This window comes from uncultured Jannaschia sp. (assembly GCF_947494055.1).
Lineage (GTDB): Bacteria > Pseudomonadota > Alphaproteobacteria > Rhodobacterales > Rhodobacteraceae > Jannaschia.
In genome coordinates, this window is the sequence record NZ_CANLTR010000012.1 from 55,945 (window position 1) to 102,962 (window position 47,018).

A 47,018-nucleotide genomic window follows, 5' to 3' on the forward strand; every position below is an offset into this window, starting at 1 on the left:
CACGCGCTCCTATCGGTTTCTGGCGCCTCGAGAGAGAGCGCGCGACATCTCTGTTGCGATCTGGGTTTTTGATCTACGAAAGCTCTCTGCATCGGGGGATGAGATGTTCATTTGGATGGAGATCGGTCTCAAATCACCTTGGGTTCGGACTCCAAGACGGCCGTCTGTTCCGCGGGTAAGTGGCATCACGGCTTCGGGACCGGCCTCCCCCATCAGGCCAGCTCCGCCTCTAAGCGGGAAAACAGTCGGTGAACCGACTATATCTCCGGTTGCAAACGGCATGACGCGGCCTTGGGTGAACGTGCCGCCAGACGCAAACGGAAGGAATGAACCGATACCGTCTGACATGGCTGAGCCAACGGCTTGCGTCACCGGCTTCATCGCGGCGTTGTACGTTGCGTTCAACATAGACCGTGCGAGGCCGCTCAATGCGTCTGATAGCTTCATTCCATCCACAGCGACACCATCGAAAGCCTGTTTCAGCGATGTGCCGAAGGTCTGCGTTAGTCCGCGTGCCTCTCGCTGAGTCTGTTTCATCTGGCCTTCGAGAGATCCTAGCTCGCTCGTGAAACGCTCGACCAGCGCTTCTGATCCTCCCAGCCGGGCTTCCAGAAGTTCGATCTTTTCACCGAGCTCTTCAAATTCCTCACTACTTATCATTCTGGTTCCCTGCTTTGTCCGGAAAGCGCCTTATTAACGATTCCAGTCCATTGCGATCGAGAGGTGATTTTCCGTCACCATGTCCAAGCAGGAACGCAAGGTCTGCTGGTGTCATCGCCCAGAATTCGGCAGGCCGCAGTCTGAGCCCGCGAATGCCAGCCGTCATCAGGGCGGGCCAATCGAACCTTTCCGTCATGTCGCTGGAATGGCAAACGAGCGATTGAGCAAGAGGGCCGCCGCGCGGATCGCTTGGGCCGGTCCGCCTTCGATGTTTGCATCAAGCAAATCATGCCCGGTGCCTTCCCATCCGCCGCCCCTGAGTCCTGCGAGAAGGAGGCGCACCACATCTTCGGTGTTAAACTGCCCATCTTCAAATCTAGATATGAGCGACACGATCGAATCGCCGGTCATCGTCGCTTCTAGTTCCGCAAGTGATCCTAGCGTAAGCTTGAGAGTTCGGCGCTTGCCGTCAAGATTAATCGAGACCTCTCCAGCGAAAGGATTACCCCCAATCATTGTATGGCCACAAACTTCAGCTGTCCTGCAGAAGCAAGGGACAGTTCGTAAGTCGCTTCGCTATCGTGTCCCCCACTGTATTCTATCGACGTAATCTGGAAAGATCCTTCGATGACACCAAAGTGGGGAATAATGATTTGAAAACTGGGAATTTCGCCGTCGAAAAAGAGTTGCCGCGCACGTGCGTCAGTCAACTCGTCCCGAAAGACGCCGGAACCGGCAATCTGTGCGGACTTCATTCCGCCTCCGCCAAGCAACTCTCGCCAACCACCTTCACTTTCAATGGTGGTCACATCGATGGACCCCGCATTTAACGTCAAACGGGTCGTACGTAGACCTGCGAAAGTGACGTAATTCCCCGTTCCGTCCTTATCGATTTTCAATAGGAGATCTCTACCCGCCTGTACCGTCATTCGAAATTCCTTATTCTTTGCTCGGTCGTGTGATCGGCAAGCCGAGCTTGGAACCAAAGGTCGATCCGTCGTGTTCCTTCGCCTTCGTCTCGTCTGGCTTCAGCACGAATGAAACGCAGGAAGACGACTGACCCTCTGGAAAGCGTCAATGTCGTCTTGATCATTGCGTCCGATATGCACGCCGCCACCAATTTCGCAGCGAGATACCCTTGTCGCCGAGTGACGACACTCACGCGAAACTCGTGGCTTGCTCCGGGCCCAGTATTGTCAGAACGATTTCGGACCTTTTCCGGTCCTAACGCAACGAACAAGTCTGGCGCAGGGTCAGGCACCGAGTCGAAGACAGCTCCTCTCGTGAGGTCGGATACCTCTGGATCAGAGACTAGGCGTTGGTAGACAGCAGTTTGCAGTGCCTCGCTCATCGCATAGGTCATACCGGTTCCCCGGGAGGTACTTCACTCGCGAAAATGGAAAGGAGATGGCCTTCATCGTCGTGTACCGCTTGGACCTCGTATGTCCGGCCGCCATCGATCAATCGATCACCGGTCGTTGGTCGCATCGCATGACCATCTGGAATGGCATGGGTGATAATGCGAACTCGAAGACGAGGTGTAAGGCCGAACTCGGTGTGCTTCAAATCGCCAGAGCGCATTGTAACATTCGCCCAAAACCCTCCCTGTTCACGCCATTCCCGAACGAAACCCCCGGCGCCATCGGTAATCCTCGCCGACTTTGACAAAATCAACCTTCTGTTGAACGAATGACCCCTCACCCTATGCTCCCGACACGAATATTACGGAAAGGAGCGACGAGAGCTTCCGCCATCGGTACGAGTCCCGGCCCATCGCCGGCGTCTAGCGCTTCGGCCATCAAGAGAACGGCTTGCCGCAATGCATCCGGAACATCCGGCCAGTCACCAAACCCGGCATGAACCGTCATGCGAACCCATTCACCCTCGTTGATCGCATGCTTCATGACGGCCACCGGTTGATGCCCGTCGGGCTCAATCATTGCCTCTCCAAGCGAGAAGAGAGCACCAGCACGCGAGGCCGAGACCGAGATAACAGAGTCGACTGGCGCGATCGGGAGAACGATCCTAGTTCCACCTTTGACCTCGCCGGCAAGGATGAACTCTCGCCGGATCAGGACTTTGCCGAGACGGCGTTCGACAGCGCCAATGGCAGAACGGAGACGCAACTTCAGACGCGCTTCCTGGCCCGGAACGCTTTCATACTGGTCCGCCAGTCTCAACTGAGCTACCAATTCAGAGACTGGAAGAGACTCCTCCGCGATTCCTTGGGAATCTACAACCGTCATCGGCATGGGCTTCTCCACAATATTCTAAAGTTCTATGTCGGACGGGACCGGCACGCATCGCGTGCGGACCAGGCCCGAAGCCACCGGTCCCGTCCTACCCACGCCGCCCCACCGGCATGGGCATCCGTCAGAATCACCGGTTTCCGGCGATCCTTTACTCTGCGTTAGGCAACGCTGAATTTCAGTAGTTTGATCGCTGCGAAATCGGTCACGTCGCCGCCGACACGTTTTGTAGCGTAAAAGAGAACATGTGGTTTCGCACTGAATGGGTCACGGAGGACGCGAAGGTCCGGGCGCTCTGCGATCGTGTAGCCTGCCCCGAAATCGCCAAACGCGATCGCCGTCGCGTCGACCCCGATGTCAGGCATATCTTCGGCAATGAGGACTGGATAACCCATCAACTGTGCCGGTTGCCCAGCTGCAAGGCTGTCGCTCCAAAGGAACCGGCCATCGGCATCCTTCATCTTCCGGACCGCGCCGGCGGTTTTCGAATTCATGACGAAACTAGCATTCGCCCGGTACTTGGCACCGAGGGCATACACCAGATCCACGATCGAGTCGGCCGGACGGTTCTCATCGAAGTCACCCGCAGATCCGGTGGCGACATTGCCAAGAGAGCCCCAAATCCAGTTCTGTTCAGCGACATTCGGATAGTTTAAGAACCCAGTCGGCTTGTCGATTCCGTCCCCGACAATGAACGCAGCCGCTTCGGCCGTTGCAAATTTGTCCGCGATCCGCTTGGCGAGCCAGCTTTCGATGTCGAACGCAGCATCGTCTAGGAGCCGTTGAGACGCTTTCGGCATCGCCGATAATTCATGAAGAGGAATAGAGATACGATCGAAGAGAGGACTCTCCGTTACGCCCACGGTCGCGGTTTCGGTCGCCCAGCCCGCACCGGTATCAGTATGGTCGACGAGGACATCGTAGGATGTTGCTTCGACGTTGACGACGTTCGCAATCGAACGAACGGACGCAGACGACGTAAGAACCGACTGCACAGTTTCCGCCGTCTGCGGATCGACAAGATAGCCCCCTTCCGCGCTGACCGCCGCGTTCAGGGATTTGCCATCGAGTGCCAATGCCCGCAAACCGTCATCGTCGCCCGACCTCAGATAGGCATCCATCGCCTTATGGTGGGGGACGAAGGACTCCTCGGTCGTGGCGAGCTGCGGGCGATGGCTCTTGTAATTCATGTTGAGGCGCTCTTCCTGTTTCTGAATCTTCTGCGTGATTTCTCGACGGAAGCCCTTCAGATCGCTGACGAGGCCCGCCAGCGCTTCTGAGACTTCCCCGACGCCGTCATGGCTCATCGGGAACTCCTTCAATGGATTTTGGCCGCGTCAGTCGCGCGCCAGTTCGAGACGCGCGTCCGAGATCAGTCGCGCCAACTCACGCATGGGGTCAGCCTTGGCCCCGACGCGCGCACTGGGCAGCATTGGAAACGTCACGAGCGACACTTCCCAAAGCTCCAGTTCCTTCAGATGCCTGCGCCCCCGTTCGTCCTTGACGGCCCGGCGAACGGTGTACCCGATAGACAGACCGTCGAGTGCCCCCGCTTCGATCAGCTCTGCCGCCTCCCGCGCACGTGCGACACCGGGTAGCAGGCGGCCTTTGACAAACAGCCCCCGCGCATCCTCCCGGACTTCGTCCCAGACACCGATGACTTGAGCCGGATCGTGCTGCCAGAGCATTTTTATTGACCGCCCCTCGGCGCTGCTGCGTGCGAGGCTGTCGCAATAGGCTCCCTGATCGACGACATCACGCCCGGTATCCTCGATGCCGAACCAGGATGCGTAGCCCGCGATCCCCGCACCGTCTTCGAGCCGGACGGGCGTTTCCCCGTGGGCGAACTTGTGTTCGATCTTCATATCAACTTGCTCCTCGCGATCGCCTGTGGAGATCGGAATGACGGGGTAAGCGCAGTTGCCGATCAGCCTAGAGCCCGACCAGGTGACCCTTTAGAACGAAGGACATGAACGCGCCGATGATCGCCGCCACGATTAGCCAGACGAGCCGGGAGATGAGCGCGTCGATCCGGTCGAGGCGCTTGTCGATACCGTTGAACCGCGTATCCAACTGGACCTGTTTCGCTTCGTTGACTGCCCGGTCCGTCTCGAACTGCGTCGCGAACCGTTCGAGGCCAGCGAGCCGGTCTTCGGTGCGTTGGAACGCAGCTTCGGTGTCCTGGAAAGGCGCGTAGAGATACTTCGAGCCGCCGGACCTCAATACGCTGTGCCGATCCGCATTCATGCTGCCTCCATGGGCGGCAAGCCGAGCATCCGTCGCTTCTCGTCCGGTGTGAGGAAATCCGCATTGGCGATCCGGTTCCATTCAGCGTCCCGTTCGGCCTGGAGCGCAGGGACGCGGTCCCGATCAGGCGCCATCGCGAGCGTCTCGCTTCCGTGTCGGCCAAGCCAATGTGCGAGCGCCTCGCAAATCTTCGACACGAGCGGCAGGACTGTCAGCCGATAGAACGCCCGGTTCGCCTCGACGTAATTGGCATAGGTGGCGTCGCCTGGAATCCCGAGCATCATCGGGGGCACTCCGAACGCTGTCGCGATTTCCCGCGCGGCAGCTTCCTTCGTCTGCAGAAACTCCATGTCGGACGGGCTGAACCCCATCGGCTTCCAGTCCAGACCCCCGTCGAGTAGCATCGGTCGCCCGGCATTCCGTGCGCCCTGGTGATGCGTCTCGATCTCGACGGCGAGGCGGTCGAACTGCTCCGGCGTGAGTTCGTCGCCGGCGTTGACGATCGCTCCGGACGGCCGTGCGGCGTTATCGAGCAGGCTCTTCGTCCAGCGCGACGCGGAGTTGTGGACGTCCATAGCCGCCGCCGCCGCCTGCATCGGCGACAGTCCGTAATGGTCGTCCTGCGGATGGAACGCCCGGACATGCAGCACGGGCGAGACCTCCCCGACGAGGAAGCGATGCTTCCGCCCGGACACCGTGTAGTCATAGGCAGCGGGCCAGCCATCGGACCCGGGAACGACCGACATCCGATCGGAACGAAGGACATGCAATTCCGCCGGCAGTCCTTCGAATCCGACCGCCTCCACATATGCGTTGCCCGAAAGCAGGAATTGTCCGAACAGCGCCTCGAGAAACTCGCCTCGCCCCTGCGCGCCGTTCGGCTGGGCGAGCAGATCGAGCACCGGATGCATCTCCAGCCGCCCTTCCGGTCCGGAGCAGGTGATCGGCACGGCCGCTGCCGCCTCGGCAATGAGCTTGACAGCGCGGAAGCCCACCGGGTTGCCCGTGAAACCCACGCGGGTCAGCGTGCCGGCGTCGCGGGGGGACCAGACCGTACGGCCCGACAATCCCATCGCCGCCACGCGACCCGTGGCCGATGCCTTCACCTCCGGCGCGCCAGAATCCTTTCGTCCAAATCCGAACATCGACCGTCCTTCCGTCACCGCCAAAAGAAGGGCCCCGAAGGGCCCGTTCCATCTTCAAAGTGTCCGAATGCTTGGTCCCGACTTGCGTGCGTCCGGATCGAGCATGATCGCCCAGAGCGCCCAGACCAGCGCGTCGACCCGGTCCGGCGAGCCGGACCCGCGGTAACCACCCACGGCCATCTGGCACATCTGGTCTTCCAGCGTTCCGAGGCCGCGAAGGTGCCTGACACGCCCCTGCTCATAGAGGGCGGCGATCGGTTCGGCGCGGGCGCCCTTCGCTTGCCGGGCGGTGACCTTTCGGTAGCTGACCGTCGGGGCGACCTGGCGAAGGACCGCCTCGATCATGTCGCCGCCCTGGTTGCCTTCGGCGACCACCCGGTCCGCGCCCCACCGGTCGTAGGCCCGTGCCACCGCCTGGGCCCATTCCGTCGGCGAGGACGCCGAGACAGTGGCATCCTCCAGAACGTAGGCGCGCCAGTCCTTCGGCGGCCCCGACATGACCGCGCCGACGACGACGATGCCGGTCTCGTCGGACATCCCCGACGACGTGACCGCCGGGTCGACCCCGATGACCACCCGGTCGATCTTGCGCGGCACGTCTTCGGTGCGAAGCGCATCCAGCACGGCCGACGTCCAGAACGCACCCTCAATATCGTCGAGCAAGATGCCTTCTAGCTCTTGGCGGCCAAGTCGCGTCCCGCCGTAACGCTCCATGACTTCGGCGAGGAACCCCTTGGCGAGGTTTGCCCGGTTCGCCTCGGTCGGCGCGTGGGTCGAGACGGTGCTCGAACGGTCGAGGATATCCTTCAGGATCGGAACGTTCTTCGGCGTCGTCGTGACGACCGCCTGCGGGTTATCCCCAAGCCGCAGACAGAACTGCAGCATGTCCCAGGCTTCCTCGGCCTTCTTCCATTTCGCCAGCTCGTCCACCCAGGCCGCGTCGAATTGCGGACCCCGGAGGGCTTCGAAATCGTGGGCCGAGAACGCTTGCGCCTCGGCCCCGTTCGGCCAGACCAGCTTTCGCTGGCCGGCCTTCCACGTGGGCATGCGATCGGAGGGCGTGCAACGGAGTATGCCGCTATCGCCCTCGATCATGACATCGCGAACCTGTTCGTAGGTTTCGCCGACCAGGGCCACGCGACGCGCGGTCCCGGCCTGGAGCGGTCGAGATCCCTCAACCTTCGACCGCACCCATTCGGCCCCGGCGCGGGTCTTGCCCGCGCCGCGACCACCCATGATTACCCAGGTGCGCCAGTCCTTGCCTTCCGGCGGCAACTGATGCTCCAGGGCCCAGAACTCGAAGAGATACGGCAACGACGCCAAGGCGTTGTCGCCGAGCTCGTCAAGAAACGCCTGCCGTGTCTCGAGCGGCGCAGATGCGATCGAGGCGGCTTTCGATCTCAAACCGCGCGGCGTCGAGGTCAAGCCCGTCCCCACCTCGTTGGATACGTTCGGCATCCTCCAGCTTCCCTTTCTCCGAATTCAGGGTCTGCAACGCTTTCGCCAGCTGCGTCAGCGTCGTCTCCAGCCCTTTCGCGTCGGTCTGTTCTGCGCTCAGTTGCGTGAGTTCCCGAACGCGTTTCTCCACTATCGTACGTGCCGCATCCAAGGCGGCCATGCCGGCCTGAATGCTCAGCTTTAGGCTTTCCGACACCGTTTCATCGGTGTTCCGCGCCAACAGTCCCTCGTTTTCCATACGTCAAGCTCCGTGCAGTTGACTTGGTGATGGTCCGCACGTTCCGAGGGAGGAAATGAAAAAGGCGACCCGGGTCGCCCCGCGTTGCCTTGCCCATTTCTTCCAGCTTGCACAAAAGATGTTTTTGAGCGTTCGGCTGGTCAACAGGCTTCTGCTACGCGTCGCCAGTTTTCTTCTAAGACGCTATATCGTAACGATAAATCTGTTGCGCACGGTGCGGCCTTGTTCCGTACGCACCCTGTTGATCGCCATGCTTCGATCCCAGTTTCGCACGGTACATGGCACGTTGGAATACATTCGGCTGACACCGATCCCGGGCGCTCTCTTCGCACCATCGCCCGCCGAGGCCGCTCGTATCAGTTGCCCTGAGAAGTCGCCCCGCGCGCCGCCTCGATCGCGCGCCATTCGGCGACGTTCTCGTTGTGCTCGGCCAGCGTCTCGGCAAAGGCGTGGCCGCCTGACCCGTCAGCCACGAAGAACAGGTAATCGCTTTCCTCCGGGTCGAGCGCCGCGCGGATCGCCTCGGCGCTCGGATTGGCGATCGGCGTCGGCGGCAGGCCCTCGATCACGTACGTGTTGTAGGGCGTCGCCGCGCGCAACTCGCTCTGCCGCAGGCCCCGGCCCAGCGAACCCTCGCCGCCGGTCACGCCGTAGATCACCGTCGGGTCGGTCTGCAGCCGCATGCCTTGCTGCAGCCGGTTCTCGAAGACCGAGGCGACGAGTTGCCGTTCCTCGGGCACCCCGGTTTCCTTCTCCACGATGGAAGCCATGATGAGCGCTTCCTCCGGCGTCTCGATCGGCAGGCCCGGCGCACGGGCGGCCCAGGCATCCGCGAGGATGCTCTCCTGCGCGACCCGCATCCGTTCCACGAGTTCGGCCAACGGCGTCCCCCGCGCGACCTCGTAGGTATCGGGCGCAAGCGACCCCTCCGCTGGCAGGTCCACATCGCCGGTCAGGAAATCGGCCCGCTTGAGCCCCTCGACGACCTCCCAGGAGGTCAGCCCCGGCGCGACCGAGACGCGCCAGGTGATCGGCACCTCGCGCTCGAGCAATGCCATCAACGCCTCCGGCGTCTCCTCCCCCGGCGCGTAGGTGGCCAGGTCGACCGCCTCGCCCGCGCCCGCCACCTGCTCGCGCACGCGGATTTCCGGTCCCTGCGCGCGCAGGAAGAGCGTCACCGAGTACGGATAGACCGACGCACCGCTTGTCGTGACGATGTCGAGCACCTCGGGCATGGAGGCGCCGGGGGGGATCTCGTAGGTTCCGAACTTCAGCTCGTCCGATCGTTCGGCGTAGTCCGTGCCGATCCGGAAGATGCCCGCCGAGGAGACGATTCCCGCTTCCTTGAGGCTCTCGCTCACGGCCCGCATGCTGGCCCCGCGCGGCACCTCGAAGAAGGTCGCCTCCGCGAGCGGTCCCGGTGCGGCCCAGCGCGACTTGCCGATCTGCACCACGGCCGCGACGCAGATGACCAGGACGACCCCGAGAGTCAGCGCGTTGGCCGCGATATGCTTCCACATGAGGTTGGCTCCCGCAGCCTTGCTTCCCGTCTCAGGCGACCCGGCCCATGACCAGCGACGCGTTGGTACCGCCGAAACCGAAGGAGTTCGACAGCGCGATATCAATATTTCGACGCTCGGCGGCCTTCGGCGCAAGCGACAGCTTCGTCTCCGTCGCCGGCTCGTCGAGGTTCAGGGTCGGCGGCGCGACCTGATCGCGCATGGCGAGAATGCAGAAAATCGCCTCGACGGCGCCCGCCGCGCCGAGCAGGTGCCCGATGGCCGATTTGGTGGAGGACATCGTCGCCTTCGCCGCGTGGTCCCCCATCATCCGCTCGACCGCGCCCAGCTCGATCGTGTCCGCCATCGTCGAGGTGCCGTGCGCGTTGATGTAGTCGACCTGCCCCGGCACGATCCCCGCCCGGTCGAGCGCCATCTGCATCGACCGCGACCCGCCATCGCCGTCCTCGGCCGGCGCGGTGATGTGGTAGGCGTCCCCGGACAAGCCGTAGCCCAGCACCTCCGCGTAGATCTTCGCTCCCCGCGACCGCGCGTGCTCGTATTCCTCCAGCACGACGATCCCCGCGCCCTCGCCCATGACGAAGCCGTCGCGATCCTTCGAATAGGGCCGCGAGGCCTTCTCCGGCGCGTCGCTCCACTTAGTCGAGAGCGCCTTGCAGGCGTTGAAGCCGGCGATGCCGATCTCCGAGATCGGGCTCTCGGCGCCGCCCGCCACCATCACGTCGGCATCGCCCAGCGCGATGAGCCGCGCGGCGTCGCCGATCGCGTGCGCGCCGGTCGAGCAGGCCGTCACCACGGCGTGGTTCGGCCCCTTGAACCCGAAGCGGATGCTGACCTGACCGCTGACGAGGTTGATGAGCGCCGACGGGATGAAGAACGGCGAGACCCGACGCGGCCCCCGCTCCTTCAGCGTCACCGCCGTCTCGGCGATGGTCGTGAGCCCGCCGATCCCCGATCCGATCATCACGCCGGTCCGGAGCTTGCCTTCCTCGCCCGGGGTCCAGCCGGAATCCTCCACCGCCTGCTGCGCGGCGGCCATCCCGTAGAGGATGAAGTCGTCGACCTTGCGCTGCTCCTTCGGCTCCATCCAGTCGTCGGGGTTGAACGTCCCGTCCGAACCGTCGCCCCGCGGGATCTCGCAGGCATAGGTGGTGGCGAGGTGGCCTGCGTCGAAGCGGGTGATCGGACCCGCGCCGGACTGCCCGTCGACCAGACGCCGCCACGTCTCCTCGACGCCGCTGGCCAGCGGCGTCACCATTCCCAAGCCCGTCACGACGACCCGACGCATTTCCATCCGCTTCCTCCTCGCTGTCCGGGGCCTGATATACGGGGCGGACGCCCTGCCGCAAGCCGCGCCCCGATGCCGGAGCGTTCATCCGCGGACCGTCCGGGGTCAGCGTCCCTCGAACCGGGCGGGCCGCTTTTCCAGAAAGGCCAGCACACCCTCCGCGAAGTCCCGGCTCCGCCCCGCCTCGCCCTGCAGTCTGGCCTCGAGCGCAAGCTGCGCCTCGAGCCCGTTGGCATAGGTTTCCCGGATCGCGCGCTTCACGTTGCGATAGGCGATACCCGGCCCGGTGGCGAGGTGCCGCGCCCGGGCCATCCAGCGTTCCTCGAAGGCGTCGTCCGGCACGGCCTCCCAGATCATGCCCCAATCGCTCGCCTGCCGCGCGGAGACCGGCTCGGCGAAGAGCGCGGCACCCATCGCCTTCGCCATCCCCATCTGCCGCGGCAGCCAGTAGGTCCCGCCCGCATCGGGGATCAGGCCGATCCGCGTGAAGGCCTGCAGGAACACCGCGCTCTCGGTCGCGATCACGACGTCGCAGGCCAGCGCGAGGTTCGCCCCCGCCCCGGCCGCCGCCCCGTTGACCGCCGCGATGATCGGAATCGCGCAGTCGTGGATCGCCATCAGCATGGGCTCGTATTCGTCGCGCAGCGTCCGCTCGAGATTGACCTGCGCCACGCTTCGCCCGTCGCCCAGATCCTGTCCCGAGCAGAAGGCCCGTCCCGCCCCGGTCATCACGAGGACACGGGCGCTCCCTTCGGCTTCGCGCACGGCGTGCAGGATCTCGGCCCGCATCTGCGTGGAGAGCGCGTTCAACACGTCGGGACGGTCCAACGTGAGCACGGCGATGCCGTCCGCCTCGCGCAGCTCGATCGTGTCGTAGTCCATCGCCATCCCTCCGCCGGTCCGCCGCGACCCTAACGCGATCGGCGGCGGACGAAAGGCGTCGCGCGGTCAGCGGGGCCGGGTCTCGTCGAGAAGGTCGCGCAGTTGCGCCTCCTCGGCCGCATCCAGCCGGTCCGGCCCGGGCTTCGCCTGCCGCGTGACGTGCACCGCCGCCACCCCGGCCCCGGCCAAGAGCAGCAGGAGCGGCGCGCCCCAGAGGATCAGGTTCGCCCCGTTCGCCTGCGGCTCGAGCAGCACGAATTCGCCGTAGCGGTCCACGAGGCCATCGACGATCTCCGCATCGGTCTCGCCCGCGACGAGTCGCTCGCGGACGAGAACGCGCATGTCGCGGGCCAGATCGGCATTCGACTCGTCGATGCTCTCATTACGGCAGACGAGGCAGCGGAGGCCTTGCGAAATCTCCCGCGCCCGCGCTTCGAGCGCCGGATCGTCCAGCACCTCGTCGGGCTGGACCGCCAGCGCCGGCGCGGCGAGGAGGAGCATGAGGAGCAGCGCCCTCATTCCGCCGGCACCCCCTCGGCCCGAGTCTTCCGCGCCCCGGCCGCCACGCGGTAGCGCCTGTCGCCCAGCGACAGGACGCCGCCCAGCGCCATCACGATCGCGCCGCCCCAGATCCAGTTGGCGAAGGGCTTCACGTAGACGCGGACGGCCCAGCCGCCCCCGGTCTGCGGATCGCCGATCACGGTATAGAGGTCGCGGGTCAGGCCGCTGTCGATCCCGGCCTCGGTCGTGGGCATGCGCGCGACCGGATAGACGCGCTTCTCGGGGTAGAGCAGTCCGATCTCGCGACCATTCTCGCTTGCCGCCAGCGTCGCGCGCGTGGCGACGTAGTTCGGCCCCTGCACCTGTTCGACTTCGCGCAGTTCGACCTCGTAGCGCCCGACGTCGAGCCGGTCGCCGATGTCGAGCACCGCGACCCCCTCCTGCTGCCACGCGGTCAGCGCGGCGACGCCGAAGATCGTGAGGCCAAGCCCGCCATGCGCCAGCGCCTTGCCCCAGTCCGCCCCCGGCAGCCGCGTCACCCGGCCCAGCCGGTCCGACCAGCGCCCCCGCCCCGTCCGGGTCGCGAGATCGACCACCGACCCGGCGACGAGCCAGACGCCCAGCCCCGCGCCGAGCGGCCCGCCGAGGCTCCGCCCCGTCTGCATCGCCCAGACGAGCCCCGCCACCGCGAGCGCCAGCAGCGCGACCGGCCCCATCACCCGGAACGCTTTCGCCCGCCCGCGTTTCCACGGAAGCGTCGAGCCCAGCGGCACGAGCGCCGCCAGCGCGATGACGAAAGGCGTGAACGCGGCGTTGAAGAAGGGCGGCCCCACCGAGAGCGTCCGGTCGAAGGCCAGTTCCGCCACCAGCGGCCAGACGGTGCCGACGAAGACGACGAAGGCCGAGACCGCGAGCAGGAGGTTGTTGACGACGAGCGCGGATTCGCGGCTCACCACCCCGAACACGCCGCGCGCCTGCATGACCGGCGCACGCAGCGCGTAGAGCGTCAGCGCTCCGCCGATGAAGACCGCGAGGATCAGCAGGATGAACACGCCCCGCTCCGGATCGTTGGCGAAGGCGTGGACGGAGGTCAGTACGCCCGAGCGGACGATGAACGTGCCGACGAGGCTGAAGCCGAACGCAAGAATGGCAAGCAGGATGGTCCAGGCCTTCAGCGCCTCCCGCTTCTCCACCACGATGGCGGAGTGCAAGAGCGCGGCGGCGATCAGCCACGGCATGAAGGAGGCGTTCTCAACCGGGTCCCAGAACCAGAACCCGCCCCAACCCAGCTCGTAATAGGCCCACCAGGAGCCGAGCGCGATGCCGACGGTGAGGAACAGCCAGGCCGCCAGCGTCCAGGGCCGCACCCAGCGCCCCCAAGCGGCGTCCACCCGCCCCTCGATCAGGGCCGCGACAGCGAAGCTGAACGCCATCGAGAGACCGACATAGCCGAGATAGAGAAACGGCGGATGGAAGGCGAGGCCCGGGTCCTGCAGCAGCGGGTTCAGGTCCTCTCCGTTGAAGGGCGGCTCCGCCAGCCGGACGAACGGGTTCGAGGTGAACAGGATGAACGCGTAGAACGCCACCCCCACGCTCGCCTGCACGGCCAGAACGCGCGCACGGAGCGTCGCCGGCAACCGCCCCCCGAAGAGCGCCGCGGCCGCGCCGAAGACCGACAGGATCAGCACCCACAGAAGCAACGATCCCTCGTGGTTCCCCCACACGCCCGACACCTTGTAGAGCATCGGCTTGTCGGTATGGGAGTTCAGCACGACGAGGCGCAGCGAGAAGTCCGACGTCACGAAGGCATAGGTCAACGCAGCGAAAGACGCGGCCACCAGCGCCACCTGCGCGATCGCTGCCGGCGGGGCTGCCGCCATCCAGCCCGACCAGCCCTTCCACGCCCCCACCATCGGGACGATCATCTGGACGAGGGCCACCGAGAAGGCGGCGATCAGGGCGAAATGTCCGAGTTCTGCGATCATGCGCATCCAATACGCGAACGCCCCGCCGCGGCCAATGGGCCGCGACGGGGCGTCACAGAGACTCTCGCGATGTCGTGTTCCCGGCCGGGCGTCAGCCCTGCGCCGTGCGCCATTCCGCAAGCGCCGGGTTCGCCGTATCGTTCGCGGCCTGTGCCTCGAGTACGGACGGCGCCTTGCCCGGCGGCGCGGCCATCTCGTCGTCCTCGCCGTTGCCGTCCAGATCGGAAACATGCCAGGACGAAGCGCGATTGCCGGCAATTGTCGTCTGCGCGACGGCCCGCGGACGGCGCACGTAGTGCAACTCCCGGGCGCCGAAGTAGAAGCCGACGATGGCCCCCAGAAGCCACCAGAGCGGCTCGGGCACGTAGTGCAGCCCCTCCATCCGCGTGGCGAAGGCGGCAGGCTCGATCATCGCATAGACGAACAGTCCCATCGTCCCGAGGGCCAGCATCGGCCGCGGCAGGCGGTTCATGCCGTCGATGCAACGATCGAACCAGCCGTCACGCTCGAGTTCGAACTCCGCGCCGAGCTGTTCCAGTGCCGCACGCTGGGTCTCGTGTCCCTGGCGCTGACCCTCGGTCGCGTTCGGCACGAAGACCTCGGACAATCCGCGTGCGGCCCGGCCGAGCGTCGCCACGGCGCCGGAACTGGCGGCAATTCCTCCCATCAATCCCATGCGGCGCACCTCCGACGATGCTCGGCCTCGCTCAGGTGGTAGCGCGGGGAGATGAACTCCTCGGCCCGGGTGATCCAGCCACCTTTGCCGCCGTCCCGGCGCCGCGCGTACTTGCGCGAGGAGGGACGGCGATCCGCCAGCGCGTAGTACCAGTTCCGCCGCGCGATCCCGTAGGCATCGGCAAGGTGGTCCGGCGCCTCCGCCATCGCGCGGCGCGCCGCGGCGATCGTCTGCGGCCCGATTGCGCCGTCGACGCTGCAGGGATAGCCCATTTGCGTCAGCAGGCGCTGCAGAATCCGCACGGCATTGTTGCCGGAGTTCACCTGCATGTCGAAGACCGACGCCTGAAGCGGCTCCGGCAGCGCGTTGACGCGCACGCGGTGGAAATAGTGATCAATGAAGATCTCGACCGCCTTGCCGCGCGGCAGCGCGCGGACATCGGCCACGTCGACGTCGCCGTCGCGGTCGATATCCAGTCCGAGGCTGCGCATGGTGTGAATGGTCACCCCGTAATTCGTGGCCCCGCCCGGATCGTCCGGGTCGTTCACGAAGCCACCCTCGCGGGCGACGATGTCTTCTGCAATGTCCCGTACCGTGAGCATCTTTTGTTTTCCCTCTGCTCAATGTCGATGCGCGGAAATTCGGAGCGAGCATTTAATGGGAGTTTAATCGCGTCCGGGGGCAGCGAACGCTCGGGGTTCACACTTTGGACGACGCTGGGTAGACCCGTTCGGAAACGCGGAAGGGACGCTATGACGCGCGCATTCGTTTTCCCCGGTCAGGGGGCTCAGTCGATCGGCATGGGGCGTGATCTCGCCCTCGCCTATCCCGCGGCGATGCAGGTGTTCGAGGCGGTGGACGAAGCGCTTGGCGAGGCGCTGTCGACCACCATCTGGCAGGGTGACGCCGACGAATTGACCCTGACCCGGAACGCGCAGCCCGCGCTGATGGCCACATCCCTCGCGGCGTTCCGTGCGCTCGAGGCCGAAGGGCTCGACGTCGCCCGCGACGCCGCCTTCGTCGCGGGCCACTCGCTTGGCGAATACAGCGCGCTCGTCGCGGCCGGCGCGATCGACCTGGGCGATGCGGCCCGGCTTCTTCGGATCCGCGGCGATGCGATGCAGAATGCCGTCCCCGTCGGCGAGGGCGCGATGGCGGCGCTGCTCGGCCTCGACTTCGAGGCGGCACAGGCCGTGGCCGAGGCGGCGGCAGAGGGGCAGGTCTGCGAGGCAGCGAACGACAACGATCCCGGTCAGGTCGTGGTCTCGGGGCACAAGGACGCCGTCGAGCGCGCCACCCGGATCGCGAAGGAGCGCGGCGCGAAGCGGGCCATGCTCCTCCCCGTCTCGGCCCCGTTCCACTGCCGCCTGATGGCGCCGGCCGCCGACAGAATGGCCGAAGCGCTGGGCGAGGTCGCGATCTCCGATCCGGCCGTGCCGCTCATAGCCAACGTCACCGCCGCCCCGGTCCAAAGCGCCGGTGATATCAGCCAATTGCTCGTCGAGCAGGTCACCGGCTCCGTCCGCTGGCGCGAGAGCGTCGAACGGATGGCGCGGGAGGGCGTGACCGAGATCTGGGAGATCGGTGCGGGCAAGGCGCTCTCCGGCATGGTCCGGCGTATCGACAAGACGCTCGGCACCCGTGCGGTCGGCACGCCCGAACAGGTGGTCGAGGCCATTAATTCCCTCAAAGAAAGGCCCGCAGATGTTTGACCTCACCGGCAGATCCGCTCTCGTCACCGGGGCGTCCGGCGGCATCGGCGCGGCCATTGCCCGGGCGCTGCACGGCCAGGGCGCGACGGTCGGCCTGTCGGGCACGCGGGAGGCGCCACTGAACGCGCTTGCCGGGGAGCTCGGCGACCGCGCACATGTCCTGCCCTGCAACCTGTCGGATGCAGACGCCGTGAACGCCCTGCCGAAGCAGGCGGCCGAGGCGATGGGCGCGGTCGACATCCTCGTCAACAACGCGGGCATCACCCGCGACAACCTCTTCATGCGCATGTCCGAGGCGGAATGGGCGGAAGTGCTGGACGTCAACCTCACCTCCGCCTTCCGCCTGTCGAAGGGCGTGATGCGCGGGATGATGAAGGCCCGCTGGGGCCGCATCGTTAACGTTTCCTCCATCGTCGGCGCGACCGGCAATCCGGGTCAGGCGAACTACGCCGCGTCCAAGGCCGGCATGGTCGGCATGGCCAAGTCGCTGGCCTACGAGGTGGCGAGCCGAAACATCACCGTGAACACCGTCGCACCGGGCTTCATCGCCACCCCGATGACCGACAAGCTGACCGACGAGCAGAAGTCCAGGATCGACACGCAGATCCCGGCCGGCCGCATGGGGCAGGCCGAAGAGATCGCGGCCGCCGTGGTCTATCTCGCGAGCGCGGAAGCCGCCTATGTCACCGGTGCGACGATCCACGTGAACGGCGGCATGGCGATGCTGTGATCGCCTTCCGCCCGTGCCGTCGAGCGCGGTGCGTGCGCCCTGAAGACGACGCCGATCGCTACGCAAACGGCCGGTCGCGTTCCCCGGACAAATAAGTTGCCATCCCTTGCGCCCGTGATATAGGCGGCGCACATTCTTCGGGGGGCCGTCCGCGGCACCTCTGTCCGACTGTTTCGGACGGCCCGGCATGGGGTCTGCGACATGCCAGAAGACGCCCCGCGCGGGCCACGAGATGAGGTAGAACATGAGCGACAACATCGAGGAGCGCGTCCGCAAGAAGGTCGTCGAGCATCTGGGTGTCGAAGAGGAGAAGGTGACCGAGAACGCCTCCTTCATCGACGATCTGGGTGCCGACTCGCTCGACACCGTCGAGCTCGTGATGGCCTTCGAAGAAGAGTTCGGGATCGAGATCCCCGACGACGCCGCCGAGTCGATCCAGACCTTCGGCGACGCGGTGACCTTCATCAAGGCCAATACCTGATCCGCGGATCGCGACATCGTTGTCCCCCCGGGCGCCCCACGGGGCGCCTTTTCGTTTCTCCCGCCCAGCGGCCGCACCAGACTGACGCGATGCGCCATTCCGCTTCCCCCATTCGTCAGGTCGGCCCGTGAGCGTCGGCATCTTCGATTCCGGCCTCGGCGGCCTCACCGTCTGGGACGCCGTCACCCGCCGGCTGCCCGATCTCGCGATCACCTATTATGGCGACAACGCGCATGCGCCCTACGGCGTGCGCACCGCCGACGACATCCACACGCTGACCCGGAATGCGGTCTACGGCATGTGGGACGGGGGCTGCGACCTGGTGGTCCTCGCCTGCAACACCGCCTCGGCCGCCGCGCTGCGCCGGATGCAGGAGGCGGGCGTGCCGCAGGGCAAGCGCGTCCTCGGCGTCTTCGTCCCGCTGATCGAGGCGCTGACGGAACGCGGCTGGGGCGACAATTCCCCGCCACGCGAGGTCGCGGTGAGCCAGGTCGCGCTCTTCGCCACGCCCGCCACCGTCGCCTCCCGCGCCTTCCAGCGGGAGCTCGCCTTCCGCGCCATCGGCGTCGATGTCGAGGCGCAGGCCTGCGGCGGGCTCGTCGATGCGATCGAGGAGGGCGACATGATCCTCGCCGAGGCCCTCGTGCAGAGCCATGTCGACGCGCTCCGCCGAAAGATGCCCCATCCCCAGGCCGCGATCCTCGGCTGCACGCACTACCCCCTCGTCGCGGAAGCCTTCCGCACCGCACTTGGCGACAACGTGACCGTGTTCAGCCAGGCGGATATTGTCGCAGAGAGCCTCGCCGACTACCTTGCCCGCAGACCCGGGATGGCGCGGGGCGGGACCGGGCGGATGCTCACGACCGGGGACCCGAAGCGCGTCTCGGCCCGCGCGACGCAGTTCCTGCGCCGCCCGGTCACGTTCGAGGCAGCCTGAGGGGATACCATGCGCTCGCTGAAGAAGACCCGCCGCATCCAGGTCATCGCCATTGCTGCGATCGCGCTGGCGGGATCGACGGCGCTGATGGGCTACGCGTTTCGCGACGGCATCAATTTCTTCCGCTCGCCCAGCCAGATCGCCGAGGCGCCGCCCCCGCCGAACGAGGTTTTCCGTATCGGCGGTCTGGTCGAGGACGGCACGCTGATCCGGGGCGAAGGCACTCAGGTGAGCTTTCACGTCACCGACGGCGGCGCCTCGATCCCCGTGACCTTCGACGGCATCCTGCCCGACCTCTTTGGCGAGGGAGAGGGTATGGTCGGCACCGGGAGATACGTGAACGCGACCTTCGAAGCCACGGAAATCCTTGCACGACACGACGAGACCTACATGCCGAAAGAGGTCATCGAGGCGTTGCAGGCGCAGGGCACCTACCGGGCGCCGGACAGCTGACGCCCGACCCGGAATGGCTCCCCTGCAGCCGCGTCGATTCCCAGTACCGGGCGACGCGCATGCAGTTGCGCCCCTAAATGGTCAACGCGGCTCGTATATAGTTGCCCGCGCGCCATACTCTCCGCACAACCTGCGCGCGCGTTCGGATGACGTAGCGGGCAAACGCGTCAAGTCGCATATGGTCTCCCAGACGGAGGCCGGGGCACGTCCACCCCGGCATCGATTCCTGGGAGGATTCACCGAATGAACCGTTTCGTTCTCGCGGCGATCGCAACGATGACCAGCATGGCCTCGGCGCAGGCCGGCGGTCTCGACCGTTCGATGCAGAACATCTCAGCGCTGTTCGACCCCTCGAACACGCTGACCTTCGCCGTCACGCACGTGAACCCGGACCTGCCGGCCGAGGATATCGGCAATGACGGCACCTACAGCGTCGGGGCGAGCTACACCGATTTCAAATTCAGCTACGCCAACCGCATCAACGAACAGGTCAGCTTCGCGATCATCGGCGACGAGCCGTTCGGGTCGGACGTCTTCTACAACGCCGATCCGACGGACTCGAATATCGGCGGCACCCGCGCCAGCATCGAGTCGGACGCGCTCAGCTTTCTCGGCCGGTACGAGTTCACCGATCGGATGAGCGTCTTCGGCGGCCTGCGGGCGCAGCGGGTGGATGCGCGGATCTCGCTCAATGGCGAGGCCTATGCCCGCGCCATCGCGCTGCGTGGCGTGGCCGCCGCCGCCGGAGTCGATGCGGCTACGCTCGCCGCAGCCGTCACCCCCGGCCCCGACCAGGTGGCCGCGATCACCGCACTCGGCGGTGGCGATGTCCTGACTGGCCAGACGATCGCCGCTACGCTCGGCGGGCAGGTGCAGTCCGTAGCGACCGGTTTCGTCGCGCAGGGCGGCTACGACCTCGATCTCGACGACGATTGGGGCCTCGGCGTCACCCTCGGTGCGGCCTACGAGATCCCCGAGATCGCGCTGCGCCTCGCCGTAACCTACCATTCCGAGATCAGCCACGACAACGGCGGCCGCGAGATCCTACCGGTGCCCGGCTTCGGTGCCTTCGACAACGAGGTCAACTTTGCCAGCCCGCAATCGGTCAATGTCGACTTCCAGACCGGCCTGAACGAACGCACGCTGCTTCTTGCCGGCCTGCGCTGGACCGACTGGGACGATTTCAGCGTCATTCCGGACGAGCTCGGCGTCGATCTTGCGGAAATCGAAGACAGCTACCGCTGGACCCTCGGCGTCGCGCGGCGGTTCACCGAAGAGTTCGTCGGGCTGGCCTCGATCACCTACGAGGAGGATCAGGGCCTCGACACCGTCTCTCCGCTCGGGCCCTATGACGGGCAGGTCGGCCTCTCGCTCGGCGCACGCTACACGCGGGACCGCTTCAACCTCTCCGGCGGCGTGAACTACACCTGGGTCGGCTCGGCCGATGCCGGCGTCGCCGGCCAGCCCGTCACCGCCTTCCGCGACAGCTCCGCCCTCGGCGTCGGGCTGCAGGTGGATTACCGCTTCTGATCCCGCACCGCCAACCGGGCCGGACACGCGCGCCCCGCATCCCCGGCGGGGCGCGGCGCGTTGCGCAGCTTCCGGGTGGCAAGCGATCCGTGCAGGGTCTAGGCGGACGGCATGAGCACACGCGACATGCCGAACCGCGCCTGGGCCGAACTGGCCCTTCTCGGCTGCATCTGGGGCGGCAGCTTCCTGTCGGTCCGCATCGCCCTCGACGAGATCCCCGTTGCCACCTCGGTCGGCTACCGGGTCGCCCTCGCCGCACTCGTCCTGTGGCTCTACGTCGCGCTGCGCCGCCTGCCGGTGCCGCGTGATCCCCGTGTCTGGGGCGCACTCTTCGTCATGGGGGTCCTCAACAACGTCGTCCCGTTCTCCCTCATGGCCTGGGGTCAGCTCCACATCGCGACCGGTCTGACCTCGATCCTGAACGCCGGCACCTCGGTCTTCGGAATCCTCGCCGCCGCGATCTTCCTCGCCGACGAGCGGCTGACGCTGCGCCGCGCGGTGGGGGTGGGCATCGGCTTCCTCGGTGTCGCGACTGCGATCGGCCTCGACGACCTGACGCGCTTCGACCCCCGTTCGCTCGCACAGCTCGCGGTCGTGGGCGGCACGATCAGCTACGCGCTCGCCGGCGTCTGGGCGCGGACGCGGCTGCACGGTCTCGCGCCGCAGGTCGCTGCGGCGGGGATGCTGACGGGCTCCACCCTCGTCATGGTTCCGGCGGCGATCTGGCTCGACGGTGTGGTGGTGCCGACGGCGCCGGATACGATCGTCGCCATCGGCTACTACGCCATCATCGCCACGGCGCTGGCCTACCTGCTCTATTTCCGCGTCCTCGCCATGGCCGGCAGCGGCAACACGGCGCTCTGCACCCTCCTCGTCGCGCCGGTCGCGATCCTGCTCGGGACATGGGTGCGGCACGAGACGCTGGCGCCCGCGACCTATGCGGGCTTCGCCCTGCTCGCGCTCGGGCTCGCCGTCCTCGACGGACGTGTGTTGCGCCCGTGGCGACGGACCGCTAGCCGGACCCCATGATCTACGACACGCCCGAGGACTGGCTCGCCGCCCCCGACCAACGCGTCACGTTCTTCGGCATGTCGGGTCTCGGCAAGACGCATCTGGCGCAACTCCTGCGCGATGCGGGCGGCTGGTTCCACTACTCGATCGATTACCGGATCGGCACCGCCTACATGGGCGAGCACATCGCCGACAACCTCAAGCGCCACGCGATGCAGGTGCCGCTCCTCGCCGACCTTCTGCGATCCGACTCGATCTATATCGGCTCCAACATCACCTTCGGGAACCTCGCCCCGCTCTCGACCTATCTCGGCAAGCCCGGCGACCCGGCGAAAGGCGGATTGCCGATCGCGGAATACCGGCGCCGGCAGGCCCTGCACCGGCGGGCGGAGGTCAATGCCCTCCTCGACACGCCGGCCTTCATCGACCGCGCGCGGGAGCTCTACGATTACGACCGCTTCGTCTGCGACACCGGCGGCTCGATCTGCGAGGTGGTGGACCCGACCGACCCCCGGGACGAGGTGCTGACGGCGCTCGCCCGCTCGACGCTGCTCTGCTGGATCGAGGGCGACGAGACCCATGCCGAGACGTTGAAGGCGCGCTTCGACCGGGCGCCGAAGCCGATGTATTACCGCCCCGAGATCCTCGATGCGCTCTGGACCGAGCATGGCGGCGACGACGCGGACCCGGACGCCTTCGCCCGCCTGGGCTATTCCGCCCTGATCGACGCGCGGCAGCCGCGCTACGCCGCGATGGCCGCGAACTGGGGCGTGACCATCCGCGCCGTGGACGCGGCGACGGCCCGCGACGTGACGGACGTGACCGCTCTCGTGGCCGACGCCATTGGCAAGGCCGCCCGCCGGGCCTAACTGAACCCTCCCACCGAGCGGAGACCGCACCCCATGCCCATCACCCTGCCCCGCAACCTGCCCGCCTTCGACGTGCTGGGACAGGAGGGGGTGATGGTCATGTCCGAGGCGGACGCCTTCCGGCAGGACATCCGCCCGATCCGCATCGGCCTGCTGAACCTGATGCCGCTCAAGATCACCACGGAGACGCAGTTCGCCCGCCTGATCGGAGCGACGCCCCTGCAGATCGACCTGACGTTGATCCGCATGACGGAGCACCAGTCCAGGCACACCGCGCCCGAGCACATGGAGACCTTCTACAAGTCGTTCCAGGACGTGAAGGACGAGCGTTTCGACGGCCTCCTCATCACCGGCTCCCCGATCGAGCATCTGGATTTCGCCGAAGTGACCTACTGGGACGAACTGACGGAAGTCATGGACTGGACGCAGACCAACGTGCATTCGACCTTCGGCGTCTGCTGGGGCGGGATGGCGATGGCGTGGCATTTCCACGGGGTCCGCAAGCACATCCTGCCTGCCAAGGCGTTCGGCTGCTTCCGCGTCCTGAACGAGGACCCGGCCTCGCCCTATCTGCGCGGCTTCTCCGACGATTGCGTCATCCCCGTCTCCCGCTGGACCGAGGTGCGGCGCGACGAGGTGGAGGCGGCGGGGATGCGCGTCCTGCTCGGCTCCGATGAGACCGGGCCCTGCCTGATCGAGGATCGCGCGCATCGGGCGCTGCACATCTTCAACCACTTCGAGTACGACAGCGACACGCTGCACCACGAATACCGGCGCGACATCGCGCAGGGCACGCCGATCAACGTGCCCGGAAACTACTACCTCGCCGACGACCCTTCCCAGCCGCCGCAGAACCGCTGGCGCAGCCACGCGCATCTGCTCTACGGCAACTGGATCAACGAGATCTACCAGACCACGCCGTTCGACCTGAACCAGATCGGCAGCTACGAGCAGATCCTGGGCGGCGATCCGAGACCCTACCGCTGAACGGGCCGCCCGTTGACGGGGGACCGTCCCGTCTATCTCCTCGTCCCTCAAGGAGGATGCCCCCATGACCAAGCCGTTCGACGCCGCCATCACCCGCTTCTTCGACGAGGAAGCGCCGAAGGACATCCGCCGGGCCATCGAGAAGGCGAAGAAGAAGGACATCCTGACCGAGCCGTTTCCCTACGACGACTGGATGGAAAAGGACGAGTACGAGGATCAGCTCGAGGCCCTCCAGATCGAGCTTGTCCGCGCGCAGGTCCATATCCGCGACGCCGGCCTGCGCGTCGCCGTCGTTTTCGAGGGGCGCGACGCGGCCGGCAAGGGCGGCACGATCAAGCGCTTCCGCGAGAACCTGAATCCGCGGATCGTGCGCACCGTCGCCCTGTCGACCCCGACGGAGCGGGAGGCGGGCGAATGGTACTTCCAGCGCTACGTGACGCAGCTGCCTTCGGCCGGCGAGATGGTCCTGTTCGACCGGTCCTGGTACAACCGTGCGGTGGTCGAGCACGTCTTCGCGTTCTGCACGCCGGGCCAGCGGGCCCGCTTCTTCGATCAGGTGCCGCGCTTCGAGGAGATGCTCGTCGAGGACGGGATCGTCCTCGTTAAGCTCTGGCTGAATGTCGGCCGCGCCGAGCAGCTCCGCCGCTTCCTCCAGCGGGAGAAGGACCCGCTCAAGCAGTGGAAGCTCTCCGGCATCGACGTGAAGGGCCTCGCCAAGTGGGACGCCTACACGAATGCCATCTCCGAGACGTTCGAGCGCACCCATGGCGACGTCGCGCCGTGGAACGTGGTCCGGTCGGACGACAAGCGCCGCGCCCGCCTCAACGCGATCCGCCTCGTCCTGCGCCGGATCGACTATCCCGACCGCAACGAGGCGGCGCTGGAGGTCGACGACCGGATCGCGGGCGGCCCGGAGCTCTGGCTCGGGGGGGCCTGAGGGGGCCAATGCCGAAGCGCGGCTATCATCACGGCAACCTGAAGCAGGCGCTGGTCGAGGCGGCGCTGGAGCTCATCACGGAGAAGGGCCCGACCGGCTTCACCCTGTCGGAAGCGGCGAAATCCGCGGGCGTCACCCCGGCCGCCGTCTACCGGCATTTCCAGGGCCGCGAGGATCTGATCATCGAATGCGCGCTGCAGGGCCACGCGATCTTCGCCGACCTGATGGACTACGCCTACCAGTCCGGCCAGCCCTCCGCGCTCGCGGCTTTCTCCGCGACGGGCCGCGCCTATCTCGCCTTCGCGCGCAAATATCCCGGGCATTACATGGCGATGTTCGAGAGCGGGCTCAGCCGCCACGCCACGCCCGAGCTCGCCCGCGCCGTCGCGCGGTCGCGCGGGACGCTGGAAAAGGCGGCGGAGGCGTTGTCGGAGCAGATCCCCGAGAACCGCCGTCCGCCCGCCTCGATGTTCTCGAGCCATGTCTGGGCGATGAGCCACGGGGTCGTGGAGCTTTTCGCGCGCGGCAATCCGGGCGGCAACGTGCCCTTCCCGCCCGAGGACCTGCTCGAGGCGGGGATCGGCATCTACCTTCGCGGGCTCGGCCTCGTGGCGCCCGACGCCTGACCGCGGCGGGTGCCGACCAGGACCCCCGGCGCGCCGGTTATGGAATAACACGCCGTCCGCGGTCGGGATGCAGGCGATGACCCGGACCGGACATTGCCTGTCGCGTCGCTCGGTCTCTACGCCCGCTTCAGGCCGGACGACGTTGCAGGCGGGAGATTCGATCCCGCCCTGCCCGTCCGGCAGCCGCCTTGCGCGGCGGACCCCAACCGACATCCGGAGAGACCCATGCGACTGACCCTCATCCTTGCCACGACCGCCCTCCTCTCGGCCTGCGCGTCGGGCGGCTACAACAATGCCGGATATGGCGGCGGCTACGGCCGCTTCGTCGACAGCGACGTCGAGCGCGGACTCGTCGGCGCCGCCATCGGCTACGGCGCGGCCAAGGCCATCGACGGCAACGGCGACCGCGGCGCGATCCTGGGCGGGTTGGCCGGCGTCTTCTGCGACGATGCAGGGGTCTGCGGCCCGACACGCTGAGGATGCCGGGAGAGACGGTGGCCCCGCCGACCGGACGCGGGGCACCGTCCGGGCGCGCCCTCCGTCAGGCGAGCGTCGCGAGGATGCGGGCCCAGCTGCGGATGCCCTTCCGGAAGCTCTCGACGTCGTACTTCTCGTTGGGCGAATGGATCTGGTCGTCGTTCTTCGCGAACCCGGCCAGCATGGATTCCATGCCGAGGATCGACTGGAAGTAGCCCGCGATCGGGATCGACCCGCCGGCGCCGACGAAGGCGGCCTTCCGGCCCCATTCCTCGGTCAGCGCGGCCTTCGCCGCCCCGAAGATCGGCGCATCGACCGACATCCCCGATGCCGGCGCCGCGCCGTGCTCGGCGAAGCTCACCTCGCAATCGGCCGGCACCTGCGAACGCACCCAGTCGTGGAACGCGTCGCGCAGGGCCAGCGGGTCCTGCCCCTTCACCAGCCGGAAGCTTACCTTGGCATGCGCCTCCGCCGGCAGGACCGTCTTGAAGCCGCGGCCGGTATAGCCCGACCAGATCCCGTTGATCTCCGCCGTGGGCCGCGACCAGAGCATCTCGAGCCCGGTCCGACCCGCCTCGCCCGCCGGGATGGACAGCCCGACACCGCCCAGGAAGTCCTCCGCGGAGAAGTCGAGCGCCTCCCATCCGCGCAGAACCTCCGCCGGCGGTTCCTCGATCCCGTCGTAGAACCCGGGCACCTGCACGCGGCCCGCCTCGTCGTGCAGCCCGCCGAGGATGCGGGTCAGGACGCGCGCCGGGTTCATCGCCAGGCCGCCATAGCCGCCCGAATGCAGGTCGCGGTCCGGCCCCCGGACGGTGATCTCCTCGCCCAGCAATCCGCGCAGCGAGGTCACGATCGCCGGCACCCGGCTGTCGTGGAGGCCGGTGTCGCAGATCAGCGCGATCTCCGCCCCGAGCTCCTCCCGGTTGGCCTCGAGGAACGGCACGAGCGAGGGCGAACCCGATTCCTCCTCCCCCTCGAACAGGATCGTGATCCGGCAGGGCAGCGCGCCGGTCTCCTCCTTGTAGGCCCGGCAGGCCTCGAGGAAGGTCATCAACTGCCCCTTGTCGTCGGATGCGCCACGCGCGCGGATCACGTCGCCGGCGGAGGTGGTCTCCACCGCCGGGTCGAACGGGTCGCGGGTCCAGTGGTCGAGCGGGTCGACCGGTTGCACGTCGTAATGCCCGTAGAACAGGACGTGCCGGCCGCCCGCGCCGCCGTGCCCCACGACCATCGGATGGCCCGGCGTCGGGCGCGTCTCCGCCGCGAAGCCAAGCCCGCGCAGTTCGCCCACGAGCCAGTCGGCGGCGGCTCGGCAATCGCCCGCATGCGCCGGATCGGTCGAGATCGACGGGATCCGGAGAAGTTCCTTCAGACGGTCGAGGGCCTGGTCCTGCCCGGCGTCGATCCGGTCGAGAATTGCGGGAAGTGGCGGTGTCTCGGGCATGGGCTGGTCTCCGGTCGGGATCGCCTCTGCCTGCGCGTTCCGGCCATCGCTGTCCAGAGTGGCCGCGCGCATGACGAGGACGTCAGAATCCCCGGCTCGCGACGAATTGGTGTCTGTTAAGGTCGCGCTTTATCCCCTAGATAAGCGTGACCGAGCGGGGAAAGGCGACCGGATGACGGATTACACGGCGGCATTGGACCGGGCGATCGACACGCTGCATACGGAAGGGCGCTACCGCACCTTCATCGACATCGAGCGCCGCCGCGGCCAGTTCCCCCGCGCAATCTGGACCCGCCCCGATGGGTCCGAATCCGAGATCACCGTCTGGTGCGGCAACGACTACATGGGGATGGGCCAGCATCCCGTCGTCCTCTCCGCGATGCACGAGGCGATCGAGGCGACCGGCGCCGGCTCGGGCGGCACGCGCAACATCTCGGGCACCACGATCTATCACAAGCGCCTCGAGGCGGAGCTCGCGGACCTGCACCGCAAGGAAGCCGCGCTGGTCTTCACCTCGGCCTACATCGCCAACGACGCGACGCTCTCGACCCTGCCCAAGCTCTTCCCCGGCCTGATCATCTATTCGGACGCGCTGAACCACGCCTCGATGATCGAGGGCGTGCGCCGCAACGGCGGGGCCAAGCGCATCTTCCGGCACAACGACGTCGCGCATCTGCGCGAGCTGCTCGAAGCCGACGATCCGGCGGCCCCTAAGCTCATCGCCTTCGAGTCGGTCTATTCGATGGACGGGGATTTCGGGGCGATCGCGGCGATCTGCGATCTGGCCGAGGAGTTCGGCGCGCTGACCTATATCGACGAGGTCCATGCCGTCGGCATCTACGGCCCCCGCGGCGCCGGCGTGGCCGAACGCGACCGGCTGATGCACCGGCTCGACATCATCAACGGCACGCTCGCCAAGGCCTACGGCGTGATGGGCGGCTATATCGCGGCGAGCGCCAGAATGTGCGACGCGATCCGCTCCTACGCGCCGGGCTTCATCTTCACGACCTCGCTGCCGCCCTCCATCGCCGCCGGCGCCGCCGCCTCCGTCGCGCATCTCAAGCGCGACACGGCGCTCCGCGCGCTGCACCGGGAGCGGGCGGACGTGCTCAAGCTGCGCCTGCGCGGTCTGGGCCTGCCGATCATCGACCACGGCAGCCACATCGTCCCCGTCCATGTCGGCGACCCCGTGAAGTGCAAGATGATCTCGGACCGGCTGCTCGCCGATCACGGCGTCTACGTCCAGCCGATCAACTTCCCGACCGTCCCGCGCGGGACCGAGCGGCTCCGCTTCACTCCCTCGCCCGTTCATACGCCTTCGATGATCGACGCGCTCGTGCGGGCGATGGACGATCTGTGGTCGCATTGCGCATTAAATCGCGCGCAGGCAACGGGCTAGATCTCTTCGTGCATCCTGTCCGGATTGCTGCTACCGTACAGGGAGGCAGTAAGGTTTCGGTAATAACCTGAGACTAGGATATCAGCGGAAACGCGCACGTCAAAGAGGCGCGTCCACAGATCACGGGGCAGGCCCGACATGTTCGGTCGCAAGGCGCATTCTCTTCCTGAAACAGAGAACCCGATCGCGGGATACGACAGTTTCCACAACCGTCTCGGCGATGAGATGCGAGGGGAACGGGCGACAATCGGCAAGTCCCTGCTCGACGTGCAGCGGGAGCTCCGGATCAAGGCGAGCTACATTGCCGCGATCGAGAATTCCGATCTCGAAGCCTTTGATTCGTTGAGCTTCGTGGCGGGTTACGTTCGCAGCTATGCGCGTTATCTCGGGCTCGATCCGGAGGTCACCTTCGCCCGGTTCTGCGAGGAATCCGGCTTTGGCGGCTCCTCGACTCTCAAGGCGATGGAGCATGAGGGGCCTCGGCGGATCGCCCTGCACGACCTTCCCCTTCCGGGGCGAAAAGCCTCGCAGGCCGCGACGGCCAATGCCGCGCCGGCGACGGTCGACCCGGTGCTCGGCGCCGGCAACCCGTTCGCCAAGAAGACGCGGCCCGTCTTCGCTGGGTTCGAACCGGGTGCGCTCGGATCGCTCGCCGTGCTGGCGGTCCTGGTCGGCGGTCTCGGTTATGGCGGCTGGACCGTCGTCAAGGAAATCCAGCGCGTCCACGTTGCCCCGGTGGAGCAGGAGCCGGCATTCGTGGTGGACGTCGACCCGCTGACGCCGTCCGAGACGCTCGCCGACGCGACGCCCGAGGATAGCGGCGTGGACGCACCGATGCGCGACCGGCTCGCGGATCTCTACCGCCCCAAGCCGCTCGACGCGCCGGTCCTCGTGGCCCGCGACTCGCCGATCTCGACCATTCCGCCCGGCACGAACGGCGCCCTCGCCCTCACTCTGCAGAGCCCGGACGACGCGCCGCTCCGATCCGATCTGATGAACGCCTCGGTCGATGCGGCGCTGATGGAGGCACTCGGCGAGAGCGATGTGACGGCGCCCGATGCGCCGGCCCCGCCGCGCGTCCTGGCGGAAGCGCCGGAGGCCGTCGTCCTCGTCGCGGTGCGCGCGGCCTGGGTGCGGGTCCGTTCTGCGGAGGGCGACACGCTCTTCGAGAAGATCCTCGAACCGGGCGAGACCTACGAGGTCCCCGTTGCCGAGCCGCCCGCGACGCTGCGTACCGGCAATTCCGGTGCCATCTACATGTCCGTCGCCGGCGAGACCTACGGACCGGCGGCCCCGGGAGTGCAGGTCGTCTCGAACATCGCACTTGCGGCGGATGCGGTCCGCGAGGCCTATCGGGTCGCCGACCTGGAGACGGATGGCGATCTGGCCCGCGTCGTGGCCGAACTCGACGTGCCCGAGGTTCTGCCCGGCGAGCCCGGTCCCCGCGCCATCGACTGATCCTGCGGCGGGGCCGGTTGCACGCCCCGCCCCCCGGCCTTACCTGTGGCGCGAACCCGACGAGAGGTCCGCCATGTCTGACGCCGCACTCCATGCCATCCGTCCCTGGCGGCTGATCGAACGCCGCAAGTCCCGGCAGATCATGGTGGGCAACGTCCCGGTCGGCGGCGATGCCCCGATCTCCGTCCAGACGATGACGAACACGCTGACCACTGATGTGGCCGCGACCGTGGCGCAAGTGCAGGCCGCGGCCGATGCTGGCGCCGACATCGTGCGCGTCTCCGTCCCCGACGAGGCGTCGTCGAAGGCCCTGCGCGAGATCGTGCGGGAGAGCCCGGTTCCCATCGTCGCCGATATCCACTTCCATTACCGCCGCGGGATCGAGGCCGCCGAAGCCGGCGCCGCCTGCCTGCGGATCAATCCCGGCAATATCGGCGACAAGACCCGCGTGCGCGAGGTCATCTCCGCCGCCCGCGACCACGGCTGCTCCATCCGGATCGGGGTGAATGCCGGCTCGCTCGAACGGCACTTGCTGGAGAAGTACGGCGAGCCCTGCCCCGACGCGATGATCGAAAGCGGGCTCGACCATATCCGCATCCTCGAGGACAACGACTTCCGAGAGTACAAGATCAGCTGCAAGGCGTCCGACGTCTTCATGGCTGCCGCCGCCTATCAGGGGCTGGCCGAGCAGACGGACGCGCCGATCCATCTGGGCATCACCGAGGCGGGCGGGCTCGTATCCGGCACGATCAAGTCCGCGATCGGACTCGGCAACCTGCTCTGGATGGGGATCGGCGACACGGTCCGCGTCTCGCTCTCGGCCGACCCGGTCGAGGAGGTGCGGGTCGGCTACGAGATCCTGAAGTCCCTTGGCCTGCGGCACCGGGGCGTCAACATCATCTCCTGCCCTTCCTGCGCGCGGCAGGGCTTCGACGTGATCGCGACCGTCGAGACGCTGGAGAAGCGGCTCGAGCACATCAAGACGCCGATGTCGCTGTCGATCATCGGCTGCGTCGTCAACGGGCCGGGCGAGGCGCTGATGACCGATGTGGGCTTTACTGGCGGCGGCAACGGCGCCGGCATGGTCTATCTGGCCGGCAAGCAGAGCCACAAGATGACCAACGCCCAAATGGTCGACCACATCGTGGAACAGGTCGAGGCCCGCGCGGCGCAGATCGAGGCGCAGAAGCAGGCGGCGGAATAGACTGCCTTACTTCTCCGGCAGAAGCCCCCGCGGCGAGAAGCGCAGCACCAGAAGCAGGATCACCCCCATCGTCAGCAACCGCATATGCGCGGCGGCGTCGAGCAGGTGCGACTTGAGCCAGCTTCCCTCCGCCATGCCCGCGGTGATGCCCTGCATCAGCAGCACGCCGAGCGGCTCCACCTCGACCCAGAGCCACCAGATCAGGAAGCCGCCGAGGACCGCGCCCCAATTGTTGCCGGATCCGCCGACGATCACCATGACCCAGATGAGGAAGGTGTAGCGCAACGGCTGGTAGCTCGTCGGCGTGAGCTGCCCGTCGAACGTCACCATCATCGCGCCGGCGAGGCCGAGCACGGCGGAGCCGAGGACGAAAATCTGCAAGTGTCGCCGCGTCACGTCCTTGCCCATCGCCTCCGCCGCGACCTCGTTGTCGCGGATGGCGCGCATCATCCGGCCCCATGGGGATGCAAGCGCCGCCTGCGTGAGCCAGATGAGGATCAGGAGGACGACCGCGAAGAGACCGGCATAGGCCAGCTTGACCGCGATCGCCGAGGCCGTGACCGTATCCGCCCCGAAACGCGCGGCCAGGTCCTGGAAGGATTGCGTGCGCTGCAGGTCGACCTCGTAGGGCACCGGCCGCGGCACGCCGATCACGTTCTTGACCCCGCGGGCCAACCAATCCTCGTTCTTCATCATCGCGATGATGATTTCCGCGATCCCGAGCGTCGCGATGGCGAGGTAATCGGAGCGCAGGCCGAGCGCCGTCTTGCCGATGACCCACGCCGCCCCGGCCGCGAGCAGGCCACCCACCGGCCAGCTCAGCAGGACGGGCAGGCCGAGCCCGCCGATGCTGCCGCGGTTGGCGGGGCTCACTGCCTCGATCGCCTCGACCCCGGGATCGAGCATCGCGCGGTAGAGGAAGAACCCGGCAATCAGCACCGCAACCATGAGCCACCCGGCATGGCGCCCGCCCCGGCGCCACGCGAAGATCGCCGCGATGATCGTGACCGCCCCAAGGAGGAGCCCGCCCAGAACGCGTCCACCCCCGGCCGCGATGGCCTCGGTATCGGGCGGCATCGAGACGAGCACCGCGCCCAGCCCGCCAAGCGCGACGAAGCCCATGATGCCGACGTTGAAGAGCCCGGCATAGCCCCATTGCATGTTCACGCCGAGCGCCATGATCGCCGAGATGAGACCCATGTTCAGGATCGTAAGCGCGACGTTCCAGGATTGCAGGATCCCCGTTCCGACGAAGAGCAGCGCGACGAGCCCGAACAGCCCGACGGCGCGAAGATCCACCCGGTCGCTCATACCGATTTCCCCCGGAAGAGGCCCGTGGGCCGGATCAGAAGCACGATGATCAGGATCATGAAGCTCACCGCGAACTTGTAGTCCGTGGACAGGAGCTGCACGAGCCCGTCGGGCGCGAGGCTTTCGGGCAGGAAGTAGCCCAGCACCTTCTTCAACGGGTAGGTGATCGTCACTTCGGCGAAAGCGATCACGAATCCGCCGGCAATGGCCCCGATCGGGCTGCCGAGTCCGCCGACGATGGCGGCCGCGAAGATCGGCAGGAGAAGCTGGAAGTAGGTGAACGGCTTGAACGACTTGTCGAGCCCGTAAAGCGTGCCTGCGATGGTCGCGAGCCCGGCGACGATGAGCCAGGTATAGGTCACCACCCGCTCCGGATTTATGCCCGACAAAAGCGCCAGGTCCTCGTTGTCCGAATAGGCCCGCATTGATTTACCGGTGCGGGTGCGATTGAGGAACCAGAACAGCACCGCCACCACGACCACGGCCACGACGACGGTGATCGCCTGCGTCGACTTGATCACCAAAGGCTCGTCGAGCCCGGTCGCATCGCGGAACCCGCGGGCGGAGACGAGAAACCGCGCCCCGTCGGCGAAGCGCTGATCGTCCACGCCGATGACGAAGCGCGTGAACCCGTTATAGACGAACATGACCCCGAGGGAGGCGATGACGAAGGTGACGGGCACGGCCTTCTTGTCGCGGTAGAAGCGATAGACCACCCGGTCGGTCCCCAGCAGCAGCGCCGCCGCCACCGCGATTCCGACCGGCAGCGCGAGGAGCGCGGTCGGCAACGGCCCGAACCCGATCCCCGCCGATTGCAGCCCCCACGTCGTCAGGATCACCGCCATCGTCCCGAACGCCATCGTGTCGCCATGCGCGAAGTTCGAGAAGCGCAGGATGCCGTAGATCAGCGTGACCCCGAGCGCCCCGAGCGCGAGCTGGCTGCCATAGGCGACGGCGGGAACGATGACGAAGTTCGCCAGCGTGACGAGGGCGTGCAGCGGCTCCATCAGGTGGCACCTCCGCCGTACTCTCTTCTCGCCGGGTTCCGGACCTCATTCGCCATCGTCTTTGCTTTCCAAATATCCCCGCCGGAGGCTCCCACGCACGCCGTCAGTCGCATCGTTCAGCCCCCGAGGAACGACCGCCGGACATCCTCGTCCGCCAGCAATTCCTTCCCCGTCCCCGTATGCGCGTTCCGCCCCTGGACCAGCACGTAGCCGCGATCGGCGATCTCGAGCGCCTGGCGGGCGTTCTGCTCGACCATCAGGATCGGGATACCGGTGCGGGAGACCTCGATGATACGGTCGAAGAGTTCGTCCATCACGATGGGCGAAACGCCAGCCGTGGGCTCGTCCAGCATCAGCACCTTCGGCTGCGTCATCAGCGCCCGGCCCACGGCGACCTGCTGGCGCTGACCGCCCGAGAGTTCGCCCGCGGGCTGGTGGCGCTTGTCCTTCAGAATCGGGAACAGCTCGAAGACCTGCTCCATCGCCGGGCGGATATCGTCGCGCCGGATGAAGGCGCCCATCTCGAGGTTCTCCTCCACGGTCAGGGAGGTGAAGATGTTGGAGGTCTGCGGCACGAAGCCCATGCCCCTGGCCACGCGGTCCTGCGGCGAGAGGTCGGTGATGTCCTCCCCGTCGAGCCGCACGCCGCCCTGGCGCAGGTTCAGCATGCCGAAGATGGCTTTCATGCCGGTGGACTTGCCGGCGCCGTTCGGCCCCACGATCACCGCGATCTCGCCGGGATCGACGGCGATGGTGCAATCGTGAAGGATGTCGCCGCCGGTGCCGTAGCCGCCGGTCATGCTGTCACCGACGAGGAAGGCATGCGTCGTGTCGGGGCGGACATCCGTCGCGGTCCCCCGCGCCATCGTGCCGCCGCCGGAACGCGTGATCGAGCGGTCCTTGTTGCCGCGATCCTCCTGCCATGCGTTCCGGCTCACGCCTGCGCCTCCGCGAGCTGATCCTTGTTCTTCAGGCCCGTGCCCAGATAGGCCTCGATCACCTGCTCGTTGGCCTTGATCTCGTCGAGGCTGCCTTCGGCCAGCACATGCCCCTCGGCCATGACAATGACGGGGTCGCAGATGCGGCCGATGAAATCCATGTCGTGCTCGATGACGACGAAGGTGTAGCCCCGCTCACGGTTGAGCCGCAGGATCGCGTCGCCGATCGTGTTGAGCAGCGTGCGGTTCACCCCCGCCCCCACTTCGTCGAGAAAGACGATGCGGGCATCGACCATCATCGTGCGGCCGAGCTCGAGCAGCTTCTTCTGACCGCCGGAGAGGTTGCCGGCCCGCTCGTCGGCGAGATGGCCGACCGTCAGGAAGTCAAGCACCTCGTCGGCCTTCGCGGCGAGTCGCGCCTCGTCCTCGCGGATCGCGGCACGCCGGAACCAGGCATTCCAGAGTGTCTCCCCCTGTTGCCCGCCGGGGACCATCATCAGGTTCTCCCGCACGGTCATGGAGGAGAACTCGTGGGCGATCTGGAACGTGCGGAGCAGTCCCTTGTGGAACAGCGCATGCGGCGGCAGGCCGGTGATGTCCTCGCCCGCCATCGTCACGCGCCCGGACGTCGGCTGAAGAACACCGGCGATCACATTGAACAGCGTCGTCTTTCCCGCCCCGTTCGGACCGATCAGCCCGGTGATCGTCCCCTCCTCGATGCGGAGCGACGCACCGTCCACGGCACGGAATCCGCCGAAATGGCGATGCAGGTCATGCACCTCGATCATGAAGATTCCCCGTTCACGGAACGGCCCCGGCAGATGCCGGGGCCGCCCAGGTCCTCGATTGTCTCAGCGATAGCCTTCGACCACCAACTCGCCGTTCTCGAAGCCGACGATGCGGTAATTGCCGGCGGATTCACCCGGCTCGATGAGCTCGACGGCGGAGGCGCCGACATAGTCCACATCGCCGCCATCGGCGAGGATCTGCAGCGCCTTCTCGAGCTCGCCCGGCAGGATCTCCTCGCCCGGCGCATTGGCGACGTCCATCACGCTGTCCTTGTAGGACGCGGGATCGGTGGACCCGGCCGCCTGCATCGCCAGCAGGATCAGTGCCGCGGCATCGTAGGCCTCCGCCGAGAAGGGCGAGCTGCCGTCGTAGCCGGCCTCGGACGCCATGTCCTGATAGGCCTGCGCGCCGGGGCAGTCGGTCCCGGGGTTGTCGCCCGAGGAGCCATCGATCTCGGAGCCGAACCTGTCGACGAGCGCCTGGCTCACCATGCCGTCGGGGAAGTGGAACGTGTCGAACGCGCCGGAATCGAGCGCCGCCCGCACGATGCCGGAGCCGCCCTGATCGACGTAGCCCGCCACGACGAGGCGGTCGCCGCCCGCGGCCGAGAGCGCGCCGATCTCGGAGGAATAGTCCGCCTTGCCGTCCTCGTGCGCCGCCGAGATCGTGACCGTGCCGCCGGCCTCCTCGTAGGCGGACTGGAAGGCGTCTGCGAGGCCCTTGCCGTAGTCGTTGTTGGTATAGGTCAGCGCGACGGATTCGATCCCCTCCTCCATCAGCACGTCCGAGATGATGACACCCTGGCGGGCATCCGACGGCGAGGTGCGGAAGAACAGGCCGTTATCCTCGGCCTCCGACAGGCCCGGGCTGGTGGCGGAAGGCGAAATCATCACCATGCCGTTCGGAACCGCCACGTTGGTCAGCATCGCGCCGGTCACGCCGGAGCAATCGGCGCCGACGATTCCGGACACGCCGTCGCTGGTGATCAGGCGCTCGGTCGCGGCCGTCGCGGCCGCCGCGTCGATGCAGGTGCTGTCGCCGCGGACCGACTCGATGGTGGTGCCGTCGAGCAGCAGGCCCGACTCGCTGACCTCCTCCATCGCCATCTCGGCGCCGGCGGCCATGCCGGGCGCGAGGCTTTCCAGCGGGCCGGTGAAGCCGAGGACGATCCCGAGCTTGATCGGCTCGTCCTGTGCATGGGCGCCCGTCGTCGCGAGCGCCGCGACGCTGGCCAGCAATATCTTCTTCATCTCCGTCTCCCTGATGTCGACGCTTGGCTGCGTCTTTGCGGGCCCGAGACTAAGGGGCGTGTTACTCGTTGAAAAGGCCGTAAAGCAGGACGTTGCGGCAGTTTCCGGCGACTGCTGTCAAACGTGCACGCCCGCCCGTCCGGCGAGATCGCAGAAGAACTGCCACGCCACCCGGCCCGAGCGCGACCCGCGCGTGGTGTACCATTCCACCGCTTCCGCCCGCAGGGTCGCATCGTCGATCTCGACCCCGTAGGCGTCGCAATAGCCCCGGATCATCGCAAGGAAGGCGTCCTGGTCGCAGGCGTGGAAGCCGAGCCAGAGGCCGAAGCGGTCGCTCAGGCTCACCTTCTCCTCCACCGCCTCGGCCGGGTTGATCGCCGAGCCGCGCTCGTTCTCGATCATGTCGCGCGGCATCAGATGCCGCCGGTTCGAGGTCGCGTAGAAGATCACGTTGTCCGGCCGCCCCTCGATCCCGCCGTCGAGCACGGCCTTCAGCGACTTGTAGGCCGCGTCGTCGTGGCTGAAGCTCAGGTCGTCGCAGTAGAGGACGAAGCGATGCGGCGCGGCGCGCAGCAGCGTCAGAAGCCGGCCAACGGAATGGATATCCTCGCGCTGCAACTCGACGAGCTTCAGGCCGGTCGCCTCAAGTTCACCATGCACCGCCTTGACAAGGCTCGACTTTCCCATCCCGCGCGCGCCCCAGAGCAGCGCGTTGTTCGCCGGAAAACCGCGGGCGAACCGCTTGGTATTGGCCAGGAGCGTGTCGCGGGCGCGGTCGATGCCGACGAGAAGGCGGAGGGGCACGCGGTTGATCCGTTCGACCGGGATCAGCCGATCGGGATCGGCGTCCCAGAGATAGGCCGAGGCGCGCCAGTTCGGAGCGACCGCCGCGCCCGGGGCAAGGCGTTCGAGAGCGGAGGCGATCCGTTCGAGCGCGCGCGCGTCGCTCACAGGCTCTCGTCCTCGTCGAGCAGGCCCGCCGCCCTGAGCTCGCGTTCCTTGCGCCGCTCGACCAGGCGGACGAGCCAGATCGAGACCTCGTAGAGCCCATAGACGACGGTAAAGAGGATCAGCTGCGTAATCACGTCGGGCGGCGTGACCACCGCGGCAAGGACGAGAATGGCGACCACCGCGTATTTCCGAACGTTGTTCAGCCCCTCGGCCGAGACGAGCCCCGCCATGCCCATCAGCGTCAGCAGGACCGGCAACTGGAAGCACAATCCGAAGGCGAAGATGAACTTGAGCGACAGGTCGAGCGATTCCCGCACCGAGCCGAGGAAGACGGTACGCAACTCCTCGTTCTCGACCACGCCGACCGGCACCGTGCCGGTGACCACGTTGACGAGCGCGGGGATCGCGTCGGAGAAGCCGATGAAGAAGTTCATCGCGAGCGGCGTCACGACGTAATGCGCGAAGGCCGCGCCGAGCGTGAAGAGCGCGGGCGAGGCGAGGATGAAGGGCAGGAACGCGCGCTGCTCGGTCTTGTAGAGGCCGGGCGCGATGAAGCGCCAGAGCTGGTGCGCGATGACGGGGAACGACAACGCGAATCCCGCGATCACCGAGATCCGGATCAGGACAAAGAACTTCTCCTGCGGCGCGGTGAAGATCAGCTGCGCCGGCTGACCGCGGGCGCGCAGCACGTCGGCGATCGGCTCGGCGATGAATTCCAGGATCGGCTCGGCCACCGTGAAGCAGAGCACCATCGCCACGAGGAACGCGGCGACCGACTTGATGATCCGCGTGCGGAGCTCCGCAAGATGCTCGATCAGCGGGGCGGAACTGTCGTCGATCTCGCTCACGGTTTCGTCTCCGGGACCGGCTCGACCGCGGATGCCGGCTCGGCCGCGGGCGGCGTGGCCTCGGGGTCGGGCTGGAGATCGGGCTCGGCCGAGAGTTCCGCGGCCTCGGCATCGAGGCGCGCCTGGGCCTTGGCGGCCGTGGCCTGCTCGATCTTGGCCTTGGTCGCCGCGCGGTCCTTCGACAATCCGGGCTTCGCCTTGCCGTCGGCGGCGTCGGGCGACCAGGAGGACAGGTCGCGCGTCGCGTCCTTCAGGACGTCGGAGCCGTACTTCTTCGGGTTGGCCATCTTGCGGAGGTCCTTGGTGATGTCCCCCACCCCGCTCTCGTCGGCGGCCTCGTTCATCGCGTGCTGGAATTCCCGCGCCATCCGGCGGGCCTTGCCGGTGAACTCGCCCAGCGTGCGGAACATGCGCGGCAGGTCCTTCGGGCCCACCACGATCAACGCGACGACGCCGATGACGAGAAGCTCGCTCCAGCCGATGTCGAACATGGTGTCAGCCCCGCCGGACGATCGTGCGGATCAGACCTTGTCCTTCTGCGCCGCCTCGGGCGTCACGTCGCGCGCGGCGGCACCGTCGGCCAGCGCCCGGTCCGGCAGCACCCGGTCGTGATCGGGATCCTCGTCCTTGGACCCGTCGCTCACGCCCTTCTTGAAGGCGGTGATCCCCTTGCCGACCTCGCCCATGAGCGAGCTGATCTTGCCGCGTCCGAAAAGGACGAGCACGACGACGGCGATGAGCAGAAGGCCGGGAAGGCCGATATTGTTGAGCATGTCCTGTCTCCCTGGATGCCGACCCCGATCTCTCGTCGGGGACGCGCCCGTGTATCTCCGCGCCTACTTACGCATTGCGCGGCCCGGTTGAAAGCACCGGCGCGCGAAATTGATCGTCAGCGCAGGAGCGGCGCGGGGTCGACCGCCTCGAACCCGCGCCGCGCCTCGAAATGCAGGAAGGACGGGTCGCCGCCGCCGACGCTGGCGATGGGCTGGCCGGCGCTGACCGAGTCGCCCTTCTCGACGCGGATGTTCTGGATGTTGGCATAGACCGTCAGCAGGCCGTCGTCGTGACGCAGGACGAGGATCGGGACCTGATCGGTGTCGCGGGTGATCGCGGCCACCGTGCCTGCGGCGGCGGCGCTGACCGCGGCCCCCTCGGGGGCGCGGAAGTCGATGCCCTCGTTGCTCGAAGAGAACGGCTTGAGGATGTCCCCCGCCACGGGACGTTGCAGACCCGTCGGCGCGGCCGGCTCCGGCGTCGGCGGAGGGGCGGGGGCCGGCGGTGCCGGCGGCTCGCTTGCCTCGGTGCGGAACTGGTCGAGCTGCGGGCTCGCGGGAAGCGGCTCGGCCTCGACCGCTTCGGGCAGCGCGGAGCTGGCCGAGGGCGGGATCGGGGTCGGCGCGCCGAGGCCGGGATCGGGGCTGGCGATCGTGCTGGCCCCGTCCTCGGTCACCACGAGCGGGATCAGCAGGTACTGCCCCTCCCGCACGGTGAGGTCGGGGCCGAGCCCGTTCCACTCGGCCAGCGCGGGCGGGCTCACGCCGTAGAGGCGCGCGATGGAGAAAGCCGTCTCGCCGCGGGCGACGCGGTGCCGCACCGGCTCCTGCCCGCCCTGCACGGCGACCGGCGCGGCCCCGGGCGCACCCGAGGCGCGGTCGATGGCGCTGCCGGCGATGGCGGTGATGTCGGGGCGTCCCGCGGTCGTGGTCCCGCCCGCGACGCGCCGCGGCAGGGCCAGAACGGCATTCGGGTTGAGCGGCGCGTCGGGCGTCAGCCCGTTGAAATCGGCGAGTTCCCGCGCGCCGATACCCACGCGTGTCGCGACCATGCCCACGGTGTCGCCACCGCGCGCGATGGCGACCTGATAGTTCGGATAGGTGATGAGCCCGTTCGCGTCGGGCACGGGCCGCGACGCCGCGGCCTGCCGGACGCCCGCGACCGTACTGCTCTGCCCGCGCAGGTCGTAATCCAGATTGCCGGATCGAAACTCCGAGCACCCTGCGATCACGGTGGCGCCGAGTAGAACGCCCGCCCAGCGGGTCCGCTTGCCTGTGCCGGACATCCCGGTCTCCCCTCATCTGCCCCGGTCGGGATGCCACGCCCTTCAGTCGTGTTCCACCCCCTCGATCAGCGGCACGAAGCGCACCGCGGCGAGTTCCTCGTAATCATAACCATCCGCCGTCCGCACGACCTTGATCAGGGTCTGCACCTGATCGCTCACGCCGACGGGCACGATCATCGTACCGCCTATGCGAAGCTGTGCCAACAGGGGGCCGGGCGGGTCTTCCGTCGCGGCAGTCACTAGGATGCGGTCGAAGGGCGCCTGCTCGGGCACGCCGTGGCTGCCGTCGCCGACGATCTGGGTGATGTTGCTCAACCCCATCGCCTCGTGCGTCTCGCGAGCCATGCGGGCGAGCGGGCGGTGTCGCTCGATCGTGTAGACCCGCCGCACGAGATGCGAGAGGATCGCGGCCTGGTAGCCGGTCCCGGTCCCGACCTCGAGCACGATGTCGCGCGGCTTCGTGCCGAGCGCCTGGGTCATCATTCCGACCACCGAGGGCTGGCTGATCGTCTGCCCCCGCGCGATCGGAAGCGGCACGTCCTCGAAGGCGCGCGAGACGAAGGTGGGCGAGACGAAGCGCGCGCGATCCACCCGCTCCATCGCGGTCAGGACGCGCATGTCGCTGACCCCGCGGGAGCGCAGCGCCACCAGCAACCGCATCGTCTCCTCCGGGCTCACCGTGCCGCCCCCCGTCCCTAGCCCGGATACGCGTCGAGCGTGCCGCGCAGATCGTCCAGTGCCGCGTGATCGGTCAGGTCGCAGCGCATCGGCGTGACCGACACCCAGCCCTCGACATTGGCCTTCACGTCCGTCCCCGGCCCCGTCGGCTCTCCCTGCGCGCTGCCCTGAATCCACAGGTAGTCGCGTCCGCCGGGCGACCGCTGGGGGTGGACCCGCATCCGCGCGTCGCCCCGGTAGCCCTGCGACACCGGGGCGAGGCCGCGGACGAAGCCGGCGGAACAGGGCGGGAAGTTGACGTTGTAGAACAGCTTGTAGCGCTCGCCGCCCCAGGGCGCATCCGCCACCAGTCGGCGGACGCAATCCGCGCCGTGCTTCGCGGCCGCCTCGAACGGGTCGTCGAGGTTGACGTTGTCGGGCCCGTAGAACTGGCTCAGCGCGATGCCGCGGACGCCCTGCAGGGCCGCCTCCATCGCCGCGCCGACCGTGCCGGAATAGACGGTGTTCTCGCCGGAATTGTTGCCCCGGTTCACGCCCGAGAGCACCAGGTCCACCGGCCCGTCCACCAGATTGCCGAGCCCGGCGAGCACGCAATCGGCGGGCGAGCCCTCCAGGGCGAAGCGACGTTCGGCGAGCTTGGTGACCATCGACGGCTTGATGTAGTTGACGCAATGGCCGACGCCCGATTGTTCGAAGGCCGGCGCAACGGTCCAGACCTCGCCGTCGAGGCCGGCCACGGCCGAGGCGATGTCGTGCAGCACGGTCAGGCCGTGCGCGTCGATCCCGTCGTCGTTGGTGATGAGTATGCGCATGCGGATCCCCTTTGCCCCGCCTTTAGAAGCAGGTGCATCCTGCGTCCAGCGGGGGGTCGGCATTTCGCGGCGGCCGTCGCGCCCGCGCCCGATCTCGCGGCGCCGGTGCCGCCCGATGCCGCGGAACGGGGATTTGAAATCCAGCCCGGGGCCGCGGATAAGGGGCTCGAAAAAGTGCCGAAAGGATCGCGATGGCCGCGCTGCAGATGGACGCCGACGCCCTGACCGCGTTCCTGGCGCGCGACTTTCCGCAGGTCTGCGACCAGTTCGCCGTCGAGCGGGCGGCGGCTGACGGCGTGACGATCCGTCTCGTCGTCGGCGAGGCGCACTTGCGGCCCGGCGGCACGGTCTCGGGCCCCGCGATGTTCGCGCTGGCCGATGTCGCGGTCTATCTCGCGATCCTGTCGCGGCTCGGACCGGTCGCGCTCGCGGTGACGACGAATTGCGCGATCGACTTCATGCGCAAGCCGGCCGCCGCGACGGACCTCCTCTGCGACGTGCGCCTGCTGAAGCTCGGCCGAGTGCTGGCGGTCGGGGATTGCCTGATCCGGTCGGTCGGATCGGACGCGCCGGTCGCGCGGGCCTCCCTGACCTATTCGATCCCGCCGGACGGTCCGCGCGGGGCGGCGGTCATTCCGCCCGGCACGTGACGGTGGCGATCCGTTCGATGTCGGCTTCGGTGAGCGTGTTGAACACCGCGATCCCGGCATCCGAGCTGACGGTCGAGTTGGCGAGCGGATCGCCCGCGGCATCCTCCGCGAGACAGTAGAGGACGGCATCCTCGCGCGCGTCCTCCGGGATCGTCGCCGCGCATTCGACGCCGCCCTCGGTCGCCGTGCAATCGAGCGTCTCGGCCTCCTGCGCGAAACTCGGACCGGACAGGAGCAAAAGCAGGATGAGGGGGCGCATGGCGATCTCCGTGGCTGGGGTGCCGACAAACGCTCCGGCAGCGGCGGAGGGTTCCGGACGAGCGTGGTAGGATGCGGGGCCGGATCGAGGACAGACGCTTTGGACGCACAACCCGTTCCGGATCGGCAATACGATCAGGCTTGGGCCAATCGGTCCAAGAATGGGGTAAAATATGACCACATTCTTTGTACTCTGTTTTTGCAGGTTTTTCTGGGAATGACTGTCGTTGACGCGGCGCGCCGGCGCTGTATAAGCGCGCATCGACCGGGACCTGCCCGGACTTCCGCAATCACGTCAGATAGGGCAAGGCAGATGAAGACCTTCACCATGACCCCCGACGCGATCGACAAGAAGTGGATCCTGATCGACGCCGAGGGCGTGGTTCTGGGTCGGCTCGCCTCGATCGTCGCCACCCGCCTCCGCGGCAAGCACAAGCCGACCTTCACGCCCAGCATGGACATGGGCGACAACGTCATCGTGATCAACGCCGACAAGGTGCAGATCACCGGCGAGAAGCGCCACGAGCCGAATTACTGGCACACCGGCCATCCCGGCGGCATCAAGTCCCGCACCACGCAGCAGATCCTCGAGGGCAAGCACCCCGAGCGCGTCGTGCAGCAGGCCGTCAAGCGCATGCTGCCCGGTAACAAGCTGTCGCGCCAGTTGATGACCAACCTGCGCGTCTATGCCTCCGCCGAGCATCCGCACGAGGCGCAGTCGCCCGAGACGCTGGACGTCAAGTCGATGAATCCCAAGAACACCCGGAGCGCGTGATCATGGCCGAGCAACTCAACTCCCTCGAAGACCTCAAGGGCGCCGTGGACACGTCCGGGGCCGCGTCCGACGACGGCCAGGTTTTGCTGGACACCTCCGCCCCGCGCGAGCCCGTTCGCGACGAACTCGGCCGCTCCTACGCGACCGGCAAGCGTAAGGACGCGGTGGCCCGCGTCTGGATCAAGCCCGGTTCCGGTAAGGTCACCGTCAACGGCAAGGACATCAACGCCTATTTCGCGCGGCCCGTGCTGCAGATGATCCTGAAACAGCCATTCCAGATCACCGACCGCGAGGGCCAGTTCGACGTGATGGCCACCGTCAAGGGCGGCGGCCTCTCCGGTCAGGCGGGCGCGGTGAAGCACGGCGTGTCCAAGGCGCTGCAGCTTTACGAACCCGGCCTTCGTGCGGCGCTGAAGGCCGCGGGTTTCCTGACCCGCGACAGCCGCGTGGTCGAGCGCAAGAAGTACGGCAAGGCGAAGGCCCGCAAGAGCTTCCAGTTTTCCAAGCGCTGATCCTTCGACCGGCCCGATCCAGGCAGGCATCCGCGACGGCGGGTGCCTGTTTTCGTTTCAGCCGCGAAACGATGCACCGGTTTTGTTCTCGTTCTTCGTCTTGCTCCGCGGCCGTGCCCTGCGCCAATAACCCGTCATTTGAAAATCATGTTGGCTCTGCCGCCATCGCGGCAGTGAGGATAGACGAATGGCAATGCTACTGGCAGAGACGGGCTTCAATTTCCGAACCCTGAACGTGAACCGTATTCTCGAAGATGCGATCGGCTACGATCTCATGGAGGATGCGGATGTCGAGGTGTATGGCGAGGTCATATCCGATTTCTGCATGATATTCTGGAACGAAGGTATCTACGGCAGTCTGTTCGGAGGCTCGGATATCGACGTCGACGACGAATTCATCGAAGATGGCACGATCACCGCCTACGCGGATCTTTATTACAGCGGCGGCGACTGGTGGACGATGTGGGAGTTGACGGACATCTCCGTTTCCGCGTCCGCGATCCTCGACGTGGCAGAGACGTCGGCGACGGATGACGATCGGCACTTGTTCCGGGAGATCCTCGCCGGCGACGATTACATGCGGCTCAGCGACTACAAGGACGTCACATCCGGATTCGGCGGTGCCGACTGGATCGAAGGGTTGGAGGGCAGTGATCGACTCTATGGCGGCGTCGGGCACGACTTCGTCGATGGCGGCGCCGGACACGACCGGTTGTCGGGTGGTGCCGGCAATGACGACGTTCGTGGGCAGTCCGGACGGGACCGCATCTTCCTCGACGAGGGCAACGACCGGTTGGACGGCGGAACCGAACTGGATTGGCTCATCGTCAACGGCAACAAAGCCGCTCGGGTCGACCTGGCCAGGCAGGACACGCAGCGCACGGGATACGGTCGGGATCGGATCTTCGACATCGAGAATGTGTCGGGAAGCCATCGGGGGGACCGTCTCATCGGGAATGCCGAGGCGAACCGGCTCGACGGCAACCGAGGCTACGACAAGCTCCGGGGCCGGGACGGCGACGACACGCTCGACGGCGGCAATGGGAACGATCGCCTGTCCGGGGGCAACGGAGGTGATCTCCTCCTCGGTGGCGACGGGTCCGACGTCCTGCTCGGTGGGCGGGGGTGCGATGTCATGCGGGCCGGCCGGGACGAGGACCGCGACAGGTTCGTCTTCCGGTCCGTCGACGACAGTGTGCGCGGCGCGGAGCGTGACCGGTTGCATGGATTCGACAGCGGCGAGGACGTGATCAATCTGCGCGCAATCGATGCCGACAGTGGACGGAAAGGCAACCAGGCGTTCGCGTTCTCGGACGGCGGACGGCGGACGGGACGCTAACGCCGTCTGGCTGGTCGACAAGGGGTCCCACGTCCTTCTGCGAGGCGATGTCGACGGTGACGCCCGGGCCGATTTCGAATTACTCGTCCGAAACGTCGACGTCCTTATGGATATCGACATGATCCTCTGAACGATCGTTTCGGTCGGATACCTGGCATACGAAAGCCGGCCGTCTTCCTACCAGATCCGGGGCCGATCGCCGGAACCGTTCCATCCGCCTGAAGCCCAGAATGCTCCTCGCGATGCAGTGCGCGCATCGGTCTGTCGAGGAGCAAGGCCATCGGCCATAGCGTCGAGACGACAGACACGTGAGCGCATTGCGTTTCCCCTTAGCCAAGCGCGCTGGGCTTTGCCTCTAGTTCGACACACGCTTTGGGAAATGCTGTGCAAGGCGGGAGTTCGCTCCCACGGGCCCGGATCGCTCGAACAACGAGACGCTCCGATCCTGTCGACTACCGCCAGACGGCGGCGAACCGAGAAGAAAGTCCTGAACGATCAAACGACAGAAATGAGGCCTAGATTAGGCCGTCTGGCAGGGGCAGCAGGGTTCGAACCCGCGACCTGCGGATTTGGAATCCGCTGCTCTACCAACTGAGCTATACCCCTGCAGATGCGTGCGGAATATGTGCTGTTCCAGGGCGGTGCAAGGGGGAACTGCGCGGATGCGGAAACGGCTGAAAAGCGAGCGGTAATCAGACGCACGAGTTGCTTGTGTCGGCCTCGGTGCGTTGCTGCACGATCAGGTTCGCATCGATAGCGGATCGGAGTGGGGTGAAACAGGACGATACGCAGGAACTTTTGACCTGAAAGGCTGTTATTTGGGTGCAAAGCCGAAAGCGCTGTATCCAACAGCCTGCTTCCGGTCTAGCAAAGCACAGACCACGGCCCCTGGAAGGAGCACACCATGAAACATATTTTTGCCGCCGCCGCGACCATCGCCGCATTGTCCACTGGCGCCGCGTTCGCCCAAACGATGGGTGAAGGCTACAACATGCTACAGACGGCGCTGATGTCGGATTTCGAGCGTATGGGCATTCCGACCGAAGAGCTGGACAACCTGACGCTCGGCCAGATCGCGGCGATCAAGGAAGTCGTCGAATCCGAGGACGAGTCGAACCAGAAGAGTCAGATCGAGGCGATCATCGCCAACAACTGATCCAAATGGATTGATTGTCCGAGCGGCGGCCTTTGGGCCGTCGCTTTTCGTTTGGCCGGTCGAGCGGTATCGATTCACATGACTGATTCCACCGACCCGGCGCCACCGAGACGCCCGAACGCGAAGAGGGCCCCCGTTCGGGAGCCCTCTCGTCGTTCCAGTTAGTCGGAAGTGGCTTACTCGGTGATCTTGGAGACCACGCCGGCGCCGACGGTGCGGCCGCCCTCGCGGATCGCGAAGCGCAGGCCCTGCTCCATCGCGATCGGTGCGATCAGCTCGACACCGAACGACACGTTGTCGCCCGGCATCACCATCTCCGTGCCCTCGGCCAACTGCACCGTGCCAGTCACGTCCGTCGTGCGGAAGTAGAACTGCGGCCGGTAGTTCGCGAAGAACGGCGTGTGGCGCCCACCCTCTTCCTTCGTCAGGATGTAGGCCTCGGCCTCGAACTTCGTGTGCGGCTTCACCGAGCCCGGCTTGCAGAGCACCTGACCCCGCTCCACCCCGTCACGGTCGATGCCGCGCAGCAGCGCGCCGATGTTGTCGCCCGCCTCGCCGCGATCGAGCAGCTTGCGGAA

At 66.8% G+C, this 47,018-nt stretch carries 54 protein-coding genes, 1 tRNA gene and 1 pseudogene; 20 read left to right on the forward strand and 36 right to left on the reverse strand.

Annotation, left to right across the window (positions count from 1 at the left end; all coding sequences use genetic code 11):
* Positions 1–9: 9 nt before the first annotated feature.
* The 20 genes from Q1A87_RS12260 to Q1A87_RS12355 all read right to left on the reverse strand — a co-directional run bounded on the left by Q1A87_RS12260 (position 10) and on the right by Q1A87_RS12355 (position 15,451).
* Positions 10–660 (reverse strand): phage tail tape measure protein, encoded by a 651-nt coding sequence (locus tag Q1A87_RS12260; protein ID WP_299651720.1) that lies wholly within the window; start codon positions 658–660, stop codon positions 10–12.
* A complete protein-coding gene (locus Q1A87_RS12265; RefSeq protein WP_299651722.1) occupies positions 650–856 on the reverse strand; it encodes a rcc01693 family protein in 207 nt (68 codons plus the stop codon). Before Q1A87_RS12265 ends, Q1A87_RS12260 begins: the two co-directional genes overlap by 11 nt.
* Positions 853–1,176 carry a gene transfer agent family protein gene (locus Q1A87_RS12270; protein WP_299651724.1) on the reverse strand — a complete coding sequence of 108 codons (324 nt, stop codon included), beginning with the start codon at positions 1,174–1,176 and terminating at the stop codon, positions 853–855. Before Q1A87_RS12270 ends, Q1A87_RS12265 begins: the two co-directional genes overlap by 4 nt.
* The gene (locus Q1A87_RS12275; RefSeq protein WP_299651726.1) at positions 1,173–1,589 is read right to left on the reverse strand and encodes a phage major tail protein, TP901-1 family; all 417 of its coding nucleotides are present in this window, start codon (positions 1,587–1,589) and stop codon (positions 1,173–1,175) included. Before Q1A87_RS12275 ends, Q1A87_RS12270 begins: the two co-directional genes overlap by 4 nt.
* On the reverse strand, positions 1,586–2,023 hold the full coding sequence (locus Q1A87_RS12280; protein WP_363322994.1) for a DUF3168 domain-containing protein: 438 nt from the start codon (positions 2,021–2,023) through the stop codon (positions 1,586–1,588). Before Q1A87_RS12280 ends, Q1A87_RS12275 begins: the two co-directional genes overlap by 4 nt.
* Positions 2,020–2,361 (reverse strand): head-tail adaptor protein, encoded by a 342-nt coding sequence (locus Q1A87_RS24190; RefSeq protein WP_363322995.1) that lies wholly within the window; start codon positions 2,359–2,361, stop codon positions 2,020–2,022. The genes Q1A87_RS12280 and Q1A87_RS24190 overlap by 4 nt, the downstream gene beginning before the upstream one ends.
* Positions 2,358–2,912 carry a hypothetical protein gene (locus Q1A87_RS12290; RefSeq protein ID WP_299651730.1) on the reverse strand — a complete coding sequence of 185 codons (555 nt, stop codon included), beginning with the start codon at positions 2,910–2,912 and terminating at the stop codon, positions 2,358–2,360. The genes Q1A87_RS24190 and Q1A87_RS12290 overlap by 4 nt, the downstream gene beginning before the upstream one ends.
* Positions 2,913–3,070: 158 nt before the next feature.
* A complete protein-coding gene (locus tag Q1A87_RS12295) occupies positions 3,071–4,216 on the reverse strand; it encodes a phage major capsid protein (RefSeq protein WP_299651732.1) in 1,146 nt (381 codons plus the stop codon).
* Positions 4,217–4,246: 30 nt separating this feature from the next.
* The gene (locus Q1A87_RS12300) at positions 4,247–4,774 is read right to left on the reverse strand and encodes an HK97 family phage prohead protease (protein WP_299651734.1); all 528 of its coding nucleotides are present in this window, start codon (positions 4,772–4,774) and stop codon (positions 4,247–4,249) included.
* Positions 4,775–4,841: 67 nt separating this feature from the next.
* Complete coding sequence (locus tag Q1A87_RS12305; RefSeq protein WP_299651736.1) at positions 4,842–5,156, reverse strand: hypothetical protein; 315 nt, start codon at positions 5,154–5,156, stop codon at positions 4,842–4,844.
* On the reverse strand, positions 5,153–6,301 hold the full coding sequence (locus Q1A87_RS12310; RefSeq protein ID WP_299651738.1) for a phage portal protein: 1,149 nt from the start codon (positions 6,299–6,301) through the stop codon (positions 5,153–5,155). The genes Q1A87_RS12305 and Q1A87_RS12310 overlap by 4 nt, the downstream gene beginning before the upstream one ends.
* A gap of 54 nt (positions 6,302–6,355) precedes the next feature.
* Complete coding sequence (locus Q1A87_RS12315; protein WP_299651740.1) at positions 6,356–7,759, reverse strand: terminase family protein; 1,404 nt, start codon at positions 7,757–7,759, stop codon at positions 6,356–6,358.
* Positions 7,644–7,997 carry a hypothetical protein gene (locus Q1A87_RS12320; RefSeq protein WP_299651742.1) on the reverse strand — a complete coding sequence of 118 codons (354 nt, stop codon included), beginning with the start codon at positions 7,995–7,997 and terminating at the stop codon, positions 7,644–7,646. Before Q1A87_RS12320 ends, Q1A87_RS12315 begins: the two co-directional genes overlap by 116 nt.
* Before the next feature lie 356 nt (positions 7,998–8,353).
* Complete coding sequence (gene mltG, locus Q1A87_RS12325; protein ID WP_299651744.1) at positions 8,354–9,517, reverse strand: endolytic transglycosylase MltG; 1,164 nt, start codon at positions 9,515–9,517, stop codon at positions 8,354–8,356.
* 31 nt (positions 9,518–9,548) lie between these two features.
* Complete coding sequence (gene fabF / locus Q1A87_RS12330; protein ID WP_299651830.1) at positions 9,549–10,805, reverse strand: beta-ketoacyl-ACP synthase II; 1,257 nt, start codon at positions 10,803–10,805, stop codon at positions 9,549–9,551.
* A gap of 105 nt (positions 10,806–10,910) precedes the next feature.
* Positions 10,911–11,687: an enoyl-CoA hydratase-related protein gene (locus Q1A87_RS12335; protein ID WP_299651746.1), complete on the reverse strand. Its 777-nt coding sequence runs from the start codon at positions 11,685–11,687 to the stop codon at positions 10,911–10,913.
* 66 nt (positions 11,688–11,753) lie between these two features.
* On the reverse strand, positions 11,754–12,206 hold the full coding sequence (locus tag Q1A87_RS12340) for a cytochrome c-type biogenesis protein (protein ID WP_299651748.1): 453 nt from the start codon (positions 12,204–12,206) through the stop codon (positions 11,754–11,756).
* Complete coding sequence (locus tag Q1A87_RS12345) at positions 12,203–14,173, reverse strand: heme lyase CcmF/NrfE family subunit (protein ID WP_299651750.1); 1,971 nt, start codon at positions 14,171–14,173, stop codon at positions 12,203–12,205. The genes Q1A87_RS12340 and Q1A87_RS12345 overlap by 4 nt, the downstream gene beginning before the upstream one ends.
* 91 nt (positions 14,174–14,264) lie before the next feature.
* Positions 14,265–14,849, reverse strand: coding sequence for a holin family protein (locus Q1A87_RS12350; protein ID WP_299651752.1), 585 nt, complete (start codon positions 14,847–14,849; stop codon positions 14,265–14,267).
* Positions 14,840–15,451 carry a holin-associated N-acetylmuramidase gene (locus Q1A87_RS12355; RefSeq protein WP_299651754.1) on the reverse strand — a complete coding sequence of 204 codons (612 nt, stop codon included), beginning with the start codon at positions 15,449–15,451 and terminating at the stop codon, positions 14,840–14,842. Before Q1A87_RS12355 ends, Q1A87_RS12350 begins: the two co-directional genes overlap by 10 nt.
* 150 nt (positions 15,452–15,601) lie before the next feature.
* On the opposite strand from Q1A87_RS12355, the gene fabD reads away from it, so the two are divergent.
* The 12 genes from fabD (at position 15,602) to Q1A87_RS12415 (ending at position 25,599) form a co-directional block, all read left to right on the forward strand.
* Complete coding sequence (gene fabD, locus Q1A87_RS12360) at positions 15,602–16,561, forward strand: ACP S-malonyltransferase (protein WP_299651756.1); 960 nt, start codon at positions 15,602–15,604, stop codon at positions 16,559–16,561.
* Positions 16,554–17,291 carry a 3-oxoacyl-[acyl-carrier-protein] reductase gene (gene fabG, locus Q1A87_RS12365; protein WP_299651758.1) on the forward strand — a complete coding sequence of 246 codons (738 nt, stop codon included), beginning with the start codon at positions 16,554–16,556 and terminating at the stop codon, positions 17,289–17,291. The genes fabD and fabG overlap by 8 nt, the downstream gene beginning before the upstream one ends.
* A gap of 244 nt (positions 17,292–17,535) precedes the next feature.
* Positions 17,536–17,772: an acyl carrier protein gene (locus Q1A87_RS12370; protein ID WP_299651760.1), complete on the forward strand. Its 237-nt coding sequence runs from the start codon at positions 17,536–17,538 to the stop codon at positions 17,770–17,772.
* Positions 17,773–17,899: 127 nt separating this feature from the next.
* A complete protein-coding gene (locus Q1A87_RS12375) occupies positions 17,900–18,709 on the forward strand; it encodes an aspartate/glutamate racemase family protein (protein ID WP_299651762.1) in 810 nt (269 codons plus the stop codon).
* Between the two features lie 9 nt (positions 18,710–18,718).
* Positions 18,719–19,162 (forward strand): cytochrome c maturation protein CcmE, encoded by a 444-nt coding sequence (gene ccmE, locus Q1A87_RS12380; RefSeq protein WP_299651764.1) that lies wholly within the window; start codon positions 18,719–18,721, stop codon positions 19,160–19,162.
* A 243-nt stretch (positions 19,163–19,405) separates the two neighbouring features.
* Entirely contained in the window at positions 19,406–20,692 is a 1,287-nt protein-coding gene (locus Q1A87_RS12385) for an outer membrane protein transport protein (protein WP_299651766.1), read from the forward strand.
* Positions 20,693–20,803: 111 nt separating this feature from the next.
* Positions 20,804–21,721: a DMT family transporter gene (locus Q1A87_RS12390; RefSeq protein WP_299651768.1), complete on the forward strand. Its 918-nt coding sequence runs from the start codon at positions 20,804–20,806 to the stop codon at positions 21,719–21,721.
* On the forward strand, positions 21,718–22,572 hold the full coding sequence (locus Q1A87_RS12395) for an ATPase (RefSeq protein WP_299651770.1): 855 nt from the start codon (positions 21,718–21,720) through the stop codon (positions 22,570–22,572). Before Q1A87_RS12390 ends, Q1A87_RS12395 begins: the two co-directional genes overlap by 4 nt.
* Positions 22,573–22,605: 33 nt before the next feature.
* Entirely contained in the window at positions 22,606–23,559 is a 954-nt protein-coding gene (gene metA / locus Q1A87_RS12400; protein WP_299651772.1) for a homoserine O-succinyltransferase, read from the forward strand.
* A 64-nt stretch (positions 23,560–23,623) separates the two neighbouring features.
* Positions 23,624–24,496, forward strand: a complete 873-nt coding sequence (gene ppk2 / locus Q1A87_RS12405) for a polyphosphate kinase 2 (protein WP_299651774.1) — start codon at positions 23,624–23,626, stop codon at positions 24,494–24,496.
* Between the two features lie 8 nt (positions 24,497–24,504).
* Positions 24,505–25,122: a TetR/AcrR family transcriptional regulator gene (locus tag Q1A87_RS12410; protein ID WP_299651776.1), complete on the forward strand. Its 618-nt coding sequence runs from the start codon at positions 24,505–24,507 to the stop codon at positions 25,120–25,122.
* Between the two features lie 225 nt (positions 25,123–25,347).
* On the forward strand, positions 25,348–25,599 hold the full coding sequence (locus tag Q1A87_RS12415) for a hypothetical protein (RefSeq protein ID WP_299651778.1): 252 nt from the start codon (positions 25,348–25,350) through the stop codon (positions 25,597–25,599).
* 64 nt (positions 25,600–25,663) lie between these two features.
* Here Q1A87_RS12415 and Q1A87_RS12420 read toward each other — a convergent pair whose 3' ends face one another.
* Entirely contained in the window at positions 25,664–27,046 is a 1,383-nt protein-coding gene (locus tag Q1A87_RS12420) for a M20/M25/M40 family metallo-hydrolase (protein WP_299651780.1), read from the reverse strand.
* 172 nt (positions 27,047–27,218) lie between these two features.
* Between Q1A87_RS12420 and hemA the strand changes: the two genes are divergently transcribed.
* The 3 genes from hemA (at position 27,219) to ispG (ending at position 31,107) form a co-directional block, all read left to right on the forward strand.
* Positions 27,219–28,445 carry a 5-aminolevulinate synthase gene (gene hemA / locus Q1A87_RS12425; protein WP_299651782.1) on the forward strand — a complete coding sequence of 409 codons (1,227 nt, stop codon included), beginning with the start codon at positions 27,219–27,221 and terminating at the stop codon, positions 28,443–28,445.
* A gap of 138 nt (positions 28,446–28,583) precedes the next feature.
* A complete protein-coding gene (locus Q1A87_RS12430) occupies positions 28,584–29,903 on the forward strand; it encodes a helix-turn-helix domain-containing protein (protein ID WP_299651784.1) in 1,320 nt (439 codons plus the stop codon).
* Between the two features lie 73 nt (positions 29,904–29,976).
* On the forward strand, positions 29,977–31,107 hold the full coding sequence (ispG, locus tag Q1A87_RS12435) for a flavodoxin-dependent (E)-4-hydroxy-3-methylbut-2-enyl-diphosphate synthase (RefSeq protein WP_299651786.1): 1,131 nt from the start codon (positions 29,977–29,979) through the stop codon (positions 31,105–31,107).
* A gap of 6 nt (positions 31,108–31,113) precedes the next feature.
* Here ispG and Q1A87_RS12440 read toward each other — a convergent pair whose 3' ends face one another.
* From Q1A87_RS12440 to surE, 12 genes are all read right to left on the reverse strand, one after another.
* Positions 31,114–32,418, reverse strand: a complete 1,305-nt coding sequence (locus Q1A87_RS12440; protein ID WP_299651788.1) for a branched-chain amino acid ABC transporter permease — start codon at positions 32,416–32,418, stop codon at positions 31,114–31,116.
* A complete protein-coding gene (locus Q1A87_RS12445) occupies positions 32,415–33,425 on the reverse strand; it encodes a branched-chain amino acid ABC transporter permease (protein WP_299651790.1) in 1,011 nt (336 codons plus the stop codon). The genes Q1A87_RS12440 and Q1A87_RS12445 overlap by 4 nt, the downstream gene beginning before the upstream one ends.
* 116 nt (positions 33,426–33,541) lie before the next feature.
* On the reverse strand, positions 33,542–34,363 hold the full coding sequence (locus Q1A87_RS12450) for an ABC transporter ATP-binding protein (RefSeq protein ID WP_299651792.1): 822 nt from the start codon (positions 34,361–34,363) through the stop codon (positions 33,542–33,544).
* Positions 34,360–35,151, reverse strand: a complete 792-nt coding sequence (locus Q1A87_RS12455; protein ID WP_299651794.1) for an ABC transporter ATP-binding protein — start codon at positions 35,149–35,151, stop codon at positions 34,360–34,362. The genes Q1A87_RS12450 and Q1A87_RS12455 overlap by 4 nt, the downstream gene beginning before the upstream one ends.
* A gap of 63 nt (positions 35,152–35,214) precedes the next feature.
* Positions 35,215–36,402: an ABC transporter substrate-binding protein gene (locus tag Q1A87_RS12460; protein ID WP_299651796.1), complete on the reverse strand. Its 1,188-nt coding sequence runs from the start codon at positions 36,400–36,402 to the stop codon at positions 35,215–35,217.
* Between the two features lie 117 nt (positions 36,403–36,519).
* Positions 36,520–37,353, reverse strand: a complete 834-nt coding sequence (locus Q1A87_RS12465) for an ATP-binding protein (protein ID WP_299651798.1) — start codon at positions 37,351–37,353, stop codon at positions 36,520–36,522.
* Entirely contained in the window at positions 37,350–38,201 is an 852-nt protein-coding gene (gene tatC / locus Q1A87_RS12470) for a twin-arginine translocase subunit TatC (RefSeq protein ID WP_299651800.1), read from the reverse strand. Before tatC ends, Q1A87_RS12465 begins: the two co-directional genes overlap by 4 nt.
* The gene (gene tatB / locus Q1A87_RS12475; RefSeq protein WP_299651802.1) at positions 38,198–38,692 is read right to left on the reverse strand and encodes a Sec-independent protein translocase protein TatB; all 495 of its coding nucleotides are present in this window, start codon (positions 38,690–38,692) and stop codon (positions 38,198–38,200) included. The genes tatC and tatB overlap by 4 nt, the downstream gene beginning before the upstream one ends.
* A 30-nt stretch (positions 38,693–38,722) precedes the next feature.
* The gene (locus Q1A87_RS12480) at positions 38,723–38,974 is read right to left on the reverse strand and encodes a twin-arginine translocase TatA/TatE family subunit (protein ID WP_299651804.1); all 252 of its coding nucleotides are present in this window, start codon (positions 38,972–38,974) and stop codon (positions 38,723–38,725) included.
* Positions 38,975–39,090: 116 nt separating this feature from the next.
* Positions 39,091–40,260, reverse strand: a complete 1,170-nt coding sequence (locus tag Q1A87_RS12485; RefSeq protein ID WP_299651806.1) for a M23 family metallopeptidase — start codon at positions 40,258–40,260, stop codon at positions 39,091–39,093.
* A 42-nt stretch (positions 40,261–40,302) separates the two neighbouring features.
* Positions 40,303–40,920, reverse strand: coding sequence for a protein-L-isoaspartate(D-aspartate) O-methyltransferase (locus Q1A87_RS12490; RefSeq protein WP_299651808.1), 618 nt, complete (start codon positions 40,918–40,920; stop codon positions 40,303–40,305).
* Between the two features lie 35 nt (positions 40,921–40,955).
* A complete protein-coding gene (surE, locus tag Q1A87_RS12495) occupies positions 40,956–41,750 on the reverse strand; it encodes a 5'/3'-nucleotidase SurE (protein ID WP_299651810.1) in 795 nt (264 codons plus the stop codon).
* Between the two features lie 191 nt (positions 41,751–41,941).
* Here surE and Q1A87_RS12500 point away from each other — a divergent pair, with 191 nt between their 5' ends.
* Positions 41,942–42,400 carry a PaaI family thioesterase gene (locus Q1A87_RS12500; RefSeq protein WP_299651812.1) on the forward strand — a complete coding sequence of 153 codons (459 nt, stop codon included), beginning with the start codon at positions 41,942–41,944 and terminating at the stop codon, positions 42,398–42,400.
* On the opposite strand, the gene Q1A87_RS12505 is transcribed toward Q1A87_RS12500, so the two are convergent.
* A complete protein-coding gene (locus Q1A87_RS12505; protein ID WP_299651814.1) occupies positions 42,381–42,659 on the reverse strand; it encodes a hypothetical protein in 279 nt (92 codons plus the stop codon). The two genes, Q1A87_RS12500 and Q1A87_RS12505, sit on opposite strands and share 20 nt — an antisense overlap.
* A 312-nt stretch (positions 42,660–42,971) precedes the next feature.
* On the opposite strand from Q1A87_RS12505, the gene rplM reads away from it, so the two are divergent.
* The 3 genes from rplM to Q1A87_RS12520 all read left to right on the forward strand — a co-directional run bounded on the left by rplM (position 42,972) and on the right by Q1A87_RS12520 (position 45,284).
* Positions 42,972–43,433, forward strand: a complete 462-nt coding sequence (gene rplM, locus Q1A87_RS12510; RefSeq protein ID WP_299651816.1) for a 50S ribosomal protein L13 — start codon at positions 42,972–42,974, stop codon at positions 43,431–43,433.
* A gap of 2 nt (positions 43,434–43,435) precedes the next feature.
* Positions 43,436–43,945, forward strand: a complete 510-nt coding sequence (gene rpsI, locus Q1A87_RS12515) for a 30S ribosomal protein S9 (protein WP_299651818.1) — start codon at positions 43,436–43,438, stop codon at positions 43,943–43,945.
* A gap of 187 nt (positions 43,946–44,132) precedes the next feature.
* Positions 44,133–45,284, forward strand: a complete 1,152-nt coding sequence (locus Q1A87_RS12520) for a hypothetical protein (protein ID WP_299651820.1) — start codon at positions 44,133–44,135, stop codon at positions 45,282–45,284.
* Positions 45,285–45,814: 530 nt separating this feature from the next.
* Here the strand turns inward: Q1A87_RS12520 and Q1A87_RS12525 are convergent.
* Positions 45,815–45,890: transfer RNA gene (locus Q1A87_RS12525), tRNA-Trp, on the reverse strand.
* 298 nt (positions 45,891–46,188) lie between these two features.
* On the opposite strand from Q1A87_RS12525, the gene Q1A87_RS12530 reads away from it, so the two are divergent.
* Positions 46,189–46,440, forward strand: a complete 252-nt coding sequence (locus Q1A87_RS12530) for a hypothetical protein (protein WP_299651822.1) — start codon at positions 46,189–46,191, stop codon at positions 46,438–46,440.
* A 176-nt stretch (positions 46,441–46,616) separates the two neighbouring features.
* Here the strand turns inward: Q1A87_RS12530 and tuf are convergent.
* Positions 46,617–47,018: pseudogene (gene tuf, locus Q1A87_RS12535) on the reverse strand (elongation factor Tu); the annotation flags it as partial.

What these genes read in the sequence shown, in the direction of transcription:
- Q1A87_RS12260 (WP_299651720.1), bottom strand. Translation starts at nt 660, where the DNA reads ATGATAAGTAGTGAGGAATTTGAAGAGCTCGGTGAAAAGATCGAACTT.
- Q1A87_RS12265 (WP_299651722.1), bottom strand. Translation starts at nt 856, where the DNA reads ATGACGGAAAGGTTCGATTGGCCCGCCCTGATGACGGCTGGCATTCGC.
- Q1A87_RS12270 (WP_299651724.1), bottom strand. Translation starts at nt 1,176, where the DNA reads ATGATTGGGGGTAATCCTTTCGCTGGAGAGGTCTCGATTAATCTTGAC.
- Q1A87_RS12275 (WP_299651726.1), bottom strand. Translation starts at nt 1,589, where the DNA reads ATGACGGTACAGGCGGGTAGAGATCTCCTATTGAAAATCGATAAGGAC.
- Q1A87_RS12280 (WP_363322994.1), bottom strand. Translation starts at nt 2,023, where the DNA reads ATGACCTATGCGATGAGCGAGGCACTGCAAACTGCTGTCTACCAACGC.
- Q1A87_RS12290 (WP_299651730.1), bottom strand. Translation starts at nt 2,912, where the DNA reads ATGCCGATGACGGTTGTAGATTCCCAAGGAATCGCGGAGGAGTCTCTT.
- Q1A87_RS12295 (WP_299651732.1), bottom strand. Translation starts at nt 4,216, where the DNA reads ATGAGCCATGACGGCGTCGGGGAAGTCTCAGAAGCGCTGGCGGGCCTC.
- Q1A87_RS12300 (WP_299651734.1), bottom strand. Translation starts at nt 4,774, where the DNA reads ATGAAGATCGAACACAAGTTCGCCCACGGGGAAACGCCCGTCCGGCTC.
- Q1A87_RS12305 (WP_299651736.1), bottom strand. Translation starts at nt 5,156, where the DNA reads ATGAATGCGGATCGGCACAGCGTATTGAGGTCCGGCGGCTCGAAGTAT.
- Q1A87_RS12310 (WP_299651738.1), bottom strand. Translation starts at nt 6,301, where the DNA reads ATGTTCGGATTTGGACGAAAGGATTCTGGCGCGCCGGAGGTGAAGGCA.
- Q1A87_RS12315 (WP_299651740.1), bottom strand. Translation starts at nt 7,759, where the DNA reads ATGCCGAACGTATCCAACGAGGTGGGGACGGGCTTGACCTCGACGCCG.
- Q1A87_RS12320 (WP_299651742.1), bottom strand. Translation starts at nt 7,997, where the DNA reads ATGGAAAACGAGGGACTGTTGGCGCGGAACACCGATGAAACGGTGTCG.
- mltG (WP_299651744.1), bottom strand. Translation starts at nt 9,517, where the DNA reads ATGTGGAAGCATATCGCGGCCAACGCGCTGACTCTCGGGGTCGTCCTG.
- fabF (WP_299651830.1), bottom strand. Translation starts at nt 10,805, where the DNA reads ATGCGTCGGGTCGTCGTGACGGGCTTGGGAATGGTGACGCCGCTGGCC.
- Q1A87_RS12335 (WP_299651746.1), bottom strand. Translation starts at nt 11,687, where the DNA reads ATGGACTACGACACGATCGAGCTGCGCGAGGCGGACGGCATCGCCGTG.
- Q1A87_RS12340 (WP_299651748.1), bottom strand. Translation starts at nt 12,206, where the DNA reads ATGAGGGCGCTGCTCCTCATGCTCCTCCTCGCCGCGCCGGCGCTGGCG.
- Q1A87_RS12345 (WP_299651750.1), bottom strand. Translation starts at nt 14,173, where the DNA reads ATGATCGCAGAACTCGGACATTTCGCCCTGATCGCCGCCTTCTCGGTG.
- Q1A87_RS12350 (WP_299651752.1), bottom strand. Translation starts at nt 14,849, where the DNA reads ATGGGATTGATGGGAGGAATTGCCGCCAGTTCCGGCGCCGTGGCGACG.
- Q1A87_RS12355 (WP_299651754.1), bottom strand. Translation starts at nt 15,451, where the DNA reads ATGCTCACGGTACGGGACATTGCAGAAGACATCGTCGCCCGCGAGGGT.
- fabD (WP_299651756.1), top strand. Translation starts at nt 15,602, where the DNA reads ATGACGCGCGCATTCGTTTTCCCCGGTCAGGGGGCTCAGTCGATCGGC.
- fabG (WP_299651758.1), top strand. Translation starts at nt 16,554, where the DNA reads ATGTTTGACCTCACCGGCAGATCCGCTCTCGTCACCGGGGCGTCCGGC.
- Q1A87_RS12370 (WP_299651760.1), top strand. Translation starts at nt 17,536, where the DNA reads ATGAGCGACAACATCGAGGAGCGCGTCCGCAAGAAGGTCGTCGAGCAT.
- ccmE (WP_299651764.1), top strand. Translation starts at nt 18,719, where the DNA reads ATGCGCTCGCTGAAGAAGACCCGCCGCATCCAGGTCATCGCCATTGCT.
- Q1A87_RS12385 (WP_299651766.1), top strand. Translation starts at nt 19,406, where the DNA reads ATGAACCGTTTCGTTCTCGCGGCGATCGCAACGATGACCAGCATGGCC.
- Q1A87_RS12390 (WP_299651768.1), top strand. Translation starts at nt 20,804, where the DNA reads ATGAGCACACGCGACATGCCGAACCGCGCCTGGGCCGAACTGGCCCTT.
- Q1A87_RS12395 (WP_299651770.1), top strand. Translation starts at nt 21,718, where the DNA reads ATGATCTACGACACGCCCGAGGACTGGCTCGCCGCCCCCGACCAACGC.
- metA (WP_299651772.1), top strand. Translation starts at nt 22,606, where the DNA reads ATGCCCATCACCCTGCCCCGCAACCTGCCCGCCTTCGACGTGCTGGGA.
- ppk2 (WP_299651774.1), top strand. Translation starts at nt 23,624, where the DNA reads ATGACCAAGCCGTTCGACGCCGCCATCACCCGCTTCTTCGACGAGGAA.
- Q1A87_RS12410 (WP_299651776.1), top strand. Translation starts at nt 24,505, where the DNA reads ATGCCGAAGCGCGGCTATCATCACGGCAACCTGAAGCAGGCGCTGGTC.
- Q1A87_RS12415 (WP_299651778.1), top strand. Translation starts at nt 25,348, where the DNA reads ATGCGACTGACCCTCATCCTTGCCACGACCGCCCTCCTCTCGGCCTGC.
- Q1A87_RS12420 (WP_299651780.1), bottom strand. Translation starts at nt 27,046, where the DNA reads ATGCCCGAGACACCGCCACTTCCCGCAATTCTCGACCGGATCGACGCC.
- hemA (WP_299651782.1), top strand. Translation starts at nt 27,219, where the DNA reads ATGACGGATTACACGGCGGCATTGGACCGGGCGATCGACACGCTGCAT.
- Q1A87_RS12430 (WP_299651784.1), top strand. Translation starts at nt 28,584, where the DNA reads ATGTTCGGTCGCAAGGCGCATTCTCTTCCTGAAACAGAGAACCCGATC.
- ispG (WP_299651786.1), top strand. Translation starts at nt 29,977, where the DNA reads ATGTCTGACGCCGCACTCCATGCCATCCGTCCCTGGCGGCTGATCGAA.
- Q1A87_RS12440 (WP_299651788.1), bottom strand. Translation starts at nt 32,418, where the DNA reads ATGAGCGACCGGGTGGATCTTCGCGCCGTCGGGCTGTTCGGGCTCGTC.
- Q1A87_RS12445 (WP_299651790.1), bottom strand. Translation starts at nt 33,425, where the DNA reads ATGGAGCCGCTGCACGCCCTCGTCACGCTGGCGAACTTCGTCATCGTT.
- Q1A87_RS12455 (WP_299651794.1), bottom strand. Translation starts at nt 35,151, where the DNA reads ATGATCGAGGTGCATGACCTGCATCGCCATTTCGGCGGATTCCGTGCC.
- Q1A87_RS12460 (WP_299651796.1), bottom strand. Translation starts at nt 36,402, where the DNA reads ATGAAGAAGATATTGCTGGCCAGCGTCGCGGCGCTCGCGACGACGGGC.
- tatB (WP_299651802.1), bottom strand. Translation starts at nt 38,692, where the DNA reads ATGTTCGACATCGGCTGGAGCGAGCTTCTCGTCATCGGCGTCGTCGCG.
- Q1A87_RS12480 (WP_299651804.1), bottom strand. Translation starts at nt 38,974, where the DNA reads ATGCTCAACAATATCGGCCTTCCCGGCCTTCTGCTCATCGCCGTCGTC.
- Q1A87_RS12485 (WP_299651806.1), bottom strand. Translation starts at nt 40,260, where the DNA reads ATGTCCGGCACAGGCAAGCGGACCCGCTGGGCGGGCGTTCTACTCGGC.
- Q1A87_RS12490 (WP_299651808.1), bottom strand. Translation starts at nt 40,920, where the DNA reads ATGCGGTTGCTGGTGGCGCTGCGCTCCCGCGGGGTCAGCGACATGCGC.
- surE (WP_299651810.1), bottom strand. Translation starts at nt 41,750, where the DNA reads ATGCGCATACTCATCACCAACGACGACGGGATCGACGCGCACGGCCTG.
- Q1A87_RS12500 (WP_299651812.1), top strand. Translation starts at nt 41,942, where the DNA reads ATGGCCGCGCTGCAGATGGACGCCGACGCCCTGACCGCGTTCCTGGCG.
- Q1A87_RS12505 (WP_299651814.1), bottom strand. Translation starts at nt 42,659, where the DNA reads ATGCGCCCCCTCATCCTGCTTTTGCTCCTGTCCGGTCCGAGTTTCGCG.
- rplM (WP_299651816.1), top strand. Translation starts at nt 42,972, where the DNA reads ATGAAGACCTTCACCATGACCCCCGACGCGATCGACAAGAAGTGGATC.
- rpsI (WP_299651818.1), top strand. Translation starts at nt 43,436, where the DNA reads ATGGCCGAGCAACTCAACTCCCTCGAAGACCTCAAGGGCGCCGTGGAC.
- Q1A87_RS12520 (WP_299651820.1), top strand. Translation starts at nt 44,133, where the DNA reads ATGGCAATGCTACTGGCAGAGACGGGCTTCAATTTCCGAACCCTGAAC.
- Q1A87_RS12530 (WP_299651822.1), top strand. Translation starts at nt 46,189, where the DNA reads ATGAAACATATTTTTGCCGCCGCCGCGACCATCGCCGCATTGTCCACT.